Below are 57671 nucleotides of genomic sequence, written 5' to 3'. Positions count from 1 at the left end.
CATGGAAAACTTGACGAATGGCAAATCTAAACTCCTGTTGCCTTTTCCCCAGTTTGTACAATTCCTCAAGGGCAAACAAAACAAACATGGGCTCACTCCAAGCACCTTCAGCGACTTTGTATTGACACATATCAAGGCATAGTGCATTGGGGTCAAGACGCTCAAACTTCCAATCTACAGGCAGTCTTTTTACTTTACCCGGAGAGAAGTCTGGCATGGCCGTCTGAGAGACAAAGCCATAGCGCTCAGGTTTGTCCGTCAATAGTATGAGTAACGAGCCTGCTTGGGCAAAATGCCAACTAACCCTAATCTGGTCCGACTGAACCTGATGGTCCAGCTGGTATAGCTCCCCGGACTCACTATTCAACCGAAACAAGTGCCTTCCTGCAGCGTTGCACAAGGGTATTTTCACCGTAGCATGGCCGGAGGACTCCTTACTTGTGTTTGCCAAAAAGTACACTTCATCACCGTTTTCCAAGCGGCGTTGATGGTACCAAACAGCCCGGCGTAGTTCTTCCGGAGCTTCAATCTGAACCCGTAGATCCAAGTGCCTGCATAACACAGGAATCAATTCATCCATAGCAGTATACTCTTGGTCCACCAGCAATTCCGATTTCCGTCCATCAATCATTGTCGGCACTTCTCCCACAAAGAGAACATCACCACCTGCTTGGACAAACCTGGTCAACAGTTTCAATGTGGATGAACGTAGCGTAATCATTGGCGGTACCACCACCACACCATAGGACTGCTCACCTACGTGAAACTCCCCATTGGACACTTCGCCGTACTTTTCGATTAGCGACTCATCCCCCAGATCATAATCAATCTGGTTTCGCAGTAGTTCCTCGATGATAGCTGTGAATTTCCTATTGTATTCCTTCGTAACCCGCTGCTTGTCAGGGGTAAAGGTCACCCAACCCGTCTCAATCGGATGTAGCACTAACACATCGGTAACCCGGCTTCCACATGATAGAACATAAGCCGTGCGGGACAAATAGTCCGATAACCCCTTAATGTCGGACCAGTAAGGCTGCTGGATGAAGATGTTCGGTGGGTAATCCCGTTTACGACAGCCCCTGGTACTGTAAAGAGACAAATGGGGGTTTACCAGGTTAATTCCATGGACAAAATGCCAATCGGCAATCCATTTCATATCCTCAAAGGACATGTTCTGCCCGCTAACCCCAAACATTTCAGATAGCACCCGTTGCCGGCCCAGCTGATTAGCCACGCTGCTGCACTGCTTCGCAGTAATATCATCGTTAATATTTCTGGCCAAATGGTCAATCCCAGGAATGTGCATGTACTCATAATGGGGCATCGCACTACAGATCCATTGCATCTGGCTGACGAAGTTGTCTTCACACATGTAATGGCCTGTCAATTTTAGCTGATGATCCTCACACCACTGGTAGACCCTTTTTGAGAAGTTCTCCACAAAACATTCGGCAAGCAGTTTCCAAAAATCGTAGCGGACTTTTTCATATTCGCCTAGGTCAAAAAACAGTGAGAGAAAATGTTCCTTGATCTCATAGCCGTACTTCTCCTTGAACCATTGTGGAAATGACGGCGTCCACTGATAACTAAGCAGTGGTGCGTGGGAACGATAGTGACAAGCTGGTTCGTCGGTAAACACGCCGGGAATCGTTTTGCCAAAGTCTGCCTCTAGGTAATCCTTGTATAATTCATATGTAGACTCCAAAAAGGCATCGGTAACCACTGGATCCAGTAAGTCCGGATAGCAATACCCGTTGAACCATCGATGGCCAATGGGGCAGGTCCGCTGATAAATATAAAGGACTGTACGCCCCTCTTCCTTGGCTTCTGCGGTCTCTTCCAGGTGGATCTTTTGAATGGCACGAGGTTTACCGTTTTTCATGGTACAGCTGTATACCTGATAAATCTCTACTAGATCCTCTGGATCAGTGATCTCATCTATAGCCAAAACCAGATTCTTCATTCGATAACGCTTACCTAGTGCCGGTACTGCACCCCCGGCAAAACCACTAGGCCAGCGATCCTCATCATATAACCAAGCGCCCATACCTCGGTTCTTTGCTTCTTCAACACATACCTTGACTAAATGCATCCATTCGTCTGTGAGATAGGGGGTACGAATCCCAATGCGGGAATGCATGAAGAAACCACCCCACCCTTGCTCATCCATCAAAGCAATCTGCCTAATCAGCTCTTCTTCGGTTAATTCATCATTCCACGACCAAAAGGGTACTGGTCGGAAGTCCTTAGGTGGAACAGCGAAATCCTTAACTTCAAACCCCATATGTTGCGGCAGAATCGTACCACTTACCCGGATTGCGGCACTTTTCTAGCCTCGCTCCCTTCTCATATCCTCATAGGTCTAATACCGATTGCCCCCTAGAGACTGTGTTTGGGGCCTTAGGTATATCTACCAATTTATCTGCAGATTGCTTTCTGCCAACGTGTGTATTCGAAAACTCCCAGTTACCCTTTGCATCTGCAGCGCTTCTTGACCACCTGTTCCTCTCCCGATGAAAACAATCAGAGCTACTCTCCTCATCAGTGCAAATCCAAACACAATATTGCTGTTTAATGCTAATTAACTGAATCACAGGAGTAGAAAAAGTCAAGGACTAGCCACAGCAGTCTTCTCGGTCCCTCACACAGATTATCTACGACAATAGCTCCTTCGATTCCGTCTTCATCCCATCATGTTCTTATAGTTCGTGCTAGAGGGGTATTTCCCTGCCTGTTCTTTGAGACCTAAGTGTTTTCTTCTTAAGGTTATGGCTCGTTTCAATGATACGCAGGGTCCCTGTCTTGGCTCGCATCATCATCGAATGCGTTACTGCCTTCGCCCCGAAATACCGAACTCCATGCAGAATATCCCCATCGGTAATTCCTGTGGTACAGAAGACCATATCCTCTCCACAGGCTAATTCCTCTGTAGTATAAATACGATGGAGCCCGATTCCCAACATCTGCTGCTCTTCATCGGAGGCGGGCCAGGGTTGCACTTGGATCTCCCCATCCAAACATCTTAAAGCCGCAGCAGTCACCACTGCCTCCATCGCCCCACCGATACCATAAAGAACGTCAACACCTGTATTCTCAAGGGCCGCAGCTAACCCTGCGGCCACATCTCCGTCTGAAATCAATTTGATCCTAACTCCAGTCTGTTGAACCTCTTTGATGAGACTCTCATTCCGAGGACGATCAAGCATAGCAACAGTTAAGTGTTTTAACTTGCGTCGCAGAACCCGCGCAATAACCCGCAGATTATCTCTAATTGGTAAGGAAAGATCAATGTGTCCTGCTGCATTTGGTCCTACTGCCAATTTCAAAACGTACCGGGTGGGAATGATGCAAAAGCTGCCCTGTCGGGCAGCTACAAAAATCGATAGGGCGTTTGGTAGTCCTAACGCTACTAATTTACTACCTTCGATGGGGGTAAGCACCACATCAAACTTGGGTCCATCGCCTTTCCCCACTCGGTTACCGTAGTCTAGAAGCACTCCAAATTCTGGTTTGCCAGAGGGATTCCGAATAACACCATCAATATTGACTAGTTCCAGCATGCCGATCATACCATCGGCCGCCGCCTTACCCGCTGCCTGAGCTGTTCCCTTTCCCATAAAGTAAGCAGCTCTTAGGGCAGCAGCCTCGGTAACTCTTACAAAGTCCAGCATTAGTTCCCGTTCTGCATCGACACCGGATTCCAACAAGCTTACCCCTTTCCTTCAAGAGACTATAGGCACATTAGACAGGAGGAAAATCCGTTCAATCCTTCGTAAAGATGCACAACTAGACGTTGACAACTCGGACATCTTCTAAGACCGAATCTGTCAGAACAATGCTCACAAACGGCAACAGTATCAAGACCATCACTAACCAGAGTAAGAGAGTTGTTGGAGAATATGCGGCCGCAAACCATACATGGCCGTTCTTGAGTAACCTTCTTTGGATCTAAGCTGAGTGCAAACCGATGTGCGCGTGAAGCAGGCATAGTATCCCTCCAAGTTATGTATTGGTGAAGTCCGCCCACGCTAACCCCTAGTTGCGTGCCGTCAAAGCACTCGATAAAAGTGCCGGAGGGACTAAGCAATGACTCACAGACTCATTGTATATAAAGCAGAGTTGTCCTGTCAATTTCAACCACAGCTATATTTCTTACGCAGAAGCGAAGGGATCATCCCTCCAAAAGCTAATTACTTAATAGGACTACAATTTGCTCAAATCACATTATAGCGAGGTAGAATATGAATGAGTGAAGTCAAGTGGTTTAATGTTGAGGGTTGGGGTGTCGAAGGTAAGGGTTGGCATGATACAAAGCATTTCTTCGATCGTTTACCTGCCCGAGCCGAAGGAATCGTTCGAGGACCGGTCTGGCAACTAAGCCAGCATTGTGCTGGCATGATCGTCCAATTCCATACCGATGCAGATACCATCAAGGTTCGCTGGCGGTTACGTTTTAGTGAGATGTCCTTGGCACATATGCCCAGTACCGGAGTCAGCGGTGTTGATCTGTACTGTAAGGACAGAGTCGGCAAGTGGCGGTGGCTTGGTTTGGGGTTTCCTGGAACGACTCAAGATGCTGAAGCAACGGTGGCTACAGGTTTGGAGCCATTACCGCGGGAGTTCATGCTTTACCTTCCATTATATAATGGGGTCGAGAGGGTTGAGATTGGCGTAAACAACGAAGCTAGCTTTACACCTGTGGCACCCCGCAAGGATAAACCTATAGTGTTCTACGGAACCTCTATTACCCACGGTGCCTGTGCCTCAAGACCCGGCATGCATCATGTAGGTATCTTAGGGCGCCGTTTGAATGTACCCGTAATTAATCTGGGTTTCTCTGGTCAAGGACAGATGGAGATCGAAGTGGCAAGTCTTCTGGCCGAACTAGATCCAAGCATTTTCGTTATTGATTGTCTGCCGAATATGAGTGACCAAATGGTCCAGGAACGCACCGAACCCTTAGTTAAAACCATTCGGGAAGAACATCCAAAAACTCCAATAGTCCTCGTCGAAGATCGGGATTATGGAAACAGCTACTTCTTCAAGGCAGCTCAACAAGGGCACCTAGGCAGACGCGTAGCCTTACGGGCCGCCTACAATCGGCTCAGAGACGGAGGAACTGATCATCTGTACTACGTGACGGGAGCTCAGCTCCTAGGTGATGATGGAGAAGCCACCGTGGACAGTTCCCATCCTACAGATCTTGGCTTCATGCGCATATCCGATGTTCTAGAACCCATTTTGAGGACACTGCTGTAAATCTATCTGAAGGATTACGGGCGGGGTTGACCGGTTCCCGCCCCTTCTCCTTCGTTTCGTATGATATACCTAGGTGGTTGCTTGGAACACGTACATAGTCGAAGGACATCGTCACTGACGCCAACCATCCCTGCTCCTACATCAAATAAGAATAACACAACAACTTTATGCATTCCCGATTCGTCAGATAACACCCAACAACCGGGGAAATTGGATGAGCATCCTCTTACACCTCAGCAATCTTATTACCTGCGACAAGTTCTCCCTTCCCGTGCAATATCCCCCACGGTGGCAATTGACATGCACAACGAGGATGCAGCCCCTTTTTTAGGGGTATCCTTCAGAGCATGGGCGGGACCTCACCTATATTCTCTCCAAGGCCTTTCTAAGAGAACCCTCGGCCTCTTCAAGTAGTGCACGGGCCTTGCTCAGATCGCCGGTACGTAGGAGAAGAACAGCCACCCGAACATCACCATCGGCTGCCCGCAGAGCTTCCTTGGAAATCTCTTCGTTTTCCCCGGAGATGGTGCACACAATACGGCAACCTCTTTCCAGACACTTGGCATTTTGTGAACCAAGTGCCACCATGAGGTTATCGTATACTAGACCAAGACGCACTGCCATGGCCGTGCTTAACATCGTCAAGACCATTCGTTGGGCCATCCCTGCCTTCATCCGGGTAGATCCAGTCACAACTTCCGGCCCTGTGGGCACAATGATCTTCACGTCGGCCTCAATCAGACTGGGATTGCAAGCGATCAGCAAAGTGGGACAACCGACTGTTCTTGCATAGTCAAGTCCCGCAAAGACAAACGGCGTAGTTCCACTTGCAGTCAGACCGATAACTACATCAGAATGACACAGACTGATTTGAGTCAGTTGCCTAACAGCTTCCGAACCGCGATCCTCCGCATGCTCAACTGCTTGGAAAACTGCCTCTCGTCCACCCGCAATAACATTTACCAGTCTTTCCGGAGATATTCCATACGTTGGTGGCAACTCTGCGGCGTCGACTAACGCAAGACGCGCACTAGTTCCTGCCCCTACATGGACAATCCGGCCACCGGTTTTGAAACTAGACGCCAGCAACTCCACCCCTTGTGCGATTTCTGGTATCGCTTGTCGCACAAGTAAAGGCACTGTCTGGTCTTCTTCATTGATCAAACTCAAAACCTGTTCTGTTGACATCAGATCTAGTTCGAAGGATTTTGGATTGCGCATTTCAGACGGTCTCATTTGTTTCAGACACTTCCCTTTCAGACGGTTGTAAACGGTTCTTTCAAGCTACGCTGCGCTAGCAGCAAAGCCCCCTGGACGGGTTCCGCCCACGGAGGAACAAAAACACAGCCTGATTCGGTGGATACAACATGTTCCCGCACCGAGGCAACTAATCTCGGCGTCCCCTTCAGGACGCCGCCTTGCCAACTTACTTTAACACGTTCTCCAGCAAATGATAGCTGGCGTAAGACCCCCAACACAGTATCGGACAGATCTTTACCCGCCCGGTTCAGGATACTATCGGCGACTTGGTCCCCTTCCGATGCAAGAATGGAAACGATCCTAGCCAACTCCGCGACACTGGTTCGATTCAGATTACTATCGTAAACAGTCCGTACCAAGGATTTGATGTCAGAGACATCAAAATGGGAAAGGAGGGCTTGGGTTAGCCTTGTTGATGCACCACGTCCATCCGCCGCCGCGCAAACAGCCCGTAATGCATCCCTGCCAATAGCATAACCACTTCCGGCATCCCCCAACAGCCAGCCCCATCCATCTGAGCGCGCTGTATCCCCTGCTTCATTGCATCCATACGCGATAGCACCGGTGCCCACCACAAGAACAATCCCTGACTCACCCCGTAGTGCGGCCACGTGCGCAATCTCCACATCAGATACAATCTGTAAACGTTGAGTAGATAAACGGTAACCTTCCTTCGCAAGGCAGGATACAACACAGTGGCGCACAGGTTCCGTACTACTTATTGACATAACACCGCTCAATCCTAAACACGCTGCAGTGATATGCATCGGTTCACCGCACTTGCTGCGCCACTTCGCCTTAGCACTCTCCATTGCCCGATGGATTGTAGTGTGCAACCCCGCAAGGGAGCGCTTTTGATCATACACTAGAGCACAAAACGGACCAGTTTCATCCGCTAGTAATCCGAATTGATCGTTTACCAAAACACAACGTGTACTAGTTCCCCCACCGTCTACAGCAAGAACAGTATCCATATTAGACCCCTTCTTCTCAACTACCACCATCGGACAACACCGTAATGTGAGGATTGCATGGTCCGCTAGACCTCACTCTATGTGTAATGATAATGGTGGCGCACGCTCTTATAATAGACCTTGCCACCATCGTGCATTACCCACTCCTGATCGCGTGCGCCCACTAATCATTCTCCAGAGCCGGATAAAGAAGATAATTCTCGCGCACGGCAAGAAACCGGTCGATCCCGGGCTGAAAGGAACTGAGTATTGAGTCTACACTCTCACCATCATCCAGTCTATGTCTGACTATATCAGTTCCCCAGAGCAAGTCAAAGTGCAGGGGCTCTGTCTTTCCGCGCCACTGAAAGTCCTGTGGAAATAACCGTTTTATGGTCGAGATCAGGTGAAGCGCAAACCCTATAGGCCGAAAGACATCCCGGTCAGTCACGTATATCTGCACCCCATGGCACCCTTCGCCCTTATATTTCGAAAAGGTAGGCGTAAAATGAGCCTGGCGGAGGGCTAATCCCGGTAGACTAAGCTCGCGAAGTGCCGCACACAATCTACCTGCGTCAATCCAAGGAGCACCGATTAACTCAAAAGGACAGGTAGTCCCCCGGCCCTCAGAAACGTTGGTCCCTTCGACTAGACAGGTTCCCGGATACACTGTGGCGGCCATTAGTGTTGGGATGTTCGGCCCCAGCATCACCCAGAAAGCACCGGTCTCGTCATACCAGTGCTCACGCCGCCAGCCCTCCATTCGAATAACTTCCAGTCGGCATCCAATACCAAAGTGCTCATTCATTAGCCAGGCTAGCTCCCCCATTGTCATTCCATGGCGCATTGCAATGGGATGGCAACCCACGAAGGAGCGGAAGGTCGGGTCGAGCACATTACCTTCCACACGGTCCCCTCGAATAGGATTGGGACGGTCACATACAATGACTTTGATACCATGCTCTGCCGCAGCTTCCATCACATACGAAAGGGTAGATGAGTACGTGAGAAAACGCACACCGCCATCGGGAATATCAAATACCAACGCGTCAATACCCTCTAGGGCCTTGGCCGATGGCTTTCTCGTATCACCGTACAGACTGTATACGGGCAACCCAGTTACGGGGTCCACTCCATTAGCTAACCTGATACCCGCCTGTGCATCGCCTCGCACCCCGTGTTCGGGGCCAAATAAGGCAACAAGGTTTACTTCTTTATGGTGGTACAGTGCCTCCACGGTGGGTATCAAAGATGAAGTCTGCCCACACTGATTGGTAATCAATCCCAACCGGGCACCCTTGTATTTCCGATGCGCCGCATTAAGGAAGACGTCAACCCCCAATCGAACCCTTTGAGTGATACAAGCATTGTTCATCGTATCGTATCTTTCCAACCTATATGCTCCTTTCCGGGTAGTGCTGTACCACAGAGTGACCCAATGACCCGAATGCAGCCTAACCCAGCCATGAGAGACACTGATAAAGCCTCCGTAGCCCGGCAAGCCCTAGTTCTGACCACATCTAGGGGATCAGGCTTCGGACCTGCTCATCTATTCATTCCTCAGTATCGTTAGAGGTTTTTCTTTCAACACATCCATGATCGAGAGAAGCCCAATTGCGACTGCCAATAGGATTACCCCTACTCCCACACCAAAGGAAAACAGTGCATCAAAGCGGTAGTGTGAAGAAAGCACTCTATTGGTCAACAACAGCGTTACTAGATTGGCGGTACCGATTCCCAGAATAACCGCAAGGAAGCCAGTTATCCCATTCTCTACGGCGTACTGAATTAGTAAAGTGATGGTATCTCCTCCAAGGCATCGGATTACCGCCATTTCCCTTCGCCGTTCCATTTTGTAAAGCAACACCGTGCCAGCCAGGATCACAAATCCAGTGACAATACTAAACAGACCGAGAAACTGCACGAAGGATGTAACCGTACCAAATATCCGATGGAGCATATCGAGTAGCTGCCCAATATCAAGGGCTAGGGAAATATTGGGGAAGGACAATCTGATCTCATTGACCGCATCTTGAGCTGACCCAATGCTACGAGCCATAACCATGTGCTCAAGTCCAACATTGAACTGTCCCATTGTGTCTTTGTTGATATAAGCAGACTGACCGAAGTCCATCCCTACTCTTATTCCTGAACCTTCTTGTTCCAACCCGACAACCTGGCAGCGCAGGGTGCTAGAGCCCAATTCGAGGACCAGCTCATCTCCTAGTGTAAGTCCTAAAGTCTGTGCCAGATCCTGATTGACCACAACGGCATTGGTATCGTTATCTGTGAGATCCCTACCTTCAACAATATTAAGAGGCATCAATTCATCCCCCGGTTTTACCCCCACAAGACTAAGATGATCTACTAGAGAACGCGGCACCTGATGCTCTTGGGCATATAGATCCATCGGGATATTACCGATAGTCCTAATGCGCCCCTTTGCCGCGCTCATTGCTACGTGGCTGTCGATATCAGGACTACCATCAAGAAACTCAACTAAAGAACCTACATCCTCACCGGGTACACCGGCAAGAACGATATTGTATGCTTTCGTATCCCGCAGGCTTTCCTCGATTAGACCAATCACGTTCTGTTGGAAAAATAGTACTACTGAGACAGCACCTAGACCAAGTGCTAAAACAAGAATCGACGAGATTAGACGTCTGCCTTTACTGTGCAGGCTACTTTTTATTAGCAGGCCCGTCCGCCCCCAAAAGATCGGAAGGCCGGATACGAGAGACAATATTTCTTTGATCAACAACCAAAGAACCCCTGTCACTAGAAGCATGACGAATACAAACACCATGCCCATCCGTAAAGAGGAGACTAAGTAAGAGACAACTAGGCTAAAGAATATAGCCAGCAGCACAATACCTGCAAAGTACTTAAGACGCTTCGTCTTTGGCTCGGGACTACCATCATCGTCCTTTAGGATGGTCATTGGACGCAAATATGCTCCTCGAATCACAGGAAGTAGGGAGAACACCAATGTCACAGACAAGCCCAAGACAGCCGATACGAAGACCACGGGTAAACTGACGGATAGCTCCGGCTTAATGGGGAGCAAACTGACAATACCAGGAAGCAACTGTGCCGCAACGGTCCCTAGGGCAATACCTAGTCCAGTACCAACAAGACCGAGCAGGAGTACTTGAACCAGAAAATAAAGGATAATCTGTTTCGTGTTTCCACCGACGGACTTCATGATCGCCAGCTCTTGCATTCGCTGGCGCATCATTACGTCGGCAGCACTAGCCACACCAAGACCGCCCAATAGCAGGGAGATCATCGCCGCGATCAGGACAAAATCGTTAACCTTTGACACTGACTCCTGGAAGCTTTCAAATGTATCGACATAAGTTCTAACAGAAGCAGTGGGAAAGACCTCTTTTAGGGAGTTGGCGACTTCGTCTAGCTGTTCTGGCGTTGACACCCTAACCAAGATCCTTGTGGAAATATCCCGGTTAACTACTTCATCAATCCTTAAGGGAACCATAGCACTACCGAACATGCCCGACTCCCGAGGGGTGGACTGCTCTAATATGATATCACCGACAATGTATGCATCTTTCCCAAGCCAAATCTCATCACCAATATCGATCTGAAGAGCATCCTTTGCTGATACACAAACTACCGCCTGTCCCTCCTTAAGGGCATCATCTAGCCGGTCGTGGTGCTTAAGAACTACCTGACCATACAGGGGGTAGGTTTTGGGGTCAACTCCTTGTATCTCCAACAACGCGGTCTTCCTTTGTTGGGGGTTAAGACCAACCTGATTCGCTACCGTGGTTATGGTATATGTAAAGGAGTCCGATTCCTCCAAGTACTCCAACTGATACCCCGAAATATGCCTGGTAACAACGACAACATCGCCACCGGTGATGGCTTGAATGTTACTACTGTAATAATTGATAATCGATCTGCCAAAAATCTGAACAGCTGCCACCGATGAGACTCCAACGGCAACACAGAGGATAACCACCAAGGCTCTTTGTTTGTGATAAAGTACCTCCTTGGGGAACTTCCTCAAAGCGTAGAGAAGTAGTGCCATCAAGCTACCTCCTCCACCAAAATCCCATCATCGATCCGCAGTATATAGTCAGCCCTTTGGGCTAACTCCAAATCGTGGGTAACCAGTACCAAAGTCCGCCCTTCATCACGGCATGTATCAAACAGCAAGTCCGCGATCTGCTTGCTGGACTTCCGGTCAAGATTCCCAGTGGGTTCATCGGCCAACACGATGGGCGGATCACACGCCAAAGCACGGGCTATAGCAGCCCGTTGTTGCTCTCCCCCTGACATCTGTCCGGGAAGATGCTGCTTGCGTTCCTCCAAGCCCACCGCTTGTAATAGTTCCTTAATGCGGACATCCCTGTTTCTTAGCTTATTATTCAGAATCAAGGCAAGTTCGATATTCTCATAGGCACTCAGTCTGGGAATTAGATTATAATTCTGGAATACAAAACCTAGAAGCTCACCCCTAATTTTGGCCATCTTACTCTCGCTAAGCTTCGTTATGTTTGTATCCCCGAGCCAGACCTCTCCTGAGGTTGGCTGATCAAGGCCGGCCATGATCCCTAGGAGAGTACTCTTACCACTTCCCGATGGACCAACGATGGCAACCACTTCTCCGCTCTTAATCTCTATATTGACTTCCTTCAATATGGTTAATACCTCTGAACCCGTTCGGAATTCCTTACGAACATCAAGCATCTTGATCTCACCCTTACCCATAGCCGGGTACCTCCTTCTTAAAACAGCAAGCCACGGTCTGCCCTTTTCGATATTTGTTTGCTGGTCCTATTTCTCGATGCGATCTAGAATATCCTCCTCGTCTGATCTTATGAATAGAGCTTGTACACTATCTTAAGCCATAAAACCGTGTATTAACGTTCGCCAGAACCTTTCGGGCATCAGCCTCACCCATCTGGAGTAGCTTGAAGTACAGCAGGCTTGTCATTAAATCCAAGGGTGCCCGGTGGATGCAAGACTGTTTCGGGGGCAATAACCATGAAGTCAATGGGGCGATGTGCAAGATTAGGTCCACACAGCTGTCTTATTGCTCCTTTGTTCTTGCGTCCTTCGTTTCATTAATGATCTTAAGCATCTGGTTAATCCGCTGAGCTTCCTCCAAATCCTCATACATCACCCGATCCAGAGTTAGGGTAATAACCCGTTCAGCCACACTAACAAGATCATCGTAGGAAGCCTGATCCAGCATCCCCATACTGTACACCAATGGAGAAAGGGACGTAATAATACTATAATAACCCTAGTTGTCCCCCGCTGTATCGCAGCCATGATGGGGGTATTACTGAGCAACCCCCCGTTTACAAAGTGATGGCATCCAATCTTTACAGCAGATAAGATCACCGGCAGAGAAAGGGAAGCGGTAACTGCGTCCAGAACTGAAGCTGCACAACTGCGATCAAACACACGCAGGATGGCATCGTTCAGATCTGTCCTGGTGAAAGCAACTTCAATCTTTTCATAACCACTGGTTGTTCTTGTCCTAGGAATCACCTGAGAAAGAAGGGTTTTGATCCGTTTTGTGGAAAACAACGAAGGCATGCGGATGGGCATTTTACACAGGCAAATTGTCTCCCAAAGTCCCCGCCAATTGAAGGGGAATAGATGCTTTCCCCCGAGCCACAGACAGGTCAAGCAATCTAAGAATTCATCAACTCGGTCTTGTTCCACAGCCTCAGCAAATATGGCGCCATTTAAAGCCCCAATGGATGAACCACTCCGAGCACGTCCTCAAAAATAGTTGCCCCCTCTACATCATCTACTAGTGTTTTCGATAGAAGGAAATCACTTAGTCCTTTGACTTGAGTCTCATCGAGGCCAAATACGCTGAACAATCCCGGATCACCGTCGGTTTCCAAATCAGCCATCTCTGGATCAAATGGGATGGCCCCTGAAAGCACGCAATTCCCAGGATTAAAAACCTAAAGTCCCCAAGCATGAGCCTCAGCGGAAAAGAAAAACAGCAAGAGCATCTGCCTGGATATCTCCGTGACTATGTTCACCGTGCTCGGCTCCATCACCCATTCATCGGAGACTATAAAGAGGCCTACAATGCGGAATAATACTGGTTTACAGGGAAAGTTGGTTCTTTGGGAAAGGGGCATCTCCTCGCTATAAACGCAAGGAATGCCCCGTGAATAATTAGCTATCCATGGAGTCAAGACCCTTTTGCAGCATTGCCTGAGCCATGAGACCCACCTTGGCACTGCACATGCCATCGATAGGCTTACCTTGTTCTAGACAAGTGAGGAAGTAATCAACCGCATTAGTCATACCTGTTGGCAGGGGATCGGGTTCAATAATCTCCGGTGTACTGGTTCTTGGTTTATACCAATGAATCTTGCCATCAACAACCTTCAGGGTCCCTTCGGTTCCGTAAAAGACGGGGTTTCCCTTCGGTTCGGGGCCAATCTGGGTCCATGTTCCCTCACAGAGTCCTAGGGCCGTAGGATACTTCAAGATCAGAATTCCATTATCATCTGTGTGTAGGTAATCCTTGGCCAAACGCGCGGCCACACCGAGACATTCCGTGGCTTCTCCCAAAACCCATGCACATACCGCGGCACCGTAGCAGCAGAAATCCATGTAAGCTCCCGCACCATTTTTCTTCGGGTCATAGAGCCAATTGTAGAAATACGGGGAGCAACCAATCTCCTTCGGTCCGGCATGACCTAATCGAAAGGCGATCTGTGTGATCTGTCCAATCTTCTGTGCTTTAGCCATCTCCATAGACCAATAGATCGCTGGCACCCAATTCGTCCACCAGTTGACCATCAACTGAACCGATGCTTTAGCACACGCGTCATGCATACTCTTGGCTTGGTCATATGTTGCCGCCATTGGTTTCTCTAGAATGCAATGAATCCCTAAAGCCGCAGCGGCTTCTACCACTTCAGCCCCCGCACTGTTTTCGTTGCCCAGTTGGAGAATATCCAGCTTCTCCTTTTCTAGCATCTCTCGCCATGAAGAGTAATACTTTGGGATTCCGTATGAGCTAGCCTGTTCCAGTAACTTGGGTTCAGGCTCCGCCACAGCTACTAGTTCTGCCCGGGGATCCTCATTCCACTGTTTAATCAATCCCCAAATATGTCCATGCACCAGTCCTACTACACCAACTCTATAACGTGACACAGAAATCCCCCTTTAGCTTAGGTCTTGCATTAGTTAGTTTCGCCAAGATGAAACGTACTCCTTCATCTTCCGTCGAATAGGCCAAGATCACCTTTACCTTGGCAGCTCCCCTAAGCGTGTGCTATCCTTAGGATAACATAGGAATCTGAAGGAGGTATGGGGATGTTTGGCGATCTAGTCCGACGTAATCGTAGTTACCGTCGTTTTGATGAAACTCAAGATATCTGCTATGGGGAATTGGAGCAGATGATCGAAGCGGCCCGCTTGTCCCCCTCGGCGGCGAACAAACAACCACTTAAGTATGTCCTCTGCAATCAAAGGGACCTGAACCCACAGGTGTTTTCAACGTTAGCATGGGCGGGATATTTGAAGGATTGGCCGGGACCTGCTGAAGGTGAACGCCCCACAGCATATATTGTTATCTTAGGTGACAGGGAAATATCCACTTCCTTTGGCTGTGATCACGGTATCGCAGCTCAGAGCATTTTGCTCCAGGCGGTGGAACTTGGTTATGGGGGCTGTATCATTGGTTCAGTGGATAGAAAAACCCTAAAGGATATCCTGCAGATCCCGGATCAGTACGAAGTGTTGTTAGTCATTGCACTGGGCAAACCCATAGAGCAAGTTACCCTAACCACCACCCAAGGAGATATTAAGTATTGGCGGGATAGTCATCAAATCCACTACGTACCAAAGCGTCCTTTGCAGGAAATCATTATTAAAAGACTCGTCGAAGCCGATCTTTGACAAAAGCTCGGCTTTGGCCTTAGACTTCGAGCAACGTTCCAAAGAGCAATGAACGGTGACCATCGTGATCTCCACAGGTTTCAAGGGGCTTTTCTAAGACTAGGGGTTGGTTGGTAGATACGCCACCTTGCCACCGGGGCCATATTCCTCATTATCCCAAGTGCGGATTGCATGAATGGGCTTGGAACGATACCCGCGGTTACGGTTCGTTTGGGGGCCTAGACCGAGGTGGGCGGTTACCGGGCGCAGGAATCTCCCAGGATTTGTCGAATATATGTAGATTAAGATCTAGCATTTAGTTCTTGGAATAACAATAGTTTTGTTGAACGGAGGCAGATAACAACGCATGGCGATTATTAAAAAAACTGCAAGACTCCTTAAAGATTCGATGGGTGATATCAAACAACCAGATAGAAGCAAAGAAGCAGCTTTGCTAAAACCAGTAGAGTGGCCTGTTACCTGCACCATCGATCGTGGCCTTGAAGGAGCCATTGCCTGTGAAACAAAAATCGGTTACGTCAACGGTGCTGAAGGCCGTTTAGTGTACCGAGGCTATGACGTATTTGATCTTGCGGCTTACTCAACCTTTGAAGAAACTGCATATTTGGTCATTCACGGTCATTTGCCAAACGAGCAAGAACTCGCAGAGTTCAGTAAGAAGCTGGTAGCCTATCGAGAACTGCCTAAAACCACACGTACGATATCTAGCTTGCCCTTGGAGCAATACACACCAATGGTAGCTTTGCGTATGGGACTGGACGCAATGCGCACCATTATTACCAAGGGGGCCCCTCCCGATAGACCACCAACTCCTGTGGATACAGACGCAGATACGGTAGCAGAAATCAGTGCAAACGGAGAGCAACTAGAATACAAGACGAGAAGTAATCGAGAGGATATCCTCAATATCTCCTACCAGATCGTGGCCGGTCTTGGAACCATTACCGCAGCGATCGCCCGGATCCGTCAAGGTAGACTGCCGATCGAACCAGATCCTGATCTGGGCTACGCAGCCAACTTCCTTTATATGACAACAGGTCAGCGACCAAGTAAGCAGGCAGAACGATTAATGGATATTAGTCTCATCCTACACATGGACCACGGTATGAACGCTTCGACCTTTGCAGCGATGTTGGTAGCTTCTACGCAGTCGGATATGTTCCACTGTGTAGGTGCAGGCATGGGTGCCTTAAGCGGACCGTTACACGGAGGGGCCAACGAAGAAGTCATTTATATGCTCGAGGAAATCGGAGGGCCTGAAAACGTAGAGGAGTGGTTCGCCAAGGCCCGGGCGGAAAAAAGGAAGATCATGGGATTCGGCCATCGGGTCTACAAAACCTATGATCCCCGGGCTCGAGTGCTTAAACCATTGGCAGAGTTGGTGACCAAGGACAATCCCGACATCACAGTTCTATATGAAACCGCGCTGAAGCTGGAGGAGACTGTAGTTAAGGAACTCGGCAATGAAAAGAGGATCTTCCCTAACGTTGACTTCTATTCCGGTCTAATCTATAAGGGGCTTGGTTTTGATCCTGCCATGTTCACTCCTATTTTCGCTGTCAGCCGTGTTGTTGGCTGGGTGGCTCGCTGCCTTGAGTACTTGGAGAATAATCGGATTTTCCGACCCCGGGCCGTTTACTCAGGCCCCATCGGCAATAGGTACGTGAATATCTCAGAGAGAGAATAGCCTTCACAGGTAGGCGGAAATACCCGCGATGGATGCGGCTATTTCCGTCTTGTTCCATCCCGCATCCTTCAAAGGTAATAGGATATCCCGAATCAAATCCGGCACGTAAAACCGCAATAGGTCCCCATCCCCTTGTAAGACATACTCCTCTACAGCGGCCGGAACCAAGACGGTATCACCAACCTTCAACTGGGTCTCCCCTTCCTTCCAGGTTAGATTAGCCATTCCCCTTAGGACAAAATAGATCGAGAAACGGGGGGTTGACTCCACTAAATTCATCTGCCCATGGCAGGCTATTTGTTCCACTGCGAAATATTGATTTGCCGCCCGGATATTCACCCTTCCCCCTGGTTTTTCCATAGACAGGCCGGAGGAGGCTTGCTGGGGTTTTAAAGCAAAGTCGATCACGTCCAGGGCCTTTTCGATGTGCAGCTCTCTAGGCTTGCCATCGGCACCTACCCGATCCCAATCATATACTCGGTAGGTAATATCGGAGCTTTGCTGAATTTCTGCAAGGGTTACCCCTGGGCCAAGGGCATGTACAAGCCCCGGTGGGATATCGAAGACGTCTCCCGCTTGAACTGTTACTTTTTGCAGTGTCTTAGTTACTTCACCCTGTTCAATCGCTTGTTGAAAGTCACCCTTCGACACCCCTGATTTCAACCCATAGATGATCCAAGCATCATCCTCGGCCTCAAGGATGTACCATAATTCATGCTTCCCCAAGCTGCCGTTTTCATGGCTTTGCGCATAATGATCTCCAGGGTGCACCTGCACAGATAAGGTGTCTCGGGCAGAAATAAGTTTAAGCAATAAGGGAAAGGAGCCCCCCATTTGACCTAGGAGTTCCTTTGGGTATGTTGCTGCTAACTTATCTAAAGGCTCACCCTTCAGGGGACCACTGGCAACTACACTTGCGCCATGGGCATGGGCAGAGATCTCCCAACTTTCCCCGATGTTTCCCCCAGGGAGCGTAGCCCGGTACTTAGAAAGCCCCGTTCCGCCCCAAATCCGTTCCTTGTATACCGGTATGAATGTAAAAGGATAAAGCCGCCTCATAGGATAACCTCCCTGACATCACGTAACATGTAGGCTGCAGTATCATTATAGCCCATCAAAATGGATATTAGAAGGATTTTCTACTTGTAGTCGAATATATATAGTAGATGGGGCTCTCAGCTTTCACGGAGAGTTGGGGGCCTTACTTTGAGAAGAGTCTGCGAAAGGCGGTGTGGCGACAGGTTCCGTCGCCCAGATCCTATGAAAATTGGTTTTTTGATTAACCCTTCATCCGGCGGCGGACAAGGCCAAAAAGTATGGGAAGCCATTCGGCCCCTCGTCAAACACGATCAACTCAACTATTGCGCCTATAAAACAAGTAGTCCCGGCCAAGTACCCCGGGTGGTATCCAGACTGCTAGACCAAAATATTGATCGATTAGCCATCATCGGTGGAGACGGCACCATAAATGAAACACTCCAGGTGATCATGGAACGTCACTGTAAGATACCGATGGCCATTGTCCCAGCCGGTACCGGTAATGACCTAGCCCGTACCATTGACCCCTCTTTGAATGCTAAGCAAGCATATCGCAATTTGCTCTCCGGCAAAACCAAGGCACTGGATGTCATGCAAATCGTTCATCAGAATAACGTCCATTATGCCCTGAATTATTTTGGTGTGGGACTAGATGCCTACGTGGCCAAACAAGTCTACCAATCCCCAAGACTAAGAAAACTACGAAAGTTAGGCTACTTACATTCTATCGTGGATTGCTGGTCGAGTTTTACTCCATTTGATCTTTGTGTGGAGATCGATGGGAGCAGAGAAGATTTGGATAGCATTTGGCTGTTTGCTGTGGGTAATCTACCCTTTTATGCTACAATGCCTGTGAATCCTACGGCGGATCTAACCGATGGACTCCTGGAGATCAATGTGATTCCTTGCATGTCAAAACTGGATGTGGCCACGCTACTACTAGAGGCCCGAGCTGGTTCAATCCCAAAGGGATTAGTGCAAAAAAAAGCGGCGCAGGTGACCCTCTTGGTACAAAGACCCATGACGGCCCAGATAGATGGCAATCCCGTAGAATTATCAGGTCCTGTTCAAGTAAGGGCAATGCAACAAGTTCTGCCTATTCTCATGTCTTAACTTTTAGAAGGGAAGATGCATATGGAGTACGAAATCAGTGGAAAAGTGATGCAGGCGGTCACCCTGAAACTGACCTCCGGTGAAACCGTGGTTACCCAAGCCGGGGGCATGACTTGGATGACGGACAATTTCCGCATGGAGACGAATATGTCTGGTGGCCTATTCGGCGGACTAAAACGAGCCTTCTCCGGTGAGTCCATGTTCCTTACCCGCTATACCTGTGCAGGATATGAAGGGCAAATTGCTTTCTCCGCTGGTTTTCCAGGAAACATCGTTCCTTTACATTTGCAGCCCGGACAACAGGTAGTCTGTCAAAAGGGCGCCTTTTTGTGCAGCGAAGACACGGTTAAACTTGATATGCACTTTCGGAAAAAATTGGCCGGTGGGCTCTTTGGGGGAGAAGGTTTCATCCTGCAAACCCTAACCGGACCAGGACTAGCATTCCTTGAGATTGATGGAGAGGTCATAGAGAGGAACCTAGAACCAGGAGAAGTAATCAAGGTGGATACTGGCCATGTGGCCATTTTTGAACCTTCGGTTAGTTTTGATGTGGAGATGGTCAAGGGGCTTTCCAACTGGTTTTTTGGCGGTGAGTACTTCTTTGCAGTCCTGCGGGGCCCCGGACGAGTCTGGCTGCAGACGATGCCCGTAATTAACCTAGCACAGAAAATTATGCCTTTCATACCAGATCATAGTAACTAGCAAGGAGATATACCCATGATTAGAATCGGTCTTGCGGGTTGTTCGGGTCACTATAGTTCGGCCTTAGATGTAATTGCCAAGGATCCAGAGCTTCGCTTAGTTGGCTTTGCCAAAACTCACCCTCTCGAAGAGACCGCCAGAGCGCATAAACACCCAGCTTTCCAAAACCATACAAGGACTTGTGTTTCCATCGAGGAGCTTTTGGAGCAGGAGCTGGATCTGCTCATTGTTGATGCCATTTACGGTCTCCATGGGAGCATTTGTCTTCAGGCAGCCAAGAGGGGTATCGGGATCTATTGCGAAAAACCCGTTGCAACCAGTCTCGAGGAACTAGAGCTTTTGGAGCGTCTTGTTACCGAGTATGAGCTCCCCTTCGGATGTATGCTAGATACCAGGACCCATCCTTTGGTACAGCAGGCAAAGGTACTCATACACCAGGGGGCAATCGGTGAAGTAGCCCTCGCCTATGGCCAAAAAACCTATAGGTTCGGTCGTCGCCCTTCCTGGTACAACGACCCACTCCTGTACGGTGGTACTATCCTGTGGGTGGCCATCCATGCCATTGATTGGACTAGGTATGTTACCGGGAAGGAGTTCTCCCAGGTCCAAGCCCACTCCCAGAACCTCCTACCGGACTATCCTAATCTGGATAGCTCAGGCACATTGCAGTTTGAGTTTGTACAAGGCGGCAGCGCAGTTATCTCCTATGACTTTTTCCGTCCCCTTTCCGCCAGGACCCATGGGGATGATCGACTTCGCATCGTCGGAACCAAAGGTAGCGTTGAAGCAAGACTTGATGAGGGTTTCTTTGAACTGGTCACCGACAGTCCGCCAACAGCCCACTTTGATGATGATACCTCGATGTTTACCAGGTTCGCAGCCTACCTTAAAGGCCAGGCTCCTGCTCCCATCCAGGCTTGGGATATCTTTGAGACAACCCGGTGGGCCCTGTGTGCTCAGTTATCTACAAAACTTAACCAGCCCATAAAACGTTAAAAAGGTGGGAGCATTGCTCCCACTTCATCTACAATCTGCACATACACCATAGACCTCAAAGGAATGACCTGTGACCTCAAAGCCCTGCTCCTTGGCCACTTTGGCGATCAAATCTTCCATCGGGCAAATATCTACACAGCAAAAACGTCCGCACCGCACACAGACCAAGTGATGGTGATGCTCCTTACTGGACTGAAGAACAAAGCGTGCTACCTTATCCCCCAGGTACATTTGATCAACTATCCCCAGTTCCCCTAAAAGGGTAAGATTGCGGTACACGGTATCCAAGCTGACCTGGGGTAAATAGGCACTAACCCTCTCATGCACCTCTTGGGCAGTCAGTTTACCCTTGGTCTTTGCCAACACTTCTAGGATATACTTTCGCTGGTTTGTAATCCGATACCCCATGCTCTTCAACTTGGAGAAAACACTATCTAGCACATCCACCATCAGCTATTCCCTACCTTCCGGTTTGCGGAGAACACAAGGGCGACGATCAGCACCAGCCCCGCTACAATACCAATGGCCCCCCCGGCTGCCAAGTTAAATACATAGGAGAATACCAAGCCACCAAACACAGAAACAAGACCAAAGAGGGCACTTAGGATGAGTGCTTGGCGAAAGCTCGTAGCTACTTTGATTGCAGCCGCAGCAGGTAAGATCAAGAGGGCAGAAACTAGGAATACTCCCACTATGCGCAATGCCGCAGCAGTAACCAAGGCCACAATAACATTCAAGGAGAGATTAAGCAAATCCACCCGAATCCCTAAGACCCTAGCGGACTCCTCATGGAAAGCTATGGCGAACAAGGGCAGGTAGAATAGGAGGACAAAGGCGAGACTAATCAAGGCCAACCCTGCGATGAACCACAGTTCAACCGAAGAGACGGTGAGAATGCTCCCGAATAGGTAACCCATAACATTAACACCGAATCCTTTACCCAATCCGATAAAAACAATGCCTAGGGAGAGGGCAAGGGCCAAGACCAATGCAGTGCTAAGTTCCGCAAAGGTCGCATACATTTTACCCAGTCGCTCAATACCGATACCGGTAAGGCAAGCTGCCACCAGCGCCATTCCCAATGGGTTAGCACCAATGAGTAGTCCAAAGGCAACACCGGTAAAGGCTACATGACCGATGGTATTGCCCAAAAAGGGCATCCGGCGCAAGATGAGAAACACACCAATCACCGGACAACTAATACCGACAAAGAGTCCAGCGATCAGTGCCCTTTGCATAAATGAATAACTAAACATCTCCATGAACAAACTCACTGTTTTCCGTCCTTTTCCTAGGGTTTACATGAACCTGTGAACAGGGTAGCTATGAGCTCCTCCGGGGAGAGTCCCTGGGTACTACCGTCATAGATCAACCGTACATTAACACAGATCAGACGCTTCGTGTATTTAAGAAGCTGGTTTAGGTCATGGCCACTCATTAGAATGGTCATGCCTCTTTCCTCGTTCAATCGGCAAAGCATCTCCATTAGTTCCTCTTGCACACGGAAATCCACCGCGGCAGTGGGCTCGTCTAGGAGTAAAAACTGGGGTTTACGAACCAGTGTCCGGGCAATGAGCACCCGTTGTTTTTGTCCGCCTGAGAGGTGTCCAATGGGTCTTTTCCTTAGATCCATCAAGTGAAGCCCCTCCATCACCGACAGAACATCTTCTCCTACGGATTGATCCATTCCCACCAACCCGCTACGGATCACCTCTTCCACCGTTGCCGGAAACAGGGGATTGAAGTTGACAGCATCCTGGGGTAGGTATCCTACATATTTCCTTCGCGTCTTTTCAGGAGCATCGGACCAAACCTCCACCTTGCCGGCAACTGGCTTAATCAGTCCTAAGGCGATCTTGATCAAGGTTGTTTTCCCTGACCCGTTAGGCCCCACTAGCCCCACATATTCACCCTTGTCGATCTTTAGGCTAATATCTTCTAGGGAGCAAATACCGTTATAATAATGGGTAATGCCCCTCATGGACAAAGCCTCACCCATTCTACTTACCCCCAGAAAAGCCCTTAACCAGACTTTGTAGATTATCTCGCATAATTGATAGGTACGTTCTCTGGCCCAATTCCTGGGGCATAATCGTACCCAGAGGATGTAGTTCCAAAGGAGTAACACCCAACTCTCCAGCCAACAGCCCCATGGTCTTCTGCTCACCCCATGGTTCATAAAAAATAGCCTTGCAGTGCATCTTACGAGCCTGTTTAACTAGATCAGCTAGTTTCCGAGCTGAGGGCTGATCCTCCGCGGATACACCAGTTACAGCTAATTGGGTCAAACCATAGCGTTCTGCTAGATAACCAAAGGCTGCATGGGATACGATCATCGTCTGACCTAGCCAAGGACCTAAAGCCTTCTGATACTCTTGATGCAGCTTCTCTAACTCCGCCACATAACGCGCCGTAGTCTTTATATACTCTTCTTTGTTCCCCGGGTCGACTGTAATTAGAACATCCCTAATCTTCTCCACCATTTGACCAGCAATCACTGGATCTAGCCAAATATGATAATCAACCGCAGTACTGAGAGCGCCTTTTTCGCTCGTTACTAACCCCTCACTCAGGCAAATGACTCGCTCCGCGTCCAAGAGCTTCAAGGGGTTTTCAAGCCAGTATTCCACACCAAGACCAACATAGAAAACCAAATCCAGTTCCTTGAGTTTAATAATGTCCTTCGGTCCTAGTTCGTAGTGATGGGGATCTGTGCCCGGCGGTAGGATTAACTGTATCGAGGCCTCATCAGCTACATTGCTGAGATAGTCGTAAACGGGGAAAATACTGGCCCCAATTTTCAATTGGCTCGCCGTACAGCTAAATGCCAACAAGAAGATGACGGATGCAGAGATCAACACAATACTCATATACTTCAAAATATCTCCCCCTCTTAACAGTCATCATTTATTCGTATGACGAAAGCCAAGAAGATAGTACTTTTCCTAAATAGGAATTTTCCTATCTACAGTGTACTATCTTGCCCAGATATGTCAAGACCTATATCGTTTTGCGAAATTACCCACGCTTAGAATCCCCTATCCCCTACGATGTATGCAGCAATTATCTAATCCCTAAGGGCAGTCTGGGATAGATTCAAGAGTACACCATAGAACAGCAAACCCTAGCTGCCTTAGGAATAGGCGACTAGGGTTTGCAACAAATTCCAGAGATAATCAACCAGGTCTATCTTTCCTGCATGGTAGAGTTGTTCAACAAAGACATAGACTTCATCACCGACAAAGACACAATACTATACACCGGTATGAGAATCACCTGTGCGGCTAGCCGGATAGGTACATTGGCGATGAGCGGTACACCCAAAAAGCGCCATAGCACTAATGGTGTAAGGACAAGCCCTGTGATCACTTGGGTTAATGCGATGGCCAGGACAGTTCCTAATGCATCACGTTTACCCCGTCGGGAGCAGACTTTGACAAGCAACCCTGGGATGACTCCGCGGAGAATAGCAATGAGGGTAATAGGCGGCAGAAAACCTCCTCCCATGGGGTTAACGAAAAACCCTAAGGTGTCGGCAATAAACCCAACAGCCCCTCCCCACAGGGGACCTAGTAGTAAGCCGGCAAAAATAATTGGCAAGGGACCGAATCCGAGACGAACGGCACCTATTCCGCCGATGAAAACCTGAAAGGACAAAAACCGGGTCGCAACAATGCTGAGAGCGGAAAGTAAGGAGCCAATTACTAAATGGGTAGTTCGGTACTTCGAGTAATTTGACATGAAAAAACCACCTCACGGATATACTTTCCATAGGAACAAGAGGCGGTCCGAAGGACGTGTCAGTGGACGCAATGCTACACCGCGGGGATAACCCTTCGTTTAGAGGCAACGTCCCATCCTCTAACACTTAACGCGCAACATCTACTCTGATCACTATGGACAGTATTTATTTGTACATAAGTATTATATCACAAAACTGGGCTAAATGTTACCGGGTACCAGCAATCGTATGGGTGGCTCCCTATTCGTAGCATTCATCTCGCTGCGACTCATATGTGGATAACAAGCTACAACATGGGCAGTTCCAGCTTAAAGGAGATACGTCTTAGATAATGATTCGTGCCTGACGAACATGCTCGTGGTATCGTTCATCCCCTAGCGGTTCCCTGTTTGACGTATATCCAACCGGATATGGCACCCTTGGAGAGCTCATGAGGCCTCCCAGTCTGTAGTTACCGATATTTACCTTCCTTAGCAGCCTTCCCTCCAGGACTGCCCACCAAAGACTCTTGCATATCCGCTGAAATCCCGCCTAATAAAAACCGTCTTTCGATGGGGACAAGGATATCTGTTTCTTCTTTGCTTTCCTTGAGTTCCTCTCCGGTCTATCGTACAATGGAGCAAGTAATCCCGAAAGGAGCACTTGCTCCCTTATACGAAAGGCGGTGTCGCGACTCTCGGCCTGGGGAAAGAATCAAGGGCTCCCGACGTCTAGACTCATGACTCAAGACTTGATCACTGCAATAGTGGCTTTTGTTGCTACCAATATAGATGAAATGCTCGTTCTAACGGCCCTGTTCTCACAGACCAATGGGTCGACGTTTAAAACTGTTAACGTAGTATTGGGGCAGTATCTCGGGTTTGCTGTCTTAACCTGCTTAAGTATACTTGCTTCCTTCGGGATCCTTGTTGTCCCGACGCCGTGGATCGGATTGCTAGGCCTGGTCCCACTCTATGAAGGTATTAAGATGCTTGGGCGGCTGTTTCGACCTTCATCGCAGGATGAACCCTCGAGCGGTTTAGACAACGTTATCAACTCCAAGAAAGGTAGATTAGCGTCGGCACTTTCCCATAGTGCCACCTATCAGGTGGCCGCCATTGCAATAGGAAATGGTAGTGATAACGTTGCTGTGTATATCCCTCTTTTCACCGGAAGCAATGGAGCAACTATAGTTCTCATAACCATCACATTTTCTGTGTTAGTCGCCCTCTGGTGTTTGATTAGCTATAGACTAGTGCAAAACAGGGTCGGTGCCGCTCTGTTTGCCAAATACGGCGATTGGATAACCCCCCTTGTCCTCATCGGTCTGGGCACCTTCATCCTCATCAGTCATGGCACCGTGGCGATACTTTTACACAATGTGAGGCCCTAGGACAGTTCTATGCCCATTTCCCAGGAGAAGTCCTCTCCTGAGGGAAGCATGATAAGACCCTGTTTCGTGTTGAATGAATTAGGTCTGCCAAACCAAGGCTCAGGGCAAATGAACCCGTTTTCTCTGCTGGCATAAAAGACAAACAGCATGTGGTCATCGTTGATCAAATTAGGGCAAGTAGACCATGCCCGTTGGGTCACCCGAAGGCTCAACTGCCCGCCAAGGTCTAAATAGACATAGCAGTTGTCTTGGTTATATCCTCCGATGACCCCGTCATCCAGATTCATCTGTGCAAAGGGAAGACCCTTAGAATAGTCAACCGATTTCCTTTCTCCTGTGAGAAAGCCTGGAGGCGCAAGTAATAACTGACAACTTCCAGGAGTGGCCATAACCACCTCGTCATAGGGGCATGGCAATGCCAGGGTCAGGTGATTACCAATGGAAAAGGGCAAAATATCGCCTTGGGAACTCACATCAATCCTTAGTTTTAGGGCCTTTGAAGTAATACCGTATGTGCAGGCAATAGTAAACTTGAAGGGGTAATAGGCACGGGTATTGACATCATCTTCAGCAACCAGGCAGAGACTAGATGGAGTGACCTTCTGGACCCGCCACGTCAGCTGGCCTACAAAACCATGCCTTGGCATGAAGTACTCATTGCCGTCGTGGGTATATGAGCCGAGCTTTGGATCATCACCCGTAGCCCGAATCTCTTCAAGCTGTCTTGGGGTAAAATTGCGTCCTACCGCTGGCCACAGGAGTGGTGCTCTGCCCTGCCATCCGGTGATAGGCCGGTAATCACAAGCCCGATATAATAGCTCAACCTGCTTGCCTGCGGTAGTAACTCTCAGACTGGCGAGTTCCGCACCGCACTCCTGATTAATTACAGCGATAAGGTTCTCATTGGTAATCTCAAGCACTCTAGGCACCATCCTTTAAGACTCTGCAATAAAAAGGCTGGGGCGAGGCCCCAGCCCATAATTATTCGACAGGCACCTCTTTGCCTTGCTCAGCAGAGCGATAGACCGCATCAAGGATCTTCATTACAACTAGACCATCATCAATGGTACTGATACACTGTTCCTTACCTTGAATGCAGTTGACAAAATGGTTGATCTCGCCACGGAACATCCCGCCAAAATCCTCCGGCTTTACTTTCGGCTGCAAGTCGGCCAGATAGGGACCAAATCCAGTGAAGAACTCCGCATGGGGATATAGGGCGAAGCCTCCTCGATTCCCATAGATATTGACGTCAATAACGTCTTCCTTGATATGTTGATCGAAACTAACATCAAGGTTTAGGGCAAAACCACCCTCGAAACGAATCAAGGCCACCGCCTGATCTTCCACCGTAGATACATCCACGTCTTGATCCATCGACTTGTACCAATCATACCCTTTAATATTGTCTCGAAAACCAATACGTCCAAAGGTAACGGCACTCACAGCCAATGGATTTGGTTTTCCGGCGAGATACCACGCCAAGTCAACCATGTGCACCCCTAGGTCAATCAGGGGGCCTCCACCAGAACGGGATTTATCCATAAACCATCCCCCCGGATTACCACACCGACGCATACACCTGGCAGTACCGTAGTAAAGATCGCCCATTAACCCTTGTTGTTGGAAGTACTTGAACATTTCCACATGAGTGCTGTAGCGGCGAACGAACCCAATCTGCAAGAGCTTGCCGGTTTTCCGCGAGGCCTCTTGCATCTGCAGGGCTTGCTTCGCGTTTAAGGCAGCAGGCTTCTCACAAAGGACATTACAACCGGCTTCTAAGGCTTTGATGGATAGCTCCGCATGGGAATCATTCCAGGTACAAACGCTGACCCCATCAAGCTCCAGATTCAGAAGATCATCTACCTCAGTAAAGCAATTATCAACACCGATCCGTTTGCCTACCGCTTTCACCCTGTCTTCATTGATGTCACATAGACCCACAATTTCTACATCAGGGTTTCTTAAGTAACTATCGATGTGCACCTGACTGATCGAACCCGTACCGATGACCCCGATTTTGACTTTGCTAGACATACCTGAACATCCCCCTAACAATTTGCTGGGCTACCATTACTTACCGATAATATAACCGGCATGCTTGAACCCATCTTTTGCTGATACAGTATTCTATCCTAGTAACCAAACTCCTTCTGGATCACCATATCTTTCTGATCATGTCAGCCATTGTCCTTGACCGAGTGAACACCCCATGTTAGACTTCCTGCGGGTCTTAACCCGGAGTCTTCCTAAGGGAAAGAATAAGGGGGAAATACCTTGTCCGAAAAAAAGGCTTTAACTGTCTTTGTATTGGCAGCTATATGTGTGCAAATAATGGTTGGACCAATAGTCCATGCACAACAGAATACGCTTACAGGATATGTAACATGCAGCGAGTCAAATCTGCCGTTAAAGACGGGTTCAGTATCCATTGGAAACGAAAAGGCTAATATCCGGAATGGGAGATTCAGCCTTCAGGATCTCCCAACAGGTGCTTTCGAAATGGAGGTTGAAGGCCCCTATCGAAAAGTCTATAGCAAGACAATCACAATTAAGCGGGGGAAAAACCATATGGACTTGACCATACCGAGCCAGTTTAGTGACAACGAAATTCAGCTGTTAGCCCGCATTGCACATGCCGAAGCTGAAGGCGAGGGATTTCAAGGCCAAGCAGCTGTAGCAGCCACAGTGTTGAATCGGGTAAAGAGCCCGAAATATCCGGCTAGCGTTCCGGAGGTTGTCTACCAAAGAATAAATGGGATTTACCAGTATAGTCCTGTGGGTGATGGCAGGATTAATCTACCCGCAGGGCAAGAAGCACTCAAAGCCGCGCATCTTGCCCTCGCCGGCGAAGATCCAACCTTTGGAGCTACCGGCTTTTTCAACCCACAGAAAACCGCCGATGGGTGGGTACGTCAACACAAGGTGACTACCACCATCGGCGGACATGTCTTCTTTAGCTATTAATCCTGGCAGCCCTGCTTCGTTACTTTGGTTTTGTAATGCTGATACCACCCATAACCGCATTACATGCAAAAAGTATACGGGGCGGGCCGCTTTCCCCCTTTTGCATCGTCCTGGTTGCATACAGGCCACCGGTATCTTCCCCTAGGAAATCCACACCACCTAACACCGCACTACCACTGCAAGCCATATCCAAACCGTCCGGGACGATAACATCAATACCGCCCATCACCGCAGTTAACCTAAGGGTTGTGGTTCCCTCGGGAATCTTTGCTTTTGTTAGATCAATAGTTATACCACCCATAAAAGCTAGGAAATGATCACTGCTTAGCTCCCAACCTTCCTTGGCGAATTCTGACGTATTCCAGACGGCAAGCCTTCCTCTACCCATCACCCCAGCACCTTGCCGAAGAAAGGACCATCCAATGAGAATAATCACCACAGGCCAGAACAAATCCCAGAAACGGTTAAAGCCTACATTCCACCACTGCAACTTGTTGCCTAAAATTAGCCCCCCTACGGCAAACACAAGCAGCGGAAAGAAAATCCCCTGCCTTCGGTGCATGAGTACTTCGATAATCGCCACAAAGCCCCACACCATAAGAAGCACAGGCCAATATGTATTAAAAACATAGCCCGGTCCGACAGAAAGTAAATCAAAGTTGCTAAGTAGTAGCACTATGCCTAACCCGATAACCGCAAGACCTAGGGCCATTTCACTAGCACGCCGCATATACATGTTCCTCCCCCAAACCCGTTTGGCTTCATTATACCATCTGGTGTCAGAAATTGGAACATGCGGCTAACTTCCTTAAAAGTGAAACCCAGTCTCTGTTTCGGCAAGAATCTCTGGATTAACCGGGGTAGTAGCAAGGCTTACTACCACTAACAAGATGGCTGAAGCCAGAAGACCGAATATGCTAAAATGCACCGGTAAGGGAGCCACAAACTGATGCCAATAGCCTGCCACTAAAGCAACTGCAAGGCCACCGAGCATCCCAGCTAGTCCGCCCTGCCTGGTAGCTCGCTTCCAATATAGACCGGCCAACAATGGAACACAATAGACCGAGAGCATCAAACCAATACCCATCCAGACAAGCCAGGCCAGAAGCTCCGGTGGGTTAACTGCAAGCAGAAAGGCAAGGACTGCGGTAATTACGATCGCACCTCGAATAACCTTCTTGAGAGTACCATCTGACGCTTTAGGATGAAGGTACTGCTTGTATACATCCCAAGTGAAAAGAGTGGCTATTGTTAGAAGTAACCGGTCAGTTGTGGACATGACCGCAGCCAGAACAATGACCCCAAACAAGGACCACGCCACCGACGGTAGCGCATACTCAATAGATGCAATCAATGCATAATCCGGATGAACTGCATCGATCATACCATCAACAACCATGGACCGGGCAGCAAAACCACCGAACTTGATCAAGCCGAACACTACAAAGTAGACGACAAAGCCAATTACCGGACCCCATTCGTAATAAGATCCTTCCCGGGCGGTAAGGACATTGTTCAGGGCATGAGGAGCAGTGGCCAACCCAAAGGAGAGCAGAAAGAAAAAGGAGAGCAAAAATAACGGCGTCAAGAAAGAATGGCTAGCCGTTGGATGAATCTGGGGATAGGCAACGGCAACCATACTAGGATCAATCAAAGCCAGATTCTGGTTGATATGCGCAAGGCCCCCCGCCTTGTTTACCACAATGGGAATAAGGGTTAACACGCCCACAAACAAAGCGACCCCCTGAAACATAGCAATTTTAGCAACTGCGAAAAGGCCCCCTAAAAACACGTAAACGGTGACAATCACCGTGGCAATAAGCAGGGACCAGAAATGATTCAAGCCCAAAAGCCAACCAAGGACAATACTGATCGCACGAAACTGGCCTACTAGGTAAATGAAACTCATTAGTATACCAGCTATTGCAGAAATGGTTCTAACCGCGACGGGTGAATCATAGCGATGGGCAAGATAATCCTGCATCGTGTTATATTTATACTTACTGCTAACTCGATGAATCTTGGCGCCAAACATGATCATTAGGACCGGAATGCTTAAGCAGACAAATACTGCCTCCCACATACTTGGCCAACCGGATAGGTATCCAAGGCCACTGGCAGCAAGTAGAGTCATTCCGCTCATCATCGAGGCGATGATTAACACCATGAAATTGACAAACCCGATATCTCTGCCCCCGACCATGTATTCCTCAGCATTGGAAACTTTTTTCGATGCCCGGTAGCCAACATAGAAAATCAAAGCAAAATAGGCGATAATGATCATCGCCGACAACCCCTGTGACATTATCTTACACTCTCCTGTTCCACTAGTACGGTTCTCTTCGCCTTTGCAATTTCTTCCTTACGGTAGGATTGACCCCAAAGGATCAATAGCATGGTAATACCCACTGGAACAAGAAAAAAAACTAACGATGTGTAAAACGGCAATCCAAACATGTTCTCCGCACCTCTTCTGAAATTTCGTCCTGATTGTACTACATAACTGATTATATTCGGCACACGATTCCGTAATCCTGCCGAAGTACGGATTATTGAAGGAAAATATGTTTGCAGGATTCGGTTCTACCGATGTCTAAACAGTAACTAACGATTCTTAGACGATGGGGGAAAACACGTGAATGACAAGGATGCTCTAGCATTAGATGAATTGGATCTGAAGATCATCGAATACCTGATTGAGGATGGCCGAACACCTTATACACAGATCGCAGAAGAACTAGGTATTACAGAGAGCACCGTGAGAAAACGGGTTAGCCGCATGCGGGAAGATGACATTATCAAAATCCGGGCCATTACGGATCCTGCAAAGCTGGGCTATACCACTGAAGCCATTGTGGGCGTCCAACTGGATACGAAGGATCTGCCCCGTTCATTGGTCGTCCTAAAGGCCTTTGAGGAAATAACCCACATTAATGTTTGTGCCGGAATTTATGATTTAGTGATCGAGATCCGAGTTAAGAGTAATGAAGACTTGTTTGCATTTTTGACAGAGAAACTACGAAAAACCCCAGGTATCGCAAAAACCGACACTCTCCTGGTTCTGAAGACCGCAAAGGACCGTTTCATGCATTACTAATTGCTTCCCACTAGGATTTTCTGCAACTGAATAGCTATGTCCTATAAGAAAATTAAGGAGGATGGATATTGTGTCCAAGTATATCAGACGAGTCTTGATCTGTTTATTGATCGGTGTGGTATTTTGCTTTGCTCCCTGTGGCAGCAAGAACAATGGAGGTGTACTATGGGCTTCGGATCAGTGGGTAATTGATTTTAGCAACACCGGATTAACTAGCACGAAAGCATCTTTCTCAAAAGGCAGTGATTCCAGGGATCAGCTACCAGAGCACATGTTTTCGGATCTGTTAGAGTTGAAGTTCGAATCCGCCTGTGATCAGCCGATCACAATTAAGTATCCCGTGCCGAAGGATGACCTTCCAGAGGGAATTAACAACTATCTATTAGGCATAGGTGTTGATGTCATCTACGCCGGTGATAAGCAGAGAGATACCATTTATACCTACATTCAGATGGAGGAAGTAGACGGAATGCTCACCGCCAGTTTTACCCCGTCAGATTTCGATGAGATACGGCTTATGGGCAGTAGTTCCCACGCTTCTAGCACACCTTCTGGATACACGTACAAAATGGGTATCACAGGCGGAGAGATATACTATGAGCAAAATGGCCATTTCCGCATCACATTTCCGGGGATCACAGGCATGTTCTCTCAACTATATGTGGGGGAAACCACCGGTGAGAAGTTACTGCAGGCTTTGGAGGCTGCCTATGCGAAATTCTTAACGCTAGGATACACTTACAGCTTTCGTGAAAACTGGCCTATGGAGGTTACAGTGGATGCCATCGGTGGACCAGGGGAAGATGAGCTAGCTGTATATTCATACGGTTGGAACATAGCCGAGGGCAAGATCATGTTAAATAAGAGTCTATTTGAAAAAGGCCAATGTGACATGACGACCCTTACCCCTCTGCTAGTGCATGAATTCTTCCATTTTGTACAGGGAAATTACATATCCAATGAGTATAATGTTCTATGGTTTGATGAGGCTACGGCAAGTTACTACGAGTATGAGGCGCTAGGCCACGCCCCATCCTCTTTATATAACGAGGCCATGCTTTTGCTTGAAGGTGTCTTCCCAGCAAGCGACACCGCATCAGATGGATATGCACGGGTATCGTTGATCAAGTATCTACGGCAGCGCTACGGTGACAACTTTATCTTGGATATGTATAAACTGCTGGGTAACGGCGGATTCGAAGACGCCTATAACCTAGTTTCCGGCGGCGAGGATCCTCGCCTGTGGGCAACAGACTTTTATGTTCAACATTTATCCGGAAGCCTGATTGGTAGCGCATCTCCAATTTCCTTTGGCGAGATATATAACCACGTTAGAAAAGGAAGGATAGGCTTTGATAGGGTGGGCCAGCCCGTACAGCTGACTATCCCCGATAGGGATGAAATTGAAAAGCTTAAAAAGGATGGAGACGAAGTGGTGTTGGGCGAGGTATCTTTGCGCGCTCCATCATATGGAGTGCGATTTGCACCCATTATTATGGACGATGGGGAGATTGACAAACTCAACGATAATGATGCAGTGGCGATCAAGTGCAGTGATCCTAACGCACAGGTGACAGTCATCACACTTCAGGGAAGCTCAGGTATCAAGACTATACAGACCGGAGATGTTATCCTAGATAGCTTCAAGAAGAGCGTGGCCGACAACAGGTCTTTGTATCTTATAATGGTCACCGGACTACAAGACGCCGGCAGCGCCGACTATAAGGTTAGTGTCACCCTCGCCGAAAAACCATTATACGGGTTTGTCTACTCCGGTGGGCCGTATAGCAAATTATCTGAGATCGGAATGGTAACAGCGCTTAAGGGTGCTGATGTGATTAAGCTTGATAAGGATGGCGATTTTGCAGTTGATGTACCCTCCGCTAGCGTCACCATTCCAACTTCTAGTGGAACGAAGAGCAACATATATACATTCAATGTCAGCAATTTTACAATGAACGGTCACTGGAATCAGTCATTGAAAACCGGCGATGCATCTTTCAGTTTTGACATGAATTTACTACGAACGGAAACAAGCAAGATGAACACCTTCGCGGGAGAAGACTCTCGCGCCTATGTGACCACCTACGATTATTACGATACAGTAACTGGGACAGCTGTCCTGTCGGAAAACGGTGACAAAATCGCCTTCGATGTCAAACTAAGCGGCATAAGGAATGGCCAGTCCGTAATGAAGCTACATGTAGTGTACAGCAACGGAAAGGAATACTGGGGAGATAATCCGACCATTACCCCAGTTAACAGCAAGTACTCCGGAAAGGCCACCCACTTATTTACTCCATTGGTAGAAGCGGACGAAAAATGATTACAGGGCAAAATCGAAGTCAGGGGGACGAATAACCCCGACTACTATAAGACCCTAACCAAGTTTTCAGGATAAACCGTGGTAGGAACATGGGGTAGGTTTCCCTACCCCATGTTTGTTATCGAGGCCATCTACCGTCCAGATCCGGTAAACGGGGAAACTCTGCGTGGGGTTCAGTCTGATACCAATAGGCCACTGAGGCTATATCATCCGCTAAGGGCTGGAATTGACCCCCGGGCCACCAACCGATAGCCTGGACCGTCACCTTAAGATCCTGTTTGAAGCGCACCGGATCCATAACATGCCACCGGTATAGACCGTGTTTCGGTACCTGCCCAGGTTCCTTGGCCCAGAGGGGATAACCTAGGAAAGGAGCACTATAGGTCTCACCAAAGCACCAAGCCCCACCAACATAATCCTCGGTACCGGTACCACAAATCGTGGGATACTCGCTGTCTCCGTCAATATAGAACTTGACCTCCCCTTCACCCCACCAACCATCGGACATCTGGGTCCAGCTTAGGAAAGTTCCGACGTAGTGTCCTCTACCTTGAACATTGTCTAATATGGTATGTTCAGGGTGTTCACGGGTGGTTGTGGAACGACGCCACTGTGCATGGAAATAGGCAGCTTCCTCAGGCACTTCTGTGAGAGCATAATCTATCTGGTAAAAGAAATGGGGGATCTCTTCAAAATACTGGTTTTCAACAGTAATCCGGCAGTGCTTCCTAAAGGGCATCGGCCAATAGCAGTTGAATCCCCCCGATGGATTCACATTAACCGGAAGGGAACAGACATTATAGCGCATCCCATGCCCATTCGCAAAGAAGTCTCCCAAAGGTACTTCGATCGATGGCTCTTCTTCTCCGTCCCAGTAGAATCGCAAAATACAGCTCCGATACGAGTTGGTATGGGCGGTTATCCAGATATGTTGGATGATGCCGGGACCATCAATATCGGCAATGGTAGCCGTAGTACCCTTTGGCAAGGGAATACACGGTCGTACTTTCCAGCCCTTACCTAGTTTGGAGCAGGGCCATCCTTCCTTCGGTGGAACAGCCTGTGCTCCTGCACCTTTCTCTCCTTTTGGGTTCTCTGCGGTTATGGATCTCGTTTCTGCATCGTCTAAAAGTGGTAAAGTACCCAATCCGAAATTCAACCCGGGAAAAACCCTCATTCTGACTCCTCCATTTCAGTTAATGAATTCGGCTGCTTCAAGCCAAATACCGGAGTATGCATCTTTAGTCTCTGGCAATATTCCTCTTGCTTCTGAGCGCGAAGATTATCCAGGGAACTTACTCCAAATAGTGGGCCTAGGCAACACAATATCCCGTTGACACCTATGCCCATTATACCATGCGAATACTCCGACTTAGGTTTCTATCCCCCCAAGTGAGTAATCAACACCAATTCCTCGCAGGTATAGCGTTTCTGCATCTATCGAATGTATACCCTTCACCTTAATCTTTCTTATTTGCCCAGGAAGCAAATGAAACCCATTGGTCGAAGCGAACAAGAAAGGATCTGTCTGGCTTTCCACATGCACTAAGGGAATTAACATCCCGGATCTGCTTTCAACAGCTATATACGTATCATTTTGCTGTTGCGTAATATCTACTATTATGTCGCCCGCAGGATATTCCCGAAGAGGGCGTAGCGGGTACTCCAAATCTGTAGTAAATAAATAACAATTCTCCGCAGTAAGTCGTCCGTCAACTTTCAATTCGAGGATGAGGGCAAACAGGTTGTGTATCTGCGGCGTAACCTGCCAGACTAAGTCTAGAGCATGAACCTTCGCTGATAGGTTCACCGATTTGGTTTCCTGCTGAAGAATTTGTCCTTGGCAATCTACCAATGTGGCCGTGACTTCTCCTACCAGTGAACGACTACTGTGATCATGTGCGTAGACCTTAACAGTAAAGTTGTCCCCAGCCTTGTAGCTAATCCCTTCATACCTACAAGTAACAGCCTGGTGGGCAAAACAACGTTGTAAGAACCCATGGCTGAACTTAGCCATTCCATTGGCTTCGATCACCGAAGTGTTTGCTGTATTTGCATAGGGCTCATTGCCCATCCAAATCAGGATGCCACTTGTGGCAGGTTCCCGACGACGCATCGACTCCACTACATAGCGCAGGGATTCGGCCTGTAGGTACTGACTACAGACTGTGTAGTTCTCAAGCTCATCTTGTTCGGGAAGCCATGGTCCGAATAACTGATTCATTTCCTGCCATTGAATCCACCATGAACCCCGATGAAGCCACAGTGGGTTCTTCTGGTTTGGCGGCCAGACAGGATGAATGCCGGCAAACTCCCGTATTGTCTTTGCACTAGCTGTTGCCGGTGTACCCACCTCCGTACGAATAAGGGCATCGTCCTGATTGTAATACCGGTAGTGGTGCTTAGAACCCAAATAAACCCAGTTGCCGTGCACATCATGGTGGATACCCTTGCCAAAGTTCTCTTCCGCAGCAGAAAAGCTAGGCCCAGATGGGCTACAAGGTAGAAATACCCTGTCCGGATCAAGATGGCAAACCAGTTCCTTAAGCATCTTAAGGTTTGGATGATCAGCGTCGGCAGGCTTTGATGCACCCTCCATTAGAAGCTCATTACCGCCACACCAAACCATGAGGCTGACATGGTGTCTACGCCGAGTAATGGAACACCGGGCTGCTTCCGCCAAGGCTCTCATAAAGGCCGGATCATCGGAAGGTCGGTTTTCGATGCCTGATGATGACTGGAAAAACTCCTGCCATACCAGGATTCCCAGTTGATCACACTCCTCGTAGAAGGCAGCCTTCTCTAGCATAGCCCCGCCCCATACCCGCAGGATATTACAGTTCATCTGAGCAAAACGCCCGATATACTTAATGTAATCATCCCTAGTCACGGTGCCATAGTAGGGACTGATAGGTACCCAATTAACTCCCTGGAGGAAAAGTCTTTTCCCATTCCAGATCACCGTGTATGGCTCGGTTCCTTCGGGAGAGTTGGGATTAGGGACAATTTCCATATGTCTAAACCCTACGTTCTTACTCGTCCTCTGTACTAAACCTGCCGGGCCATAAACCTCAAGTATAACCTCATACAATGCCTGTTTACCGTACCCTCGAGGCCACCAGAAGTCTACATCCGGGATCCTTAATGTTAAGGTTTTCGCACATTGCCCCACCATTAACGAGTAGCTCTTCGTATCCTCAAGGATGACCTCTCCTGTCTGCATTGAGGTGATCGTGGTTCGTATCTCATAGTGGCCCTTCTTGAGTACCTCCAACTGCAACTGCGTATCTAGAATGCCGGTGGATGTATCAAGCTCCAAATTGGCCCGGGGGTAGAAGTCGGTAACCTGCAAATCACCTATTACATCTATGTATACATCGTCCCAAATCCCTACAGGCACCATTCTCGGACACCAATCCCAGTTGTAATTGAACCGGGGTTTTATTTTATCCACCCGGCTAGTATATCCGTATTGTCCATCGATCTCTGGGTTCTGGTAAAAAACGACATCCAAACGATTCTCTCCCGCAAGATCGAGAATATCGGTGACATCTACTTGAACAGGAATCATCGTGCCTTCAAAGGTACAAACCTTGACCTTATTCAGTCGGACCTCGCCCCAGTAATCTAAGCCTTTGAAACGTAGGTAATACCGTTGACCGCGCAGCCCCTGGGGTACAAAGAAGGTCTTACTGTAAATCCATTCCCTGTTTTCCACCCATTCGGCTGCCCGGCTATTGAACGCAAGGTTAGGATCTTGTATAAACCCCGCCTGCATGAGATCCACTTGGACCGCTCCCGGGACCGATGCGCGAATCATTGGTAACGGAAAGCGGCTGACATCTCCCAGTTCCATCGTCCGATCCTGCACCCACTGATGCTTGTAACATCCGCGCAGTTGCCAGTCATCCCCATTTAGGTAAAACCGCTTGTTCACTGAACTCAACCCCGTTTTCTAAATAGCCGGCACTCGGCCTAGTTCTCCTAAAGCTTCGGAGAATAAGACTTCCTTATTCTCCAACATAACCACCACTCACTTTGACACCTTGGTCTGATAGATCTATTCTTAGTTCCTCACCTTGGTATTCCAGGTTCCTCATCCCTCCGATTTCCCCAGCCAACTTGGCTACGCAGGGAATCCCTAGATCGTAGCGATAGCCATTCTTGACCCAGAGCATATCTATGAGTAATGCCGCTCCGAACATGGACGGGCGTACGCCGTCAGGATAGGGAAACTCCTCGATCAGATACTGCTCCGCAAACATATTCGCCCTAGTCACGTCCCGCACACAGATATTGGCCAGGATTCCCGCCGCCTCGTCGAATCCACGTTCATAAAGTCCATAGACAACAAAGCTAAGCTCTGGATATTTGGGCACCTCAAATCCGCAGAAAATCCTATTGGGGTCAAACACACTAAAGAACCTATTCGTGAGACTGGTCAAATGCTCACCTTCTTCTAGGAGATCCAAATGCAGGGCTGTGGATATCCATAGAGGGTTTCCAATGTTATTTTCGCCGGTCTTGATGTTATGGTATTCAACTGGTTCACTGGTAGGCGTTTCCCAGAACCAGTCTAAGCAATCTGCAAAAAAGGACTCTCTAGACCATTTCCACATCGATATATCGTCTTGAGCATCAAGGATCTCGGCTATTTGCTGGGCATACTTCATATCGATTAGGGCGGATACCACAAAATCTAGATCCATCACATCGGGATAGTCATGTTCCTTGAATATCCAACGAGGATTCTTTCTTCTCCATAGAAGATAACGTTTGATCGCAGGATAGGCCCTCAGAAGCTCTTCTTTATTTCCCGTCAGCTGATACAAAACCATCGCCGTCTGGGCCTTGCGCGAAGGAAGACTCTCACCGCCAAGTACTCCCTCTTCATCAACCAAAGACATAAGCCCTTGAAACGCTTGCCAGGCTGTGTTCGGATCCACATAAGCCAGGAACTGTATTCCGAAGAAGCTCTCCCAGGAAGCAGAAGGACGGGCTTCGTAAGCCCCTTCTGCCCACAATGACGGCTTTCCACAGGACATCTGGGGATAGCCAAAACCTGTCTCTTCCATAATTGGTAATACACTGCTAACAACAAACACCCATGCGCTGTAATAGGCCCGGCGGATTTGGCAAGGCGTAACTCCTAAGGGCTCAATACCAACTAGAGCAAAATTCTTAGGCTGCGGTACTTTAGCTAGGATCCGGTTCCAGAAGAAAGTCTGGCTTTGTTTGCGCTCTAGCCAGTTGCCCTTTATTAGGGGAACTAGTGCTCGATCAAAGGCTACAGTATTGCCTTTCTGAGCGACGGAGAAGGCAAGAGAGATCTGAATCTCCCTGCTCTCTATGGAGGAATCAATATATAGGGCCCAATAGCCTTGATCTGAAACCTCCCCAGGCTTATTACATCGCAGGGCAAGTGGGTCGGAAAACCGAGCATACTGAATGAAAAGATCATGGGGAAGGGCAATACTGTAGCTAAAGCCTTCACAATCCACGGTAAGCACATTGTTTGCCTGGTCCCAGGTTACCCTAGTTCCCCCTCTTCCGGCTAGGACAAGTCGTCCCATCATCCTTTTAGCATGGAGGGTGCGTACCAGAGTGTTTTCATCATAGAAGAAATCGCTTCCTTCAATCAGCACTTTACCACCCTGGTAATCTGCCCTAAACCCTAGTTCTTCTGGCGACCAACTGGTTTCAAAACAATCAGCTCCCCGCAATCCGCCGTCAGTCCCACAGACAAAGGACTGATTAAGTACCGTCTCTTTGCCCACGCCTATTGTGAAGAACCTGATCTTAAACCGTTTCTTTCCCTGCCAGCCCGTTGCCTTAACTACATCGTAAAGGAACGAGCCCGTCGCATCAGTATCCTTTTGCAGTACAAGATCTTGGGTCTCACCTTCACCCTTAACTTTGAGTGCCCAACTACCTTGGGATACGGGAACACTAACATAAAAATAGGGGAGATTGTCTAGATCGACCTCTAGCCAATGCTCCATGGTTCCCCATGGTCCCTTTGTTCCCGTTGCTCTAAGCCTAATTTGGCCATTCTCGTTTGTTATCTGCACATCAGAATCATACGACCAATTGGTGAGCTCGTGCTTAGTTACCTGGCCAGGCTCGCCAGAGTCGCACCACAAACTATGAACCTCCGGTAGTTCCACAGCAGTACCGTTTGCATAGTAACCGACGTTAAGAGGCAGCTGACACCCATTACTGTATTCGACTGGTGTATACCTGGTCCAAAAGCCATAGGGGTTAACCACTAGACGACTGCCGGGTAAACTTAGCCAACGCCGTTGATCAGGACCAGTTTGCCTTAACTGCTCACATGTAGGCGAACTTTCCAAGATCTCCACCTCCATTGTTCAATCTAGTAGCAGCTGTGTCCTGGATTGAACACAGCTACTACTAACATCTACCTTATCGCCCTTGACTTACCAGGCTCAAGTTCAAATTTCAGCTGTGCTGCGTCTAAGGTCTTCTCAATGTATCCGCCCGAGACCAGAACCTTACCCTGGTCAATAGAAACATCCAAGGTATCCTCACAAATCGTTAGACCCTTAAGACCTCCTGTCTCACCTGTATTGATAACATGGGGTGTACCAAGATCCATGCGATATCCATTCTTCAGCCAAAGCATATCGATTAGCATACATGCTCCAAACAAAGATGGTCGCACACCGGTGGGCTCTGGCCAGTTATATTCATGATACTGCTCGGAAAACATGTTCGCGCGGGTGATATCCCGTATGGCTGTGTTAATTATGATCTGCGCTTCTTCAGTATAGCCACGGTCCAATAGTCCGTATACCGTAAAGCTAATATCAGGATATTTGGGATAGGCAAATCCATTGAAAACCCCAACGGGGTCAAAAGCGCCCCTTAGACGCCTAAGCAAACTATCAAGATAAGGACCTTCGAGCATCTCCAATCGTAATCCCGTGGAAGTCCAAAGGGGGTTACCTAGTGAGCGCTGATCGTTTAGGGTGTTGTAGTATTGGACTGGTTCAGCAAAGGGAGTCACCCAAAACCAATCAAGATAGTCCTCAAACAGCTTTGCCCGTTGTTGGTGCCAAAAGCTAACTTCATCATCTCCCAGACCTAGGAGCGAAGCAATTTCAGCCATATACCCCATATCTACAATCGCGGACACGACAAATTCTGAGTCCTTCATCTCGGGGAAGTTGTGTTCCTTATGGATCCAGCGGGGATTGTCCCTGCGCCACAGCAGATATCGCTTCAAAGCCGGATAGGTATCGATAAGTATCTGTTCGTCATCGCTTAACTGATGAATAACCATGGCGGTTTGCGCCTTTCTTGAGGGAAGGCTCTCTCCGGCTAGCATTCCGGTCTCATCAACCAATGACATCAAGCCCCGAAAGGCCTCGCGCGCTGTCTTGGGATCCACATATGCATAGAACTGCATACCAAACAGGCTCTCCCAGGAGGCGGAAAATCTCGCTTCCTGGGCTCCTTCGGCCCACATGGACGGCTTACCTGCGCAAACCTGTGGATAGGCAAAACCTGTTTCTTCCATGGCGGGTAGGATGTTGCTGGCAAGAAATACCCAAGCACGATAGTAGTCCTTTTCTATTTCAAGGGAACTTACATCATAGTGCGGTACACCAACTAGGGTGAAGTTGTCTGGTCTAGGCACCTTAGACAGATAATCATCCCAGAAGTCCATTGCTTCCTGCCGTTTTTCCTCCCAATCCATAAATCCAATGGCAAGTCTGGTTTTAGCTATGGCCAGCATCGGGTTCTCGTGTTTCGCAGTAAAGGAGACAATAATCGCAACCTCCGTACCCTCAACACTTTTGCCGATGCTTAGGTCCAGTTGCCAAAACCCCTGTTTACCGGGTGTGTCTTGCCTGCCCCGATCACTAAGAATCGCATTTAATGAAGGGTAATAGCTGATATCCGGATCAACCAATGCAGAGAATCCTATAGCATATCGGTAGTGATCAGTCTCCACCGCAAGAGTCTTCGTCTGACTGTCCCAATCGATTTTCCCATCGTATTGCCCAATACAGGACAATTGCGTATTGCTGGTTGGCGCCTGTTTCAATATCATGCGGCGTACAATGGTGCTTTCATCGTATAAGTAGTCACTTCCTTCCAGCACACTGGTCTCACCATAGAAAGCCTTAAACGGTAACTCATAGGGCAACCAGCTAGTTTCATAGTGGGTTGCTTGACCTAGCCCATCGGCCCTTCCCACAAAACTGAGACGGTTAACAATTGTCGGCTGATCAATACCGATTGAAAACACTCTAACCAAAAACTTCTTTTTGCCCTTCCAGCCAGTGGCATCAGGAATGTTATAGACAAAAGCACCTTTTTTAGTTGTATCCTGCTGTATGTATGTATCCACTTCTTTCGTACCGTCGTTGACTTTTAGGGCCCACTGACCCTTTGTCTCCCCGATACTGATCTCAAGGTAAGGAAACTCATCGAGGTCAATCTCCACCCACTTCTCCAATGCTCCCCAACGCTCTCCTTCGCCCGTGATCGTCAGCCTAAGCTCTGATCCCGATGTGTCCGCTCTTAAGCCCTTTTCTGGAGTCCAATCGGCCCAATCAGAGCCTTTTTCATGGACGAAGGTCTCCGGCACTTGCTCTTCGGAACCCCTAGCAATGACCCCTATTAGGTTTGGTAGTTCATATACATTCCCGGAGGCATAGTAACCTACATTCAATGGTAAGTGTAAACCATTACTGTATTCCGCTGGAGTCATTGTCGTCCAGAAGTTATATGGATTGAGTACGATCCTGCTCTCCGGCATACTTAACCAACGCCGCTGATTAGGACTGTCATCCTCAAGTTCCCGTGCAGTCATGGCCAAAACACTAGTTGATGCTCCCATTATGAGAAACAGTGCTAAACCCCAAACCCAAAGTTCACTCTTCGTAAACACTGCGCTACCTCCTTCGGAAAATAAAAGACTAGGTCTGATGACGATTGAGTTCATCAATTAGCTCAGTAACCTTGATTGAAGCCAAGGCAATTACTTTGTCCGCGGCGCCATAGTAAACATATAGCACATCATCGATCACGGTCAATCCTTGGGGAAACACAACATTAGGAACATCACCCACACGCTCATATTCCTCTATCGGCTCAAGGATTGGGTAGGGAAGCCTTGCGATAACTCGGTACGGATCATCTTGGTCAAGCAATGCCGCCCCGACTCGGTAAACCGAATGTCGGTCAACACCATGGTAGATAAGCAACCAGCCAGCTTCCGTTTGGAGCGGTGGTGGCCCAGCACCGATCTTCAGGACCTCCCAGGCATAGGTAGGACGCAGCACGGTCTCTTGGCCGATGGCCTTCAGATGTGCCTCCCACGGGTGGCTCCTTACATCTAGCAACTCCTCTATCGTATCCACCATTAGCAGTTGGATGCTTGGCTCTATCCGGTGCATGTAAGCGATTTTGCCATTAATTCTCCCCGGAAAAATGAAGGCGTCCTTGTCCCAATGGTCAAAGAGAAGTACCCCTAGTTTAGTAATATTTGTGAAGTCCAACGTGCTGGCAACAGCAACCCGTGCCGTTTGCCCATCATATGCTGTGTAAAACAGATAGTACTGATGATCCAAGGATACAATGCGGCAATCCTCACAGCCGGCACTCTCCTCAGGTAGCGTCGGAGCTATGAGTGGAGTCTCCCTAAGCTCTACTACCCGTGTGGGTTCACTTAGTCTCGCATATCCAATCGTCGAGACATACCCTCTAGAACCAAAATCTCCATCGGCAATGCGAAACAACATGTGGATACCAGCATTGTCTTGCACGATACCCGGATTAAACAAAGCATCACCTAGTCCCGTTTTCCCCGGGGACATGATCACTCCATGACGTCGTAATCCTATCATTGCTGTTCTCCTTTTGTTCCTGTTATCAGTGTCGTCCAATGGTGTTAAGGTGGATTGTGGGGCCTTCTAGGCCCCACACCGCCAGTTACCGAATCACACGTACCTGACCAATCCGAACTTTTGCATCGGCACCTTCATAGAAAACTTTAAGCTCAAAGGGTCCCGGCTGGCCCGTGATATCGTACGTATATACTCCTGCGTTGCTTACCCCGCTCCATTTGAGCTCACCCAAGGGGGTCTGAATAGCTAGGACGCAGCGCCCATTTTTAATGCTATCTATTGTCACCTCTAATTTGGTGAATCTGGAAGCGTTTACGTCTATCAATCGACGGCATTCTCCCCAATCACGTTCTCCATTAGAGACTAACTCCAAGGCATTTCCAACCCAGCTAATCTTCGCCGCCCCACCACCGGGCACATACCATTCGTCTATGTTGGATAACTCATCAATAAATCCTACCTGCACGCCCGGATCGTCCTCATCTTCTATTCCTTCGATCCTTGCCCACTCCCGATCAAGAATTGCCTGGGCTGCGCCCTGTAAGCCTTCTAAAGCAGTTGCTGCAGATGCCTGACCACTACGTACGGCACTGCTTGCCTGACCGAAGAGCTCAAGGATCTGTCCCCAGCTTGTCAAATAAGGAAAGCCACGCAAATATGCAAGTTCTTCAATCCAGGCGAGAAGCTTTGGGTTTTCCTGTAAATAATGCTGATAAGTGTCGGTTCCTAGTGCTGTTTGACTAACAGGTAGATACCCTGTCTCAACGGCCCAGTGGGCCAAGTTTTCCGGCTCCATTAACCATTTGACAAAGGTCCAAGCCGCTTGTTCTTTTTCGGGAGTGGAGCGGAAAATTACTAGTTCCTTATAGTAGTTGAGACTTGCTCTAGTACCCGTTTCGGAAATGGGAGGATACGAAGCATCTGCTTCAAAGGAAAAGTCCTTAAACTGCCCATACCAACCAGCGTGGGTTACCATCATTGCTGCGGAACCATCAGCAAAGCTACCACCAGCTATGCGGTGATTGACAACGAGATCACCATACCATTGCAGGGCATCAACTGTTCGTGGGTCTGTGAATGTCACCCTGCGCAGGTCCTCCGATACCAAACTACCATTGTTCCGCCAAATCCACTGGACAGACATATAGGGAAAACCCCATAGATGAAAGCCGTACTGGCCACTGTCAGCATCTGTGAGTTTCTTCCCGACGTTCACAAACTCACTCCAAGTCTCCGGGGCTTCGGCAATACCAGAGTAAGCGAACTTGTCTTTGTTGTACATTAGCGCTTCAGAACCAACTTCAAAGGGAACACCCCATTGGTGTCCTTTATACTTGTCTTCATCCCACAAACCGGGCCAGAACTGCTCTGTATCGAAATCATCATTGACAGCCAGTTCATCTACGGGCACGAGAATATCTGTATCATAGAAATTGATGAACCAGTCCGGACCTACCCAACCAAGATCTGGCGGAATACCAGCAACAATGGCCATTTGGTACTGCTCACCTAGGTCACCTGGTACCCCCCTGTGTCTAACCTGTATGCTCGGATGGGTACTATTGAATTGCTGTACCAACTGATTGAGTGTCTCTAAGGACGGACCAGCACCGAAATTGGTCCAAAACTCTAGTTTCACGGTAGCAAAAGATGATGAGACCGCAAGTAGGACTATTAGTAACGGCGACACAGCAATTAGCAACCTCTTATAATAGGTGCTGTTTTTCATCTTAGTAGCCTCCTTCGAACTATCTCATGTGGTCTGTGATACGTACCCGACAACTATTCAGTTAATAGAACGCTCTCCCTTTGTTGCATCCCCCCAACCAATTATTTGCTCGTAGTTGATGCAACTCCTTATTGATATGTATTCGCCGCCTTTTGCAATTATCCTGCAAATATGAAGGATATTGTACATGCGGTTTTACAATTAGTAAAGTGTACCTCCTACATGGCAGACACCTACAACAGACACGAACCTAGTAACAGACGGCATTTGGAGGACGCCGTTAGTCCTTTCCGGCAAATATCTCTTCATGCAATACCGATGCAACACTCTGGGAGGGTTTTGCATCGGCTTGCCGGCTGTCGGCTCTGTTTTCTCGAAACATCCACAGGGTACTACTCTCAGTTTTAACCCTCCGGAGCAATTTGTGTTAGATACCACCAGAAGTAGACTGTTGGCGTGTACATTATTTGTGAATTGTGCTGGAAAGATAAGGTGAAATGGGAGGCAGTGCGGCTTGGTTTTGAAGCAAGTATTGTCCTTGCTTGGTTCCTCGTCTCGGTAATGTAGAACGGGGATGAGCTTTTCTTAACCCACATAAGACCCTACAAGAATAGTAGTACCTTTCCTCCAGTCGCAATGACAAGACTTCATGCGTAATGTATGAATTACTCCGAAATATGCATAGTACTAGATTCTCTGGACATTGGGTACACCAAGCCCATTCAATTCATTTTACACTGGTACGTAGTCCAGTCCAGATGTCTGACTCTACCTAATGCGACACCCGAAGACTCACTAGGCTAGACTGGCACAGTGTGATTGATTCAATGCGCCGAAATGACTACTCGGGGCCCACAGGATGACTTAAGCAAAAAGATGTAACATTATAGACTGGACTCGGCACTATCAGCTCTACTACCCGTTAAAATCCCGAACCGCTTTGACCATAGCAAGGTAGTTGCTAACAGGAACATAATTGGCAATCGTATTGCCAGATCCAGCGGCGTATCCCCCGTCTGGAGCACATTGTTCTAGAATTCGACAGGTGTAGTCATAGACTTCTTGCTCCGATTTCAAACAAAGGAAATTGACATCGACTCCACCTAAAATCGCAATCCGATCTCCCCAAAGACGTTTCGCCTCAGTTACCGGCATAATTGCGTCTTCAAAGGAATGCTTGGCATCAACACCTGCAGCAATAATGTCCTCCATGATCTCCTTTAGCTGGCCACAACTGTGCAGAATCAATGGCTTTCCCGCCCTATGAACGACCTCTGCTATTTGCTGGTACCACGGCAGAATGTATCGGCGAATATGCTCCGGGGAAAACATGGTTCCTGTCTTGTACCCCAAATCATCACCAAACCTATATGCCCCAATGCAATCCAGGGGGGCTAGGCGCTCGGCTATCCCAACGAGGGTCGCGCCGATCCTCTGGAATAATTCCTCCACTAGGTCTGGATCAGTATAGACCGCCAGGGATAAGTTCTCCAAGCCCATTAAAAAGCTTGCATGCTCAAAGGGACCTCCGGATCCGCCCCCGATGATCTTCATCCCAGGGGGTAGAAGACTACCTACAAGCTCAAAGACTGAATAATCTACAGCGTCATCGATCTGTGGCCATGGACAGGCAAGTAGAGCATCCATAGTTTGAATCGGCCCGCTACCTTCATCCACCCAATGGCGCTCTCCGCGACTATACAGAGCCGTATCCTGTCCACGCCGAATGTTTCTTTGGGCAAAGTTCGGTGCCAACTCCAAAGGCACATAGTCATAGCCTAGCTCTTCATAAAACTGGACTAGTCGCATGAAGTAATCGGTGGTATCGTCAAACTCGAGTCTAAACCCCATTATTTCCTCTATGATCTCCAGATCTACAAAATGCTCATATAAGGGTACCCGGGATGGGTTACCCCCGTTCAGCACTTGTGCCATCACATCAAAGCTTGGATTCATCTGCCGCACCCTCCGATTATTCTAGATTGGATGAATTCTACCCATACCTTACCTTGGGGATCATAGGTCCATACTTCGTCCAAGGGCACAGGCCGAGTTTACCGTCTGCTCGAGGCTTCATCCTCGAAGAAGTCCCATCAACAAACCAGCGATAAAGCAATCCCCAGCCCCAAGTTGCAGAGGTAAACGTCTCTGGTTTGTAACTTGCACACCACAGCCTACGATTCGTCCAATTAGGTAAATTCTTAGGCGTTCCTTTGCCCAATCTCTCCCGTGTAAGATCTGGACTAGTTTGTACATGGTACCCCAAGATGCCACACTTAATCCCAACAACCGAAGCACCAAGCTCTAGGAAACCTTTGGCCATGCGGAAAGCTAAGTCCGGGGTGGCTTGGTCTTTTTCCTTCGGTCCCATAGCTTGATAGGACTGGAAGCTTTCAGGCTCCAGAATGAGCAAAGACTCCTCCAGACTGGGCAAGAAAATATCCACGAGGGGAAGGGGCTTTTAGAAATAAGGCGCCAATCTTCCCTTCAACACCTGGAACGGGCATGGCCAAATCCAAAGATACTGTTACTTTGTGTTTCTTTGCGGTTTTTAGAGGCGAACTAGTTGCTCCCCTCGGTTAGTATAAAGAGCCTTCATTAGCAGTGGATAGCCAAAGTGCATAATCTTCGTATGGGATAGGGCGGACTCATCCAGATCATCCACGGTGAAGGTAGCGTTACACCCAGGGTAATGAAGGAATACACGATCAATACTAGCCGGTGAGAGAACAATAGTGTAAGAGGTGTTTTCCCCTTCATGGACCATGTCCTCCGAATCTGGAGCGCAACGACACAAATGCCAATGGCAGCCGCCCCGAAAGGATCATTGCCCACCTTGCCCATTAACCTTGTTCTCGCACCTAGCTTAATTAGCGCAACCCCGTATTCGCCACTGCTCCTCCGGTACTAATCTGCAGCGGCCCCACATGATTGAGTTTCCCTGGTTGCACCATATCCGATAAGGGAACCCGTAAATCCTGTGGGAAAGTTGGAATCAAGTCAACACATAGATGACCGGCTACAATTGCTTCATAGTCCTTCACAGTTGTTCTCCTGTCGGGGTTAGACTTTACCCTCAGAACTAAAGGTCTTCATCTTTTCCAAGACACATTCAAGCACCAATACCTTAATCACTTCTAACAAGGCTGGGATTTGCCTGATGTTATCTGTAGTTAAAGCCTTCCTAACCGCATCTACCGCACCCGTAGAGAAATCGGTGAAGACATTAATCTCACAGATCCCCACCAGAACAAGCCGCAGATTTTCTGGCTGGAACGGGCATAGATGCCCTAGCGCCAAAACCCCGTGATGTTAAAGGATCCAAGTATGTATGGTCCTGGAGCAGAACTTAGGACCATCTTAAGAACAACCAAGGCTCCTCCTTGGGAAGCAGCCGTAGTATTATTTACAGTCAGCCACCCGTTCCTTAATCCGGTCAATCTCCGATGAACAGGTCAGAACGCCAATTTCTAAATCGTAGTGCCGCTCTTGTTGGGGCTGGAGATAGTGCAAAGTACCCCGCTCCCGCTCCAGGGCCCTTCCTTCCACAAAGCAATTGGCTGGCTCAAGACCGAGCACGTATGTGCCTTGCCCAAACATCTTCCATTGCACAAATTGAGGCAGCTGGCTCTTTTTATATTTCAGATAGATCCCCAGCCCATCGTCTAAACGCCGGTTGATCACTGCAACATATGTAAAGCCTTGCGCGTCTTGGCCCATCTGATGGTAATATACCTTCTCCTGATATGCTGGTTGAGGCTCTGTGATCTTTGCAAAATCCTGTAGATCCCGTTCTGCTTCCTGGTCCCTTGGGGTCACTTCAATGGATGGTAGTAGAAGATCTGTTTCGGGATCAACCAAGGGAAAACCTAAGTTAATATGATATAGCAACATATGCGGAGTGGTTGTAAATCCAAGGTTTTTCACTCGATCGTGGACGAAAAAACGGTTTTCTCCAAGCTTTGCCTCCACACGACGGTGTAGGATCAGATTCTCTCCGAATACCACCGCTTGTTTCATTTGGCCCTCGGCCCACATCAAGTAATCATCATCTTGCCAGCAACCACCGACATGGGTATTAGAGGCAGGGATGTTTGAAATACGGCCATGTAGCCCTAATTCTTCACCGGAATCTTCCGACGGAGAGCCAACCGAGGTCAAGCCACAGGTTACTAACATTCCTCCGTGGAAACTGCGGAGCCAACCGGTGTTCCTCGGGTCATAATAGGTGGGAGCAACCCTTCCTGTGGGAGAACGCCACACCAGGGGAACACCCTGGTATTCTGTGGTACTAATGTCCATACCGCGGCTTAGGAGGACGTCAAAGCTAAGACCTGTACCTGTCCTAAACCGCACCCCTTCTACACCCTGTTCTAGTCCTTCGTGCAACTGAAAACGCTCTACTCCTCCGAGTTGAGAGATATCACCCACCCGCTGGAGTAGGTCATGCTTTGTATAGGTTTTTCCGTAAAGTTTGGGCATGAGTTTACCCTCTTTCTAGCTTTGCCTTAGTAAATACTCATTGGCTAAGAAGTGTCTTGCTCGTTCATCTTCGACAATGGCGGGAAAACGTCCTGCCTCTTTCAGGAATCGGTTATCCCTTCAATCATCATTAACTTGGGATACCTCCCCAAGCAGGTCTTTGCCTGTTTTCTCTTCACCCCAAAACCGATGATACACGGAGGTTTTTAGGGTAATACCTTCACCCGGCATCAGCCGAATCATGGTCCCTGCTGGCACTTCGTATCTTCGGCCATCTTCATACATTACCACGGGAGTATCGGCTGATTCTTTAGCTTCAATCGATGGAGATGAAAGGACATCACCTGTTTCTCTTCCACAATGAGCTCCTTCTCGGCATAGGTTCTGGTGTATTTGGGGCAGTTGCTGGTTACCATTACGGAGCGTGAACAAGAGAAGTCCTAGTCTAAGGAAATCCCCACTACCGAAGTCCGTTGCGTCGCACCCGAGCATGTTATCCCTAGTCTTATCATATTCACTGCCTTTCCTTTCCCCTTCCCCCAAGGCCCCAAAAGGCAAAGGGTGGTAAGTGGAAGCTCTGCTGTTTTGAAAAGGAAGTCGCATCTTTGATGAGTCTGAACGCCTCATGTCGTTGGCACTGTCTTGGAGTGCTCTGCCCCCTTGTCTCATCGTTAATTTTAAGGTGTCGCCGTGATCTCCCACCGGCCTTCAGCCACCTTTGCTTCAATCTGCTTAAAGGCCTCCGGGATCTGTCAGCCAGTAAGTCACCGCCTGGCTCTACAAGAAGATGGGTTCAGGGAATTTGTCAACACTCATCCACCGTCTCAGGCCAATCCCACTGCCAATTCGTATCACTGTGGGCATGTCCAATATAGTGCACGTTGTAGGCTTCACAAGCAAGCTGTGAGCCAAGGACTCACCCGCTTGCAGCCTGGAATAAACATGTTGCTCTGTAGTCTCTACTACCTGCCGGTACTATGGCTTTTCAAGACCTTGCACAAACCTAGCCTAATACTCAAAGCGCCGTACAACCCTTGTTCGTTATTGAAACGTTCCCGTAAAAACCGACCGACCTTCATGGGGTATCATCCTCCGCCTACATTAATGTCCTTTGCTTCAAGTGCAACGGGATACATGATCCACGCTCTGAATCAGTCACATTCTAGCTGGACTCCCTCACCACTAGCTCCGTTGGCACCAACACCCTCCATCCGATCTTTCCCCAGTCTAGCTGCCAGTGGACTAGCATAGAGGCCGCGATCTGGCCCATTTTTTCTTTATGGATTCGCACCGTGGTCAACGGAGGGCTAGTATACAACCCCATCTCTACATCGTCAAAACCAACAACTGAGACATCCCGGGGAATTTGAAGTCCTTTCTCGGTAAAGGCACGTATCACGCCAACCGCCATCGCATCATTACCCGCTAGGACCGCATCAAAGTCCCCCTTACGAAGGAGCCTTAGTCCCTGCTGATACCCTTCCTCAACGGTGCAGTATCCTGAGGTCTGCAGAATTAGGTCCTCATTGTACTGACCCCCTGCCTCCTCGATGGCCAATCGATACCCGCGGTATCTTTGTAGCATACTGGGGTGATCCTTTTCACCACTAATAAAGGCGATTTTCTCCCTGCCACGACTCTGTAAATGGCGAACCGCAGCATAAGCCCCGTTGAGGTTATCTGGTTCCACCGTCGGAAGCTGCCCATGCTCAAAGTCCACTAAGACAATCTTGAGTCCCGCAGTAATCAGTCGCTTTATGGTTTTTGAAGATATAGCTGCCGCCACGATCACCTCATCAATTTTGAACTCTTTTAGATCCATGAGCAGCCAATCAACCGTATCTTGCTCGTTAATTGTAAACAAATTTACGCGCATGTTTTCCTTGTTAGCTAGTTCCTCAGCGCCGAGTAACACTTTTGTGTAAAAGGGTTCATTGGTCCCAAAGTAGTGTTTGCTAATGATAAAACCTATCTTCTTAACGGTCTGCTGCCGTTTGGCTTCGAACTTCTCCAGATAACCAGTCTTTTTAGCTGCCTCAAGGACCCTTCGTTTTGTTTCCTCGCTGATCTTTGGTGAATCGTTCAATGCCCTTGATACCGTGGCACAGGAAATACCCAAAAGCTCAGCTATATCTGACATGCTAACCAAATCCGACACATCCTTCTTGTCTCTCGGCCTCACTAACCGAGGCGTGCTTTCATCAGTATATGTCTTCTCAGTTTATGCAAAAAGTCCTGCAAAAGAAGACGCCATTTTCATTAAAATAGTGTCATGCACACAAGATAGCTTAACATCACGTCTCCTTATTCAAGTCTAAACAAGGTTTTTGGAATTACCGTCAGTTGTTGCTGTGCGAGGTTTATTGCCTTGTCTTTGCATGTTTATCCCAAGATCCGTGATTTATCATTTTATCCTGTCGCTCGCGCCGAAAGTATTACCCTAGGAAAGTAGACAAGGTAGCATGAAAACCTGTAATTATGGTATCATGGTAAAGAATGAGCGAGCGTATTACCCATACGCGAACAGGGATTTACTAGGATCGAGGAGTAACACATCAAACCTTGTTAAACACTAAGACCAACATATACCAACCTGTCATAATTAAGAACCTAACCGCGACATACATCGCAAGGTTCGTGGAGGTGCGATTCATTGACTGATAACCACATAATCCAAAAGATCGCCGATACCGTGCGGGGTCTGAGCGCCGATGGCGTGCAACAGGCCAACTCCGGACACCCGGGAATGCCCTTAGGCTGTGCGGAAATCGGTGCAGTTCTCTTTGCGGAAATCCTCAAACATGATCCCACAAACCCAACGTGGGCTGATCGAGATCGATTCATACTATCCGCAGGCCATGGATCCATGTTCCTGTATTCCTTACTTCATTTAACCGGGTATCCCTTGTCTTTAGATGATCTGGCTCACTTCCGGCAATTGGGCTCCAAAACCCCAGGGCATCCCGAATATGAGGTTGAGCTTGGTATTGAGACCACAACGGGACCTTTAGGACAAGGCATTGGCAATGGCGTTGGTATGGCCTTGGCAGAGGCCATGCTGGCAGCACGGTTCAACACAACCGAACAATCCATTGTTGATCATTATACCTATGTGTTGTGCGGTGATGGATGCCAAATGGAGGGAATTTCCTATGAAGCAGCATCACTAGCAGGGCATCTGGGACTAGGAAAGTTAATCTTGATCTATGACTCAAACGAGATCAGTATTGAAGGTAGCACGGACCTCGCCTTTACCGAATCCGTGGCACAAAGATATGCTGCTTTCGGCTGGGACGTCACTGAAATAGATGGTCACAATATTGATGAGATCCGTAACGCCCTACTGCAAGCTAAAAAGGTCTTGGACAAACCCTCCCTGATCATTGCCAAAACAAGTATCGCCAAGGGTGCACCTAATCTTCAAGGTTCCGCAGCCGCCCATGGGGCACCCCTAGGTGACGAAGAGATTGTCTTACTGAAAAAAGGAATGGGCTTCCCCGTAGATCAGAAGTTTTACGTACCGGAAGAGGTTAGTAGCTTCTTTAAGGGAAAAATACAGCAATGGTCTGCCATCCGCCAGGAATGGGAGATGCGCTTTGACCAATGGAGGAAAGAAGAGCCCGGGCTCTATGAATTGTATCAAGCGCACTTTGCTGAAGACCTGCCTGATGGGATAGGTGCCTCCATCGACTTCCAGTCCGCCGTGTCCACCCGGGATGCAGGGGGATTAGTGCTAAACGCCCTCGCTAAGGAGCTGCCGTTCCTGGTTGGTGGTTCTGCAGACCTATCACCATCAACTAAAACAGAGCTTAAGGCCGCTGGTGCAGTAGCCAAAAACAGTCTTGACGGGAGGAATATCCATTTCGGCATCCGGGAACACGCCATGGGAAGTATTCTCAATGGTATGAGCCTGCATAGGGGTTTTAGAGTTTTCGGTTCCACCTTCTTGGTCTTCTCCGACTACATGAGACCAACGGTTCGCTTAGCCGCTTTAATGAAGCAACCGGTTGTGTTCGTGTTTACCCATGACTCAATCTTCGTAGGCGAAGATGGTCCAACCCATCAGCCTATCGAACATATAGAAGCACTGAGGGTCATACCCAACTTGCATGTGATTAGGCCCGCCGATGGCCGTGAGACTAAAGCCGCTTGGTTGTTCGCCTTAGCTGAAAAGGCAACACCAACCGCCTTGGTACTTAGTAGACAGAAGTTACCTATTCTGCCGGGGACAACAAACTGTCCGATAGACAAGGGCGGTTATGTGTTAGAAAAGGGCTCGGATAGCCCAGACGTGGTCCTAGTTGGTACAGGTAGTGAAGTAGCCGTATGTGCCGATGCTGCTTTGAAGCTCAAGGAAGAAGGCATCACCGCACGCGTTGTTTCTATACCATGTCGTGAACTGTTCTTGGCCCAGGATGAAAAGTATATACATCAAGTCCTAGGCACTGATACCCCCAGAGTGATCATTGAAGCAGGTCGCACAAATGGCTGGTACTCGTTGGTCGGGGCCAAGGGATGCGTCATTGGCATTGATCAGTTTGGCGAAAGCGGTCCCGGGAAACAGGTAGCAGAAAAGCTGGGAATCTCTGTAGAACATGTGGTACAAAGAGCAAAGAGTCTATTGTGAATCTAGGTAACCGAGAGCATAATACATTACAGCAAGTAAACTCCATGATGACTGTGTAAGAATGAACTCACCCCGTGTGAATACAGCCGCTAAGGACACTCCTTTAGCGGCTGTATTGTTTTCCCCCTACTGACGCTTGGTTGGTGTTTACCAATTTGTTAAGAAGGAGATCAGGAGCGTTCTAGAGAATTCAGCATTAATATTCCGATAGGTCAGGTGGTATTATTGATGGATTCACGTACCCGTTTGTTAACAGTTCTCCATAATGAAAAGCCGGATCGTCTGCCGTGCCAAGTGCACAGTTGGATGCCCTATTATCTAGAACAATACCTGAACGGATTGGACCAATATGAGGCCTATGCCAGGTTCGGTATGGACGCGGTGGTCTATACCGCCCCAATCTACAGCTTCAATGAACGTTCTAAACGAAATTGGCAGGTTTACCGCAGTGAACACACCGATCCTGAGGGGCAAATCCAGTGGCGGGAGAAGATTGTCACGCCCGAGGAAACCCTCACAACCGCCGGTGGAACAAACCAGTTCACCACATGGACCACGGAGTATATCATTAAATCCGAGGCGGACTTCGAGATATGGAACAAATATGTACCAATTCCCGAGTCGGTAGACTGGTCCCCGGTTCTTACAGCGAAAGAGCAGATAGGAAACAAAGGGATCGTCCGTGGGATTCTTTTCGATTTCGGTCAGGGTAGCCCCTGGCAGAGTTTTTGCTGCCTTTTTGGTACCGAGGAAGCAATCCTGGCCACCTTTGATCAACCTGATTGGGTACATTATGTCCTCCAGTCCCTCCTAGATAAGAAGTTACGCGTCATTGAACGAGCTGGTAAGTTTGCCTTTGATCTGGTCGAGACCGGTGGGGGACATGGATCAAACACGGTGATTAGTCCCTCAATGCATCGGGAATTCTGCTTACCCTATGATCAAAAACAACATGAGGCTATTCACAACGCTGGATCAAAAGTGGTCTACCATTTATGTGGTGGCTTGATGCAGCTTCTAGACCTAGTGGTGGAAAATGGCGCCGATGGTTTGGAGACAATGACCCCTCCGAGCATGGGAGGCGATTGTGATTTAGCCTTGGCCAATCAACTAGTTGGTGATCGACTCTTTTTCATTGGCGGCTTCGATCAAAACCGCGGTTTTGAAAAGGGAAATCCCACGGATGTAAAAAAACAGGTATATGAGCTACACGCCGCATGCCCTGATGGTGGATATATCTGTAGCCCGTCCGACCATTTCTTCTTCGGTAGCCCGGAGAACCTTCAAGCCTTTGCCGATGCTTGCAAGGAATGCATTTATTGATGGGAAGATACAGAGGATGACGCAATATGCCTAATTGGCGGGGAACAATAAGATTACCGTCATCCTCCCCACTCCTTTGTCTAGCGACGCCATAGAACACTCACGGCACTCTTGTGCCATTGAGATTGACCGTGTCTTCATGGCATAGAGTCTTGTCTCCCTAAGGGTCCCGTGAGAACATAAGGACGGCCTGCCCAACAACCGACCCTCTCCCTGCGTCACCATACCAGTACAATCGGTGCCGGCTTGACTTGTGTCTTCAAGATGGTAATAGCCTCCGCCACGATGACCTGAAACAGTAACTTGGTCACCATGGCAATAGGCTAATCAGAGTGAGTCTATCAATGAAGAATGCAAGGACAATCGAAAGTACGAATACAATCGTTTTTTGCTTCAGTGTCGTTGGCAACATCATGCATAGGGTCAGTCCGAAACCTAGACCTATAGCCAAGGCGGTTTTATGTGTATACAGAGCCGGATAATTCTCAGCAAAAATCAAGGCGATGGGCAATGCTGCAGATATCAATCCGAGGATACCGTTGCCCTTCGAAAACCACACGATGAAACCTGCCATCGGTGAAAGGAAAGAGACAACAAGCCATCCCATGAAGTACGCTTTAGGGAAGAATCCTTCCACAATCTGTCCGTAGGTGTAGTACGAGGTTAGCATTGCCAAAAAGAATAACATGACATTTATGGCAGCGGTAATAGGGTGCCGGCTAAATGCCGCAATTAATGTCGCCGAGAACACCCACATGCTGAGCCTAGTTCCGATTTCACCAATGATATGGTAATTGTCCATGGCTTTGGCCAAAAAGCCCAGTAGCAATCCCAACAGGATGATGCCAACTGAAAAAATCAGTTCTTTGGAGATGCTTATTCCCTCGGGAAGAGGTCTTACATTCCTCATCATGGTTCTCCTTCCAATAAGCACCGGATTATAGGCTAACTGCCCCCCAGCTACGACTGCTTATGTAATCACAGATATATTAAGTATTGCACGTGTCCCTTTCTGTTTCCTCCTCTTTTCTGATTATTGGATGACGCTGTCTTAGCAGAGAGACTGATGGGTGGATCAAAAAGAGGCAGCCAAATTGGCTGCCTCTAAAATAAGTTCCCGGCAATGACCTACTCTCCCACTGCGTCACCACAGCAGTACCATCGGTGCTGGAGGGCTTAACTTCTGTGTTCGGGATGGGAACAGGT

Annotated in this window: 46 protein-coding genes, 1 rRNA gene, 1 pseudogene and 1 riboswitch (1 of these 49 running past the window's edge); of the genes and pseudogenes, 12 read left to right on the top strand and 36 right to left on the bottom strand. The window is 48.5% G+C overall.

Annotated features, from left to right (window positions below):
• Together M0Q40_00240 and glpX are read right to left on the bottom strand one after the other, a co-directional pair.
• Positions 1-2284: the 5' portion of a hypothetical protein gene (locus M0Q40_00240; protein ID MCK9221052.1), read on the bottom strand. Its footprint begins 767 nt before the window's first position; only the first 2284 of its 3051 coding nucleotides appear in the window; its start codon is at positions 2282-2284; its stop codon lies off the left edge, out of view.
• A 427-nt stretch (positions 2285-2711) separates the two neighbouring features.
• Entirely contained in the window at positions 2712-3704 is a 993-nt protein-coding gene (gene glpX / locus M0Q40_00235) for a class II fructose-bisphosphatase (GenBank protein MCK9221051.1), read from the bottom strand.
• Positions 3705-4245: 541 nt separating this feature from the next.
• On the opposite strand from glpX, the gene M0Q40_00230 reads away from it, so the two are divergent.
• Positions 4246-5259 carry an SGNH/GDSL hydrolase family protein gene (locus M0Q40_00230; protein ID MCK9221050.1) on the top strand — a complete coding sequence of 338 codons (1014 nt, stop codon included), beginning with the start codon at positions 4246-4248 and terminating at the stop codon, positions 5257-5259.
• Between the two features lie 363 nt (positions 5260-5622).
• Here M0Q40_00230 and M0Q40_00225 read toward each other — a convergent pair whose 3' ends face one another.
• The 8 genes from M0Q40_00225 to M0Q40_00190 form a co-directional block, all read right to left on the bottom strand.
• The gene (locus tag M0Q40_00225) at positions 5623-6480 is read right to left on the bottom strand and encodes an N-acetylmuramic acid 6-phosphate etherase (protein MCK9221049.1); all 858 of its coding nucleotides are present in this window, start codon (positions 6478-6480) and stop codon (positions 5623-5625) included.
• Positions 6481-6515: 35 nt separating this feature from the next.
• On the bottom strand, positions 6516-7493 hold the full coding sequence (locus tag M0Q40_00220; GenBank protein MCK9221048.1) for a hypothetical protein: 978 nt from the start codon (positions 7491-7493) through the stop codon (positions 6516-6518).
• A 163-nt stretch (positions 7494-7656) separates the two neighbouring features.
• The gene (locus M0Q40_00215) at positions 7657-8865 is read right to left on the bottom strand and encodes a DUF1343 domain-containing protein (protein ID MCK9221047.1); all 1209 of its coding nucleotides are present in this window, start codon (positions 8863-8865) and stop codon (positions 7657-7659) included.
• Positions 8866-9021: 156 nt separating this feature from the next.
• Positions 9022-11526, bottom strand: coding sequence for an ABC transporter permease (locus M0Q40_00210; GenBank protein MCK9221046.1), 2505 nt, complete (start codon positions 11524-11526; stop codon positions 9022-9024).
• Complete coding sequence (locus M0Q40_00205) at positions 11526-12209, bottom strand: ABC transporter ATP-binding protein (protein ID MCK9221045.1); 684 nt, start codon at positions 12207-12209, stop codon at positions 11526-11528. The genes M0Q40_00210 and M0Q40_00205 overlap by 1 nt, the downstream gene beginning before the upstream one ends.
• A gap of 322 nt (positions 12210-12531) precedes the next feature.
• Positions 12532-12696, bottom strand: a complete 165-nt coding sequence (locus M0Q40_00200) for a hypothetical protein (protein ID MCK9221044.1) — start codon at positions 12694-12696, stop codon at positions 12532-12534.
• 502 nt (positions 12697-13198) lie between these two features.
• Positions 13199-13363 carry a hypothetical protein gene (locus tag M0Q40_00195; GenBank protein MCK9221043.1) on the bottom strand — a complete coding sequence of 55 codons (165 nt, stop codon included), beginning with the start codon at positions 13361-13363 and terminating at the stop codon, positions 13199-13201.
• A 283-nt stretch (positions 13364-13646) separates the two neighbouring features.
• Complete coding sequence (locus tag M0Q40_00190; GenBank protein ID MCK9221042.1) at positions 13647-14636, bottom strand: Gfo/Idh/MocA family oxidoreductase; 990 nt, start codon at positions 14634-14636, stop codon at positions 13647-13649.
• Positions 14637-14798: 162 nt separating this feature from the next.
• Between M0Q40_00190 and M0Q40_00185 the strand changes: the two genes are divergently transcribed.
• Positions 14799-15383 carry a nitroreductase family protein gene (locus M0Q40_00185; protein ID MCK9221041.1) on the top strand — a complete coding sequence of 195 codons (585 nt, stop codon included), beginning with the start codon at positions 14799-14801 and terminating at the stop codon, positions 15381-15383.
• A 346-nt stretch (positions 15384-15729) separates the two neighbouring features.
• Complete coding sequence (locus tag M0Q40_00180; protein ID MCK9221040.1) at positions 15730-17070, top strand: citrate synthase/methylcitrate synthase; 1341 nt, start codon at positions 15730-15732, stop codon at positions 17068-17070.
• A gap of 3 nt (positions 17071-17073) precedes the next feature.
• Here M0Q40_00180 and M0Q40_00175 read toward each other — a convergent pair whose 3' ends face one another.
• The gene (locus M0Q40_00175; GenBank protein ID MCK9221039.1) at positions 17074-18129 is read right to left on the bottom strand and encodes a class I mannose-6-phosphate isomerase; all 1056 of its coding nucleotides are present in this window, start codon (positions 18127-18129) and stop codon (positions 17074-17076) included.
• 147 nt (positions 18130-18276) lie between these two features.
• On the opposite strand from M0Q40_00175, the gene M0Q40_00170 reads away from it, so the two are divergent.
• The 3 genes from M0Q40_00170 to M0Q40_00160 are packed head-to-tail and all read left to right on the top strand — an operon-like array spanning position 18277 to position 20919.
• Complete coding sequence (locus M0Q40_00170; protein MCK9221038.1) at positions 18277-19221, top strand: YegS/Rv2252/BmrU family lipid kinase; 945 nt, start codon at positions 18277-18279, stop codon at positions 19219-19221.
• 21 nt (positions 19222-19242) lie between these two features.
• Positions 19243-19923: a TIGR00266 family protein gene (locus M0Q40_00165; GenBank protein MCK9221037.1), complete on the top strand. Its 681-nt coding sequence runs from the start codon at positions 19243-19245 to the stop codon at positions 19921-19923.
• A 15-nt stretch (positions 19924-19938) separates the two neighbouring features.
• Complete coding sequence (locus M0Q40_00160) at positions 19939-20919, top strand: Gfo/Idh/MocA family oxidoreductase (protein MCK9221036.1); 981 nt, start codon at positions 19939-19941, stop codon at positions 20917-20919.
• 24 nt (positions 20920-20943) lie between these two features.
• On the opposite strand, the gene M0Q40_00155 is transcribed toward M0Q40_00160, so the two are convergent.
• The 5 genes from M0Q40_00155 to M0Q40_00135 all read right to left on the bottom strand — a co-directional run bounded on the left by M0Q40_00155 (position 20944) and on the right by M0Q40_00135 (position 24660).
• Positions 20944-21369 carry a transcriptional repressor gene (locus tag M0Q40_00155; protein ID MCK9221035.1) on the bottom strand — a complete coding sequence of 142 codons (426 nt, stop codon included), beginning with the start codon at positions 21367-21369 and terminating at the stop codon, positions 20944-20946.
• Positions 21369-22193: a metal ABC transporter permease gene (locus M0Q40_00150; GenBank protein MCK9221034.1), complete on the bottom strand. Its 825-nt coding sequence runs from the start codon at positions 22191-22193 to the stop codon at positions 21369-21371. The genes M0Q40_00155 and M0Q40_00150 overlap by 1 nt, the downstream gene beginning before the upstream one ends.
• A gap of 17 nt (positions 22194-22210) precedes the next feature.
• The gene (locus tag M0Q40_00145; GenBank protein MCK9221033.1) at positions 22211-22918 is read right to left on the bottom strand and encodes a metal ABC transporter ATP-binding protein; all 708 of its coding nucleotides are present in this window, start codon (positions 22916-22918) and stop codon (positions 22211-22213) included.
• 1 nt (position 22919) lies between these two features.
• Entirely contained in the window at positions 22920-23789 is an 870-nt protein-coding gene (locus M0Q40_00140; protein ID MCK9221032.1) for a zinc ABC transporter substrate-binding protein, read from the bottom strand.
• 316 nt (positions 23790-24105) lie between these two features.
• Entirely contained in the window at positions 24106-24660 is a 555-nt protein-coding gene (locus M0Q40_00135; protein MCK9221031.1) for a folate family ECF transporter S component, read from the bottom strand.
• 58 nt (positions 24661-24718) lie between these two features.
• Positions 24719-24811: riboswitch (THF riboswitch) on the bottom strand.
• Between the two features lie 568 nt (positions 24812-25379).
• On the opposite strand from M0Q40_00135, the gene M0Q40_00130 reads away from it, so the two are divergent.
• Entirely contained in the window at positions 25380-26033 is a 654-nt protein-coding gene (locus M0Q40_00130) for a cadmium resistance transporter (protein MCK9221030.1), read from the top strand.
• On the opposite strand, the gene M0Q40_00125 is transcribed toward M0Q40_00130, so the two are convergent.
• Together M0Q40_00125 and M0Q40_00120 are read right to left on the bottom strand one after the other, a co-directional pair.
• A complete protein-coding gene (locus tag M0Q40_00125; protein MCK9221029.1) occupies positions 26030-26953 on the bottom strand; it encodes a hypothetical protein in 924 nt (307 codons plus the stop codon). The genes M0Q40_00130 and M0Q40_00125 overlap by 4 nt on opposite strands.
• Positions 26954-27014: 61 nt before the next feature.
• Complete coding sequence (locus tag M0Q40_00120; GenBank protein ID MCK9221028.1) at positions 27015-28070, bottom strand: Gfo/Idh/MocA family oxidoreductase; 1056 nt, start codon at positions 28068-28070, stop codon at positions 27015-27017.
• A 240-nt stretch (positions 28071-28310) separates the two neighbouring features.
• Between M0Q40_00120 and M0Q40_00115 the strand changes: the two genes are divergently transcribed.
• Positions 28311-29000 carry a cell wall hydrolase gene (locus M0Q40_00115; protein ID MCK9221027.1) on the top strand — a complete coding sequence of 230 codons (690 nt, stop codon included), beginning with the start codon at positions 28311-28313 and terminating at the stop codon, positions 28998-29000.
• A gap of 19 nt (positions 29001-29019) precedes the next feature.
• Here the strand turns inward: M0Q40_00115 and M0Q40_00110 are convergent, their stop codons facing one another.
• Positions 29020-29730: a cell wall-active antibiotics response protein gene (locus tag M0Q40_00110; GenBank protein ID MCK9221026.1), complete on the bottom strand. Its 711-nt coding sequence runs from the start codon at positions 29728-29730 to the stop codon at positions 29020-29022.
• A 78-nt stretch (positions 29731-29808) separates the two neighbouring features.
• On the bottom strand, positions 29809-31305 hold the full coding sequence (locus M0Q40_00105; protein ID MCK9221025.1) for a sodium:solute symporter family protein: 1497 nt from the start codon (positions 31303-31305) through the stop codon (positions 29809-29811).
• 330 nt (positions 31306-31635) lie between these two features.
• On the opposite strand from M0Q40_00105, the gene M0Q40_00100 reads away from it, so the two are divergent.
• Together M0Q40_00100 and M0Q40_00095 are read left to right on the top strand one after the other, a co-directional pair.
• Positions 31636-32097, top strand: a complete 462-nt coding sequence (locus M0Q40_00100) for an Lrp/AsnC family transcriptional regulator (protein ID MCK9221024.1) — start codon at positions 31636-31638, stop codon at positions 32095-32097.
• A gap of 70 nt (positions 32098-32167) precedes the next feature.
• A complete protein-coding gene (locus M0Q40_00095; protein MCK9221023.1) occupies positions 32168-34423 on the top strand; it encodes a hypothetical protein in 2256 nt (751 codons plus the stop codon).
• Between the two features lie 118 nt (positions 34424-34541).
• Here the strand turns inward: M0Q40_00095 and M0Q40_00090 are convergent, their stop codons facing one another.
• From M0Q40_00090 to M0Q40_00025, 14 genes and pseudogenes are all read right to left on the bottom strand, one after another.
• Complete coding sequence (locus M0Q40_00090) at positions 34542-35600, bottom strand: DUF2961 domain-containing protein (protein ID MCK9221022.1); 1059 nt, start codon at positions 35598-35600, stop codon at positions 34542-34544.
• A 195-nt stretch (positions 35601-35795) separates the two neighbouring features.
• Complete coding sequence (locus M0Q40_00085) at positions 35796-38360, bottom strand: hypothetical protein (GenBank protein ID MCK9221021.1); 2565 nt, start codon at positions 38358-38360, stop codon at positions 35796-35798.
• Positions 38361-38433: 73 nt separating this feature from the next.
• Entirely contained in the window at positions 38434-40776 is a 2343-nt protein-coding gene (locus M0Q40_00080) for a hypothetical protein (GenBank protein ID MCK9221020.1), read from the bottom strand.
• Positions 40777-40844: 68 nt separating this feature from the next.
• Positions 40845-43346, bottom strand: a complete 2502-nt coding sequence (locus M0Q40_00075) for a hypothetical protein (protein ID MCK9221019.1) — start codon at positions 43344-43346, stop codon at positions 40845-40847.
• Positions 43347-43374: 28 nt separating this feature from the next.
• Complete coding sequence (locus M0Q40_00070; protein MCK9221018.1) at positions 43375-44304, bottom strand: glycosidase; 930 nt, start codon at positions 44302-44304, stop codon at positions 43375-43377.
• Positions 44305-44389: 85 nt separating this feature from the next.
• A complete protein-coding gene (locus M0Q40_00065; GenBank protein ID MCK9221017.1) occupies positions 44390-46033 on the bottom strand; it encodes an ABC transporter substrate-binding protein in 1644 nt (547 codons plus the stop codon).
• A gap of 915 nt (positions 46034-46948) precedes the next feature.
• Positions 46949-47989 carry a uroporphyrinogen decarboxylase family protein gene (locus tag M0Q40_00060; GenBank protein MCK9221016.1) on the bottom strand — a complete coding sequence of 347 codons (1041 nt, stop codon included), beginning with the start codon at positions 47987-47989 and terminating at the stop codon, positions 46949-46951.
• A gap of 37 nt (positions 47990-48026) precedes the next feature.
• Positions 48027-48446 carry a hypothetical protein gene (locus M0Q40_00055; GenBank protein MCK9221015.1) on the bottom strand — a complete coding sequence of 140 codons (420 nt, stop codon included), beginning with the start codon at positions 48444-48446 and terminating at the stop codon, positions 48027-48029.
• A gap of 138 nt (positions 48447-48584) precedes the next feature.
• Positions 48585-48800, bottom strand: a complete 216-nt coding sequence (locus tag M0Q40_00050; GenBank protein ID MCK9221014.1) for a hypothetical protein — start codon at positions 48798-48800, stop codon at positions 48585-48587.
• A gap of 103 nt (positions 48801-48903) precedes the next feature.
• Entirely contained in the window at positions 48904-49077 is a 174-nt protein-coding gene (locus M0Q40_00045; GenBank protein ID MCK9221013.1) for a hypothetical protein, read from the bottom strand.
• A 19-nt stretch (positions 49078-49096) separates the two neighbouring features.
• Positions 49097-49333: a class II fructose-bisphosphate aldolase gene (locus M0Q40_00040; protein ID MCK9221012.1), complete on the bottom strand. Its 237-nt coding sequence runs from the start codon at positions 49331-49333 to the stop codon at positions 49097-49099.
• A 102-nt stretch (positions 49334-49435) separates the two neighbouring features.
• Positions 49436-50515 (bottom strand): aldose 1-epimerase family protein, encoded by a 1080-nt coding sequence (locus M0Q40_00035; GenBank protein MCK9221011.1) that lies wholly within the window; start codon positions 50513-50515, stop codon positions 49436-49438.
• Between the two features lie 15 nt (positions 50516-50530).
• Positions 50531-51007 (bottom strand): annotated as a pseudogene (locus M0Q40_00030) (D-lyxose/D-mannose family sugar isomerase).
• Positions 51008-51677: 670 nt separating this feature from the next.
• Entirely contained in the window at positions 51678-52655 is a 978-nt protein-coding gene (locus M0Q40_00025) for a LacI family transcriptional regulator (GenBank protein ID MCK9221010.1), read from the bottom strand.
• A gap of 528 nt (positions 52656-53183) precedes the next feature.
• Between M0Q40_00025 and tkt the strand changes: the two genes are divergently transcribed.
• Both tkt and M0Q40_00015 read left to right on the top strand, forming a co-directional pair.
• Positions 53184-55142 carry a transketolase gene (tkt, locus tag M0Q40_00020; GenBank protein MCK9221009.1) on the top strand — a complete coding sequence of 653 codons (1959 nt, stop codon included), beginning with the start codon at positions 53184-53186 and terminating at the stop codon, positions 55140-55142.
• 228 nt (positions 55143-55370) lie between these two features.
• Positions 55371-56465 (top strand): hypothetical protein, encoded by a 1095-nt coding sequence (locus tag M0Q40_00015; GenBank protein MCK9221008.1) that lies wholly within the window; start codon positions 55371-55373, stop codon positions 56463-56465.
• Positions 56466-56772: 307 nt separating this feature from the next.
• Here M0Q40_00015 and M0Q40_00010 read toward each other — a convergent pair whose 3' ends face one another.
• Positions 56773-57375 (bottom strand): hypothetical protein, encoded by a 603-nt coding sequence (locus tag M0Q40_00010; GenBank protein ID MCK9221007.1) that lies wholly within the window; start codon positions 57373-57375, stop codon positions 56773-56775.
• 205 nt (positions 57376-57580) lie between these two features.
• Positions 57581-57671: ribosomal RNA gene (gene rrf, locus M0Q40_00005) — 5S ribosomal RNA — on the bottom strand; the annotation flags it as partial.

The sequence above is a fragment of the Limnochordia bacterium genome (genome assembly GCA_023230925.1).
Taxonomy (GTDB): Bacteria; Bacillota; Limnochordia; order DUMW01; family DUMW01; genus JALNWK01.
The sequence above is the reverse complement of the archived record's forward strand: the minus strand, read 5'-3'. Positions and strand labels throughout refer to the sequence as shown.

What these genes read in the sequence shown, in the direction of transcription:
- M0Q40_00210 (MCK9221046.1), bottom strand. Translation starts at nt 11,526, where the DNA reads ATGGCACTACTTCTCTACGCTTTGAGGAAGTTCCCCAAGGAGGTACTT.
- M0Q40_00090 (MCK9221022.1), bottom strand. Translation starts at nt 35,600, where the DNA reads ATGAGGGTTTTTCCCGGGTTGAATTTCGGATTGGGTACTTTACCACTT.
- M0Q40_00205 (MCK9221045.1), bottom strand. Translation starts at nt 12,209, where the DNA reads ATGGGTAAGGGTGAGATCAAGATGCTTGATGTTCGTAAGGAATTCCGA.
- M0Q40_00035 (MCK9221011.1), bottom strand. Translation starts at nt 50,515, where the DNA reads ATGCCCAAACTTTACGGAAAAACCTATACAAAGCATGACCTACTCCAG.
- M0Q40_00070 (MCK9221018.1), bottom strand. Translation starts at nt 44,304, where the DNA reads ATGATAGGATTACGACGTCATGGAGTGATCATGTCCCCGGGGAAAACG.
- M0Q40_00230 (MCK9221050.1), top strand. Translation starts at nt 4,246, where the DNA reads ATGAGTGAAGTCAAGTGGTTTAATGTTGAGGGTTGGGGTGTCGAAGGT.
- M0Q40_00165 (MCK9221037.1), top strand. Translation starts at nt 19,243, where the DNA reads ATGGAGTACGAAATCAGTGGAAAAGTGATGCAGGCGGTCACCCTGAAA.
- M0Q40_00185 (MCK9221041.1), top strand. Translation starts at nt 14,799, where the DNA reads ATGTTTGGCGATCTAGTCCGACGTAATCGTAGTTACCGTCGTTTTGAT.
- M0Q40_00145 (MCK9221033.1), bottom strand. Translation starts at nt 22,918, where the DNA reads ATGGGTGAGGCTTTGTCCATGAGGGGCATTACCCATTATTATAACGGT.
- M0Q40_00135 (MCK9221031.1), bottom strand. Translation starts at nt 24,660, where the DNA reads ATGTCAAATTACTCGAAGTACCGAACTACCCATTTAGTAATTGGCTCC.
- M0Q40_00065 (MCK9221017.1), bottom strand. Translation starts at nt 46,033, where the DNA reads ATGAAAAACAGCACCTATTATAAGAGGTTGCTAATTGCTGTGTCGCCG.
- M0Q40_00120 (MCK9221028.1), bottom strand. Translation starts at nt 28,070, where the DNA reads ATGTCTAGCAAAGTCAAAATCGGGGTCATCGGTACGGGTTCGATCAGT.
- M0Q40_00175 (MCK9221039.1), bottom strand. Translation starts at nt 18,129, where the DNA reads ATGAGGCGGCTTTATCCTTTTACATTCATACCGGTATACAAGGAACGG.
- M0Q40_00010 (MCK9221007.1), bottom strand. Translation starts at nt 57,375, where the DNA reads ATGAGGAATGTAAGACCTCTTCCCGAGGGAATAAGCATCTCCAAAGAA.
- M0Q40_00160 (MCK9221036.1), top strand. Translation starts at nt 19,939, where the DNA reads ATGATTAGAATCGGTCTTGCGGGTTGTTCGGGTCACTATAGTTCGGCC.
- M0Q40_00025 (MCK9221010.1), bottom strand. Translation starts at nt 52,655, where the DNA reads ATGTCAGATATAGCTGAGCTTTTGGGTATTTCCTGTGCCACGGTATCA.
- M0Q40_00050 (MCK9221014.1), bottom strand. Translation starts at nt 48,800, where the DNA reads ATGGTCCATGAAGGGGAAAACACCTCTTACACTATTGTTCTCTCACCG.
- M0Q40_00110 (MCK9221026.1), bottom strand. Translation starts at nt 29,730, where the DNA reads ATGCGGCGTGCTAGTGAAATGGCCCTAGGTCTTGCGGTTATCGGGTTA.
- M0Q40_00130 (MCK9221030.1), top strand. Translation starts at nt 25,380, where the DNA reads ATGACTCAAGACTTGATCACTGCAATAGTGGCTTTTGTTGCTACCAAT.
- M0Q40_00225 (MCK9221049.1), bottom strand. Translation starts at nt 6,480, where the DNA reads ATGCGCAATCCAAAATCCTTCGAACTAGATCTGATGTCAACAGAACAG.
- M0Q40_00060 (MCK9221016.1), bottom strand. Translation starts at nt 47,989, where the DNA reads ATGAATCCAAGCTTTGATGTGATGGCACAAGTGCTGAACGGGGGTAAC.
- M0Q40_00220 (MCK9221048.1), bottom strand. Translation starts at nt 7,493, where the DNA reads ATGGATACTGTTCTTGCTGTAGACGGTGGGGGAACTAGTACACGTTGT.
- M0Q40_00140 (MCK9221032.1), bottom strand. Translation starts at nt 23,789, where the DNA reads ATGAGTATTGTGTTGATCTCTGCATCCGTCATCTTCTTGTTGGCATTT.
- M0Q40_00015 (MCK9221008.1), top strand. Translation starts at nt 55,371, where the DNA reads ATGGATTCACGTACCCGTTTGTTAACAGTTCTCCATAATGAAAAGCCG.
- M0Q40_00200 (MCK9221044.1), bottom strand. Translation starts at nt 12,696, where the DNA reads ATGCTGGATCAGGCTTCCTACGATGATCTTGTTAGTGTGGCTGAACGG.
- M0Q40_00155 (MCK9221035.1), bottom strand. Translation starts at nt 21,369, where the DNA reads ATGGTGGATGTGCTAGATAGTGTTTTCTCCAAGTTGAAGAGCATGGGG.
- M0Q40_00105 (MCK9221025.1), bottom strand. Translation starts at nt 31,305, where the DNA reads ATGTCACAGGGGTTGTCGGCGATGATCATTATCGCCTATTTTGCTTTG.
- M0Q40_00180 (MCK9221040.1), top strand. Translation starts at nt 15,730, where the DNA reads ATGGCGATTATTAAAAAAACTGCAAGACTCCTTAAAGATTCGATGGGT.